The organism is Allobosea sp. P4_E12 (assembly GCF_056401655.1).
In genome coordinates this window covers 282,362-339,576 of record NZ_JBFUIY010000005.1, presented here as the reverse complement: position 1 = coordinate 339,576, position 57,215 = coordinate 282,362, and the positions used below count along the sequence as shown (strand labels likewise).

The window sequence follows — 57,215 nt, the reverse complement described above, 5'->3', positions numbered from 1 at the left end:
ATATCGAGCAGGACAATGTCGAAGGCGCGATTACGCAGCGTTGCCAGGGCAGCTTCGCCCGAGGCCACGGCCTGCACTTTGTGGCCGGCCTTCCCGACCATGACCCGGGCGACCTCTCGCGTCACAGGATCATCGTCGACCACGAGCACGCGTTGCAGCTGCGCCGTCGCCATAGGCCCGGACCGCGCGGCGGCCTTGGCCGCAACCATCGGCAAACGGACAATGAAGGTGCTGCCTTGCCCGCGACCGCTGACGACGGAAATCGTGCCGCCCATCAGTTCGCTCAGCTTGCTGCAAATCGCCAACCCGAGCCCGACCCCGCCATTGCGCCGGCCCGTGTCCGGGTCGACCTGCACAAAGTCGTGGAAGATGTGGCGTTGCATCGCCGGCTCGATGCCTATGCCGGTATCGCGGACCGTGAGCGTCAATTCTGAATTTTCCGCAGATGGACAAGGCTGGAGCTCAGCGCCGAATTCGATTCCGCCACGCTCCGTGAAACTGATCGCATTGCGCAAGAGATTGATCAGAATCCGGTGGATCTTGCCGGGATCGCCGTGCAACTGCAGGCCGCCGGCTGGGGGCAGACGCAGTGTCAGGACAAGTCCCTTCTGCTCGGCGAGGGGGCGCATCAGCGCCGCGGCGGCGTTCAGGAGCGCGCCCAACTCGAAATTGCGCAGATCCAGGCTTTCGGTTCCTGCCTCCAGCCGGGACAGGTCAAGCGTCGCATTGGCCAGATCGACCAGGGCCTCGCCCGAGGTCGCCGCCATGGCGACGAGGCGGCGATCGCGTTGGCTCAGGCGACCACGGTCGAGAAGCTCCAGAACCCCGAGTACGCCCGAGAGCGGCGTGCGGATATCGTGGCCGACAACCGCCAGAAACCGGGACTTTGCCCGCGTCGCCTCTTCTGCCGCCCGTTGTCCGGCCGAAGCAAGCTCGAGAGCGGCCTCCAGGGCCGCTGTACGCTCCGTGACCTTGTCCTCCAGAACCGCGCGGCTTTCCTCGAGGCGCTGAGCCATCAGGTTGAACTGCTCGCCGAGCTGCTGCAATTCATCGCCGGTGTTGATGCTGATCCGCTCGTCCAATTCGCCTCGGCCAATCCGCGCGGCGCCGTCGCCGAGGGCCTTGATCGGGGCGACAAGTTTCCGGCTCAAGATGATGCCGGCCAGCACGGCAGCGGACAGTGCGAGGACCAGAAGCACCAGCGAGCGCAGGAGCGACGCCTTGATCGATGCGAAAGCTTCACTCTCTGGCAGGTCGATCACCACCTTCCAGTCGAGGTCCGGGACCGAAGCCATCACGGACAGCACTTTCCGGCCTTCGATATCCGTCATCGAAAGTCCTGCACCGGTCACTCCGGCCGCCTCATGCGCACTCACCAGGCTGGCAAGATTGGTGTTCCTTAGTACGAAGCGCAGATCGGGATGCGCGATCAACCGCCCGGAACCCGTGACGATATACGCGCGACCGGTCTCACCGACCTTCAGCCGGGACACCAGATCACGGATGAAGACGAGGTTGACGGTCGCCTGTGCAACCCAGTGCGGAGATGCCGCTCGCTTGAGCAGCATCATATAGGGTTCCGAGCCGCGCCGGAATTGGACATCGCTGTAATAGCCGCCCTGCGCCAGGGCGGCCTGGAAACCCTGATCAGTCGACCAGTTGACGTCGCCACCGGTTTGGTCGCGGCTGACGCGCGAAAGCGAGAGTTGCTCGCGTCCCGCCGGATCGATCTGGCGTAATTCGAGAATGGCCGGAACCTGCCGCAGCAGCCGCAGGCCGTCGAGGCGGCGTTCCTCGAGTGGAGTGTTGCTCGCGCCGCTTTGGGAGATCCAGTCCAGGTGTTGCATGATCTCCGCCACGAAGGCGCCGATCCGCTGCGCTGCGGCCTGGGCCTGCTCCTGCTGAACGCGCACCACCAGCGCCCTCTGATCCGAGAAGGCGAAGAACGTTGCAATTGCCGTATTGAGCCCAAGCGCGAGGCAGATCGCGACTCCGACGAAAACCGCATATTTGCGGGTAAGAGCACCTCGCGGCCGAGAAGTCTCGCCCTGCGTCACGAAACGATCCGTGTCGCGCGAATCCGGAGCGAAAGCGGCACGCTCAATCCCAGGGATGCGGCGGCCATTTCGTTGATGACCAGTTCGAAGCTGCGCGAGAACTGCACCGGCAACTCGGCGACATTCGCACCACGCAAGATAAGGTCGCTATAGGATGCGATGAGGTCGCTCGCCTCGTCCCGCCCCCCCGTATACGACATCAGCCCGCCCTGGCGCGTGAAGGTGTCGAACGGATAGATGGCAGGAAGGCGATGCCGGGCGCTGGCCTTGGCACATTGCGCCGCGTGGCGGAACGTGAAGCTGTCGGGCAGGAACACCAGCCCGCCATCGCTGCCCTGTCCTGCGAAGTCCGCGATCGCGCCCTCGATGCCGTTCAGGTCCATCACTGCCACCGGGCCAAGAGACAACCGAGCATAGGCAGCCGCCGCCCTCAGGCGCGCGAGATAGGTTTCACCTGCTGCAGGKGTCGTGCGCGGATTGAATACCACGCCGACCCTGCGTGTCTCGGGCGCAATCTCGGTCAACAATTCCAGCCATTTATCCGCCATGACCGGGTCGTTGTTGCTGAACCCCGTGGCATTACCCTCCGGCCGCTCCAGAGAACGCACGAAGCCGCTCCCGACCGGATCAGAGGCCGTGCCGAACAGCACCGGCATCGTCCGGGTCAACGCGAGGACAGCAGCGGTTTCGGCACTGGAGCTGACGATGATGATATCGGGATTGTCCCGGACCAACTCCGCCGCCGCTCGCGCAAGATCGGCCTCGCTCGAGCCCGAGAATCGCGTGCCCAAGCGCAGGTTCTGGCCCTCGATCCAGCCTCGCTCGGCGAGGCGTTGTCGGATTTCCTGCAACCTCGCCTGGACGATCGGGGTGTCCAGCGGGAGGCTGATCATGACCGCGATATGCTTGAGGCGTTCGGTCGCGCGCACCGGCTGCGCAAACGCAGTGACTCCGCACGACGCCAAACCGGCCAGAAAGGAACGACGACGCATACGGGCAAGTCGGGGCAATGTGGAGGGCAAGGGCAGCTTCGCACGCAGCGACGAAAGCGTCGAGAGCGAGTTCCACCACTTTCAACGCGGAGTGCACGCGTCAGGAGTGCGCGCGTCTTGGCGCCAGAGCCGGAAGGCGAAGCACTCTCGCGTGGAAGCGCGAAGGAGCGTGACAGCTATTGTGTCCGACAGCCCGCGCATCGAAGACCACGGCATGGGCGCCCAGCCGCGCCCCGCGAAGCGCGCGGGGTTCGATACGTCATTGCGCACATCGCCGCCGGCCCAAGAACCAAGCCTCTGACGCCCGACCTTCGGCATCCCTCACCGCATCAATAGAATTGGCGCCCGCGATATCCAAGATCAGTCGAGCGAGAAACACAGACACTCGGCTTCGTGCAATAGAGGTAATCTTAACGGAACTCGCCGAATGATCCGGAAATGGTCGACCATGGCCGCAATTTTTGCCGACTAAACTTCGTTCTGGATGCGCATCATGATGTTTCCGAGCTCCATTCGACGATACCTGCTGGCGACGATGGCGGCAGTCTGCCTGCCAGGACTCGGTACGCTCGGCTACCTCGCCTACGATGCGGTCCGCGACGTGCGCACAAACCACCGGCTTTCCGGATTGGTCGAGGCTGACCGAGCCCTGTTGCTCACCGGGAATGCGATCCGTTCCGATCGTGGCAAGGCCCAAACAAGTCTGCAGGCAAACGACGATGCTGACACGACGATCCGCGCGATCGTGGAGACATCGCGAAACCAGATCGCAACGGCCGTAGCAAAACTCGGCGCCGCTGACCTGCCCGAGCATCGGGTTCTTGCCGAGGCCATCCTGCAGGCTGAAAAGGCCATGCAGGGGCGGATCCCCGATCTCAACGGGGAGGCGGCCAAGCCCCGGGCTCAGCGTAGCCTGGCCGCGACCATGCCTTGGTATAATGCGGTCGGAAACATTGAGGCAGCACTGACGAACGCCTCCGATGCGGCGTCGCTCGCGGTTCGGCTGGCCGATCCGGCACTCGCCGAACTCCAGGGTTTCAAGGCCACCGCCTGGCGGCTGCGCTCAAGTTACGGTACGCAATGCTCCTTGCTGCGTGCACCGCTTGGCTCCGGCCAGGTGCTGACACCGGTACAGTGGAAGCAGCTTGGCGAATTGCGCGGCGCAAGCAATGCCGCCCAGGCCCAACTGAGGCAGCTTGCGACACGTGTCGGTGTTTCGCCCGACCTCGCTCGCAAAGTTGAGGTCGCGACCGGAGAAGTCGCCACCGCAAACCAGACGATGGACCAGCTCCTTGGCAAGCTCGGCCAGGGTAGCGGCGCCGTCATTGGCGCCCAGGACTGGACAACCATGTGCAATGGTCCGTTCGCCGCCATTGTTGACGCGGTAACCCAATCGCTCGACGACATGCAGGCGACCACGGCGGCACAGACCAATCATGCCCTGACCCGGCTCGCCCTGATTGGTGGTCTGCTGGTCGCGCTGCTGGGCCTCTGCGCAGCGAGCTGGCGCGGCATCCAGAAGCGCATTGCGAACCCGTTGACGGGCATGAATGAAGCGCTTGTCCGGATGCAGGATGGTGAGGTTGATAGGGCTGTTCCCGCCGCCCCCTGCCCCGACGAGGTCGGCGCTCTGAGCAATGCGCTCGAGGCGTACCGCGGGAATCTCGTCAAGGTCCGTGCTCTCGAAGAGCAGGAACGCGAAGCAGCGACAATGCGCCTGGCGCGGGCGCAATCGATGGAGGCTGTGGTTTCGGATGTCGGCGAAGTGGTGTCGGCCGCTGCGGCGGGCGACTTCTCGGCCCGGCTGGAGATCCATGACGCCGACCCGCAGATGCAGAAGCTCGTGGCCGGAATCAACGAGATCAATGCGGTGGTCGACAGCGCGACCAGCGAATTCGCCAAGGCACTGTCTGCTGTGGCCGCGGGCGATCTGACTGTGCATGTCGACACCGATTACCGTGGCAAGTTCGCGGAACTGAAGGGCGCGATCAACGAGACAGTCGACCGCCTCTCCACGACCGTGCGCACGATCCAGACAACCTCGGCCGAGGTCGAGCTGGCCGCACGCGAGATCAACCTGGGCGCCGATGATCTCTCCAAACGGACCGAGGAACAGGCGAGTTCGCTAGAGGAAACCGCCGCGACGACGGAGGAGTTGGCGGCCTCGGTGAAGGCTTCGGCTCAGGCCTCGCGCCAGGCTGCCTCGATCGCCAACGAGGCGATGGAGACGGCACAGTCTGGCGGCGCGATCGCGACCCGGGCGGTCGACGCCATGGCCCGCATCGAGAGTGCGTCCCAAAAGATCTCCGACATCATCAGGGTCATCGACGACATCGCCTTTCAGACCAACCTCCTCGCCTTGAACGCAGCGGTGGAAGCCGCCCGCGCCGGCGATGCCGGCAAGGGCTTCGCCGTCGTCGCCAGCGAGGTCCGCACGCTCGCGCAGCGCTCCGGCGAGGCGGCAAAGGACATCTCGGCCTTGATATCCTCTTCGAACACAGAGGTCGGAGATGGCGTCAAGCTGGTGCGCCAGGCGGGCGATGCGCTGACCCGGATCCTGGGAGCGTCGCAGAAAGTAGCAGCCACGATCGCCGACATCTCCTCGGCGGCAGGAGAGCAGGCCAACGGCATCGACGAAATGAGCCAGGCTGTGGCGCATCTCGACGAAATGACCCAGCAGAATGCGGCGCTAGCCGAACAGAGTGCTGCCTCGGCAGCTTCGCTGACCGGGCGCATCGCGCAGCTCAATGATCTCGTCGCGGCATTCAAGACCGGGCCTGAGGCGGCGGCTCTCGCCGATCTGCAGCCTCAGACGCCGGCAATCAAACTCTTCACCGCGCCGCCGCCGACGCGTGCGGGCGACAGGGTCGCGATGGCCGCGAATTCCGGGTCGGAACCGGCTCGCCTGCGCAGGCTGGCCCAGGCCGCCTTCGTTCAGGCCAAAGCTCCCCCTTCAGAGCCCGCCAGACCGGCGCCCGCCCGCAAGGTCGCTAACAGCCGAGCCGGCGATTCCGGTTGGGAAGAGTTCTGAGCGCGCCAAGCCGGGGCGGCGGGGAGAGCATCACCTCCGCGTCGCAACGCGTGGAATGCGGCCTCACTCAGAGTTGAGACGCACGCGATCAGAATGGATTCACCCCGACGCGAGAGCCGGGGTGAATCCAACTGTGAAACAGTATTCAGTGAGCTGACGAGGTCGATGTGCAAATTATCGAGGCTCGCCCAGGCAATGATCAGGCGCTCTCGCCGACGGCCTGAAGATAGAGCTCGAGGATGGCTTCCTCTTCCTGGCGCTCGTTCAGGTCGCGCTTGCGTAGCGCGACGACCTTGCGCAGCACCTTGACGTCGTAGCCATTGCCCTTGGCCTCGGCATAGACCTCCTTGATGTCGTCGGCGATCGTCTTCTTCTCTTCCTCGAGGCGCTCGATGCGCTGCACGATGCTCTTGAGCTGATCGCCCTGAACCGGATCGTCCATTCCAAAACCCTTCTCTATAGATTTGGCCGCAGGGGTTCGCCCGGATCGGGGGCCGGCGTCAAGCGCGAACCGCCCTTTGGCACAAAGTGCTCAACAGTCCTGCTGTCGCATCAGGCGATCGCGACAGCATTCAGCGCCGCAACGCAGGGCGGCACGATGCGGGCAAGGCGCAGCCCCCATTCCCGCGCGGCCTCCGGCGTCGCGATCAGGTCTTGCCGGATCTCGATCAGCGCATCAGGCAGGCCACGACGGGTGGCATGTCGGTCGATCGTGTCGCCCGGCAGGCCGCCACGATAGGGCTCATTGTCCCCGACGACGAGATCACTCTCGGCCTGGAAGGCGGCGATCAGCGGCTGGGCCAGCACCCCTGCCCGATCCCACAGCACCCCGACATGCCAGGGACGCGCCACCGCTTTCCAATAGGGTGTGAAGGAGTGCACCGAAACGATCGCCGGCGGATGGCCGGCGGCGACTGCCATCTCGACGGCGTGGTCGATCGCCGCGTCATAGGGGGCGTAATAGCGGGCGATCCGCGCTGCGATGCCGGCCTCGTCGATGCGGGCATTGCCGGGCACGATCGCACCATCAGACAGGCGCATGACCAGGGTGGGATCGTCGAGCCCGCGATTTGGATCGATCAGCAGCCGCGAGAAACTGGTCAGAATGGCCGGCGCGCCGGTCGCACGCGCCATGGCGCGCACCGCCTCGGCCGCACCGATATCATAGGCGATGTGGCGCGCGAGTTGTTCGGTCGGCAGCCCGAGCGATGCAAGCTCGGGCGGGATCGCGTTGGAGGCGTGATCGCACAACAACAGCATACCCGTCGCGGGATCGCCGGGAATGATCTCGACCTCGCCTGGGGCGAGCATTATGGCGGAATCCGCCATCGGGAAATCGGACCGCATCGGCGCTCCAAAAAGTATGATTAGATCGGCAAATGCCTGATGACGTCCGCCGGCCAGCGACATAGAAGAGCATACAACGAAAGTCGACCAAATCGACGTGACAGCGGGTGGAAGGCGGGGTGGACTTGCAGCAGGTGAGGAACGATTCGGCTGAGGCCCTGCGCATTGCGAGGATGATTTTCGATGCCGCCGTCGACCGCGCCCGCCCGTCCGGCTGCCTTCCCGCTCACCTGCCCGAACCACCCAGGAACGGCCGCCTGATCCTGCTCGCCGCCGGCAAGGCCGCCGGCAGCATGACCGCACTCGCGGAAGCGCATTATCTCGACTCCGGCCTGTCGCCCGAGCGCCTTGTTGGCCATGCCGTCGCCCGCCATGGCTACGAGACCGCGACGCGCCATGTTCCGATGGTCGCCGCCGGCCACCCGGTGCCGGACGAAGGCAGCATTCGCAGCGCCGAACGCGCGCTCGAACTCGCCCGCTCGGCAAGCGCGGATGATCTGGTGCTGGTGCTCCTCTCCGGCGGCGGCTCGGCCAACTGGGTCGCACCCGCAGGTGACCTGACGCTGGCGGAGAAGCAGGCAGTCAACAAGGCACTGCTGCGTTCCGGCGCGCCGATCGGCGAGATGAACATCGTCCGCAAGCGGCTCTCGCGCATCAAGGGCGGCCGTCTCGCGCTGGCCGCCGCGCCGGCCCGGCTCGTGACGCTCGCAATCTCGGACGTCCCCGGCGACGAGCCGACCGTGATCGCCTCGGGCCCGACCGTCCCCGATCCGAGCAGCATGGCCGATGCGCGCACCATCGTCGCGCGCTATGGGCTCGACCTGCCGCCAGCGGCGCGCGCGCTGCTTGCCCACGACGCCAGCGAAACCCCGAAGCCTGGCGACCCCGCCTTCGCCAGGAGCGTATTCCAGATCATCGCCCGGCCTCAGGACGCGATTGCGGCGGCGGTCGCAAATGCACGGGACGCGGGCTACGAGCCCATCGATCTCGGCGCCGATCTCGAAGGCGAGGCGCGCGAGGTTGCGGCCGACCATGCCGCGCTTGCCCTGCGCCTCAAGGCAGAGGCGCGGCGCGCCGCGATCATCTCCGGTGGCGAACTGACCGTGACCCTGCGCGGCAAGGGCCGCGGCGGCCCGAACCAGGAATATGCGTTGGCTCTGGCCATTGCGCTTGGCGGGGAGCCGGGCATCGTCGCGTTGTCCGGCGACACCGACGGCACCGATGGCGGCGGCGGCGAAGCGACCGACCCCGCTGGCGCGCTGATCGATGCGACGACATTGGCGCGAGCGGCGGAGCGCGGCCTCGTTCCTGCCCAATCGCTGGCCGACAACGATTCCACCGGCTTCTTCGAGGCCATTGGCGACCTGCTGCGGACGGGACCGACCTTGACCAATGTGAATGATTGCCGCGTCATCCTGATCGACCCTTAGACGATCATGACGAGCCGATTCGACCGATCTCTCTTGCGCCTCGGCCTGCTGCTGGCCTGCCTTCTCGGAAGCGCGGCTCCCGCGCTCGCCGATCTGCGGATGTGCAACACCACGGGCAGTCGCGTCGGTGTCGCCATCGGCTATCGCGATGCGCAGGGCTGGGTCACCGAAGGCTGGTGGAACATCGCGCCGCGCGGCTGCGAGACCCTGCTGCGCGGCACGCTCGCGGCAAGGTTCTACTACGTGCACGCCATCGACTACGACAAGGGTGGCGAATGGACCGGCAAATCCATCATGTGCACGCGCAACAAGGAATTTACGATCCGAGGCATCGAGGACTGCCTCGCCCGCGGATATGACCGGTCCGGCTTCTTCGAGGTCGATACCGGCGAGCAGAAGAGCTGGACCATCCAGCTGACCGATTCCACCCCCGGCGCAACGCCGCCGCGACCATGAGGACATAAGAATGAGGCGCGAACGCCGGATCAAGATCATCGCTACGCTGGGTCCGGCTTCCGCCAGCGAGGAGATGTGCGCCAAACTGTTCGAAGCCGGCGTCGACGTCTTCCGGATCAATATGAGCCACACCCAGCGCGAGACGCTGCCGGAGCGGGTCGCCATGTTGCGTGGCCTGGAGGAGAAATTCCATCGCCCCGTCGGCATTCTCGCCGATCTGCAGGGACCGAAGCTGCGCGTCGGCCAGTTCGGTGGCGATGGTGGCGTAATGCTGGAAAAGGACGCGCGCTTCGTCCTCGATTCCGACCCTGCCCCCGGCGACGTGAAGCGCGTCTACCTGCCCCATCCCGAGATCCTGAGTGCGCTTGAGCCCGGCCACGCCCTCATCCTCGACGACGGCAAGATCCGTCTCGTCGTCGAGAAGGCGAGCCCCAAGCAGGCGGTGACCCGCGTCACGGTCGCTGGCAGGCTTTCATCGCGCAAGGGCGTCAGCCTGCCCGACACCACGATCCCGGTTTCGGCGATGACGGACAAGGACCGTTCCGACGCCGAAGCCGCAGCAGATGCCGGCGTCGACTGGATCGCGCTCTCCTTCGTCCAGCGCCCCGAGGACATGGCCGACCTGCGCAAGATCGTTCGCGGGCGGGCGCTCGCACTCGCCAAGATCGAAAAGCCGCAAGCGCTGCTCCGGCTTGAAGAGATCATCGAGGCGTCCGATGCGATCATGGTCGCGCGTGGTGATCTCGGCGTCGAGATGCCGCTGGAAAAGGTGCCGGGCACGCAGAAGCGCATCACCCGCATGGCACGGCGCATGGGCAAGCCCGTCGTCGTCGCAACGCAGATGCTGGAAAGCATGATCACCGCTCCGGTGCCGACCCGCGCCGAGGTCTCCGACGTCGCGACTGCCGTCTTCGAGGGGGCCGACGCCGTGATGCTCTCGGCCGAGAGCGCTGCCGGACAATATCCGATCGAGGCGGTGACGATGATGAACCGCATCGCCGAGGAGGTGGAGAGTGAATCGATCTACCGCTCGATCCTCGAATCGCAACGCGCTGAGCCCGAGGCCACGGGCGCGGATGCCATCGCCAAGGCGGCCCACGAGATCGCCGATACGCTGAATCTCAAGGCCATCACCGCCTGGACCTCCTCGGGCTCGACCGCCTTCCGTATCGCCCGCGAGCGGCCGAACTCGACCGTCATCGCGCTGACGCCCAATCGCGGGACGGCGCGGCGCCTCACCCTGGTCTGGGGTGTGCACGCGGTCGTGACCAAGGACGCCAGCGACATCGACGATATGGCCTTCCGCGCTTGCAAATTCGCGGTCCGCGAAGGCTATGCCGCGGTCGGAGACCGCATCATCGTGGTTGCCGGTGTCCCGTTCGGCACGCCGGGCGCGACCAACATGGTGCGTATCGCCTTCATCGCGAAGGAGCACGTCGCCAAGGCCTGACGCCCTTAGATCATCGGACCGGATATCGTATCCGATGATCTGACCCTTTGTGTTGCATCGGCTTTCCCGAAAACCGCAATCCACTTTTCGGGCCGATGCCTTAGCGCGCGAATGCGAGGCTCGAGCGCGGTCCGGCCAACTGGTCGATTGCCTCGACGACGATTTCGGGCGCCGCGTGATGCGGCATATGCCCGACGCCCGGCAGCAGCACGAAGCGCCCCTGCGGCGCCTCGCGTGCGATCGCGGCGGAATGGATCACCGGAGACACGATCGCGTCGCTGTCCCCGGTGATCGCCACCACCGGAATCCTGAGATCGCGGTAGCGCGGAGCCTGTGCGCTGACGAAGGCGTGGGTCGCTGCGACATCCCGGGCATTCGCCTCGAAGGTCGAAGGGCGCAGCAGCAGCCGGATTTCGCCTGCTGCGACATAGCCGGGCGTGACCGGCCGCGGCGCAAAGACACTCTCGACACCGGAGCGCAAAAGGGCATCGGACGCCGGCACGCCGATCAATCGCGTGAAGACCGGGCCGATCACAGGCCATGAGGCCGCGTGATAATACCAGGCAATGCCGCCAGGCCAGGGGTGGGTCACGCCGCCAAGCAGGACAAGTCCGCGCAATCGCTCGGGGTGATCCAGTGCGATCCGCGTTGCGAGCGCTCCGGCCAGCGAATGAGCGACCAGCACGAAGGGCTCCGACAGGATCTGATCGAGAGCCTTCATGATGACTGTCGCCTGCTGAGCGGGATCAGCCATGGCGTTCTCGTCGATCCGATCGCTCCAGCCATGGCCCGGCCGGTCGAGCGCGATCACCCGGTAATGGCCAAGCTCGGGTCCGAGCGTCGCCAGCAGGTCGGCATGATCTGACGAGGCTCCGTGGACGAGCACGACGGTGCCGCGCATCTCGCCCACCGGCTTGCGCTCGACATAGTGCAGCCTGCCTCCTGGAAGCGTCAGGAAGCTGCCCTTGGGGGGATGCTGTCGTTCTGCTTCGACGCCAAGCCACTCCGTCCTGGCGAGCAGGCCGGCAACAAGAAGGGCAGGAAGAATGAGCAAGGCGCGCGGGAGCATGATTTGCTTACGTCGCCGCATTCGCTTTGGTTTCACTGGGGAACCGCAAGGGCCTACGCGTCGCGGCCGTCGACTTCAGTCTTCAGCGAATCGACTGCGTCCTTGATGGCCTCGAATTGCGGATAGATCTCCTGCGCCCGCCGATAGGCGATCAGGGCACGCTTGTCGTCCCCCTGCTGCCGTAGGATGGTGCCGAGCCCCATCATCGCGCCGTAATGACGCGGCTCGCGCTTCAGCGCCTCTCCGATGTCGATCATCGAGCGGATCGAATCGCCCGCGAGGAAGAGCGCGTTGGCGCGCTGATTCCAGCCTTCAGCCCAGTCCGGCTCGAGACTGATGATGCGGTCGAGCAATTCGATCGCGAGATCGAGCTCCTTGGATCGCATCGCCTCCTGCGCCCGCACCATCAGGAGATCCGCCGTATCCGACCCTGATCGCGCCCAGCGCCGCTGGATCAGATTGGCGATGCCCTTGGCCTCCTCCGGGCTCTTGGCGGCAGCAAGCCGCTCGAACAGTCGATCCAGCGTCGCAGCCGGGCTGCGCGAGGCACCGGGAGCCGGTGCCGCCGGATTATCCGTCGTGTCCGAATGCGGCACGGTGCCAGGCTGCGCTGGTGCGCTGTCCTGCCCCAGGGCAGCGCCTAGCCCGAACGGCAAGGCTGTCGCCAGGACAAGCGCAAGAGCAGCGGAAGGCAGACGAGGAATGCTCATGCCCACAAGATTAGGGGCTCGTGCGGTCGCGTCAAATCACGACGTGGCGAGAGGCTCATGCCAAAAAAGGTGGGCGCGCCGAGCGCGCCCACCTTCAAATCTGGAGTCAGCATCAAAACGTCGCGGCAGCGAAAGCCGCGCGTCAACTCAGCCCTGGCGCGCCTTGAAGCGCTTCTGGACCTTGTTGATGATGTAGACGCGGCCCTTGCGGCGAACCAGCTGGTTGTCGCGATGACGGGCGCGCAGCGACTTGAGCGAATTGCGGATCTTCATCGTCTCTACTCCGTCGATCCGCCTTTCGGACGAATCGGTCAAAAATTCACAGCTGCGACGCGGATCGGCGGGCGATCCTCATCGACCACTCGAACGGCGCGGCTGATGCGATGCCGGCTGTATACGGATTTTTCCGGCGATCGCAAGGGTCCAGCGTGCGAAAACCATCGAATACCCTCAGGCGATCGCGGCCAGATAACGCCGGAAGGAGCGTGCCAGCGCCGCTTTGCCGTCGCCGGCGATGACCCTTCCCTCGAAGGCGCCATAGATCCTTGCGAAGGAAAAGGGCTCGAGAACCGCGGCGATCCGCCGGATCGTCGCCGCATTGACCGGAATCATGTTGGGATAGGAATAGAGCACGCTGACATAGCGGCGATCCTGCGCCACCTGCAGCACGTCGCCGCAATAGAGCGCGCCCTCCCCCTTGGCATGGTGCAGTACGGTCGCCCCGGCGAAATGGCCGCCGCAGCGCAAGAGCGTCAAGGTCGGACCAAGCCTCAGCGCCTCGCCGTCCCAGAAGCGGATGGCAGGGTCCGGCTCGGTCACCCACTGCCGATCATCAGCGTGGAGATAGACCGGCACGCCGAGCGCGGCCGCCCATTCCGCCATCGCGGTGTAGTAATGCGGGTGCGAGATCGCGATGCCGATCATCGGCCCGCGCGCGCGGATCGCCTCGACCGCCTCGGGCGTCACGAGCCCGATGCAGTCCCATAGCAGATTGCCCTCCTCCGCCTCGACCAGCAACGCCCGCTGATCGATCGCGAAGGCCGGTGCGATGCGCAGGCCAAGCACGCCATGGTCCTCGCTGCAGACGACGGAATGACCGGACGCGAGTTCGCCCGGCGTCAGCCATTCCTGGCCGTCCCAGCGCACGTATTGGCGCTCATCACGGCAGATCGGGCAAGCGTCGGGCGGGGTGGCCGTATCGGGAAATCGGGCGCCGCATTGGCGGCAGATGAAGCGCGGCATGAGCCTGTCTCCGGCTTGAACGAAGGCCGGCATCGAACGCCCCTGCATTCGGTGCCGCCAAACTATCTTCATATGAAGATACTAGCTCATCAATCTATCTTCATGTCAAGATACTCTGGCTGATGGAGAGTGCCTTGGCCGACGCTGACGAGACCCAGGATCATGTCGACCGGCTGCGCGCACAGTGGCAGCGCGAATTGCCTGATCTCGATACCGGCGCCATGGCCGTGCTGGGTCGGGCCTACCGGCTCTCCAACCTTGTTCGCCCAAGCATCGAGGCGACCTTCGCCGGATTTGGATTGGATCGCGGCGAATTCGATATCGTCTCCTCGCTCCGCCGCGCGGGCGCGCCGTTCCGCCTGACGCCGACCGAACTCTACACCAGCCTGATGATCGCCTCGGGCAGCCTCAGCCACCGCCTCGCTCGGCTTGAAAGGGCGGGCCTCGTCAGGCGTGTGCCATCCGACACCGATGGAAGGAGTCTGGCCGTCGAGCTGACCGAGAGCGGACGCGCGAAGGTGGAGGCGGCCTTCCGCGTCGACATGGCAAGCGAAGCGACCTTCCTGACCCATCTCTCGCCGGAAGAACGCGAGGCCCTTGCTGCGTTGCTGCGTAAACTCAACCGAGCCATCGAGGACAATCTCGGGACGACGCAGGGGCACGGCTAGTTTCCGCCGACCCCAAAGCCTTGTTGTTACCTGATTAACTTGTCACTCTGAGCCCCGGCGGACCGAGAAATAGGGGAACCGAAGCACAGACCGATCCAGAACGAAGGGAGGACCACATGAAGCGCGTGACGTGTTTCACGCTTGTCGCTGCGGCTGGACTATTGGCATTTGCCACCGGCTCGGCCCAGGCCCAGACGCCCGAAATGACCTTCTTTGTCACCAGTGCCGGATCCGGGAAGGGTGCCGATCTCGGCGGCCTCGCAGGCGCCGACGCCATCTGCCAGAGTCTTGCCCAGGCGGCGGGTGCAGGCAGCAAGACCTGGCGGGCCTATCTCTCCACGCAGGCGACTGGCAGCACCACAGACGTCAACGCGCGAGACCGCATCGGCCCAGGGCCCTGGCGCAACGCCAAGGGAGCTGTGATCGCCACCAGCGTCGCTGACCTGCATGGCGGCGCGGCCGGCTTGACCAAACAGACCGCGCTCAACGAGAAGGGCGAGCCGGTCAATGGTCGCGGCGATACACCGAACCAGCACGACATGCTCACAGGCTCCCAGGCCGACGGCACCGCCTTCGGCCCCGGCGAGGACCGGACCTGCGGCAACTACACCAAGAGTGGTGCGGAGGGCGCCGTCATGCTCGGCCACCATGACCGCAGCGGCCTGGACGAATCCCCACCGGCGAAGTCGTGGAACACCTCGCATGCGTCGCGGGGAGGCTGCAGCCAGGAAGCGCTGCGCGGCACGGGGGGAGCCGGCCTGTTCTACTGCTTCGCGACGAACTGAGCCGAACGATCCGCATCGGCACATGCCCTGAAACAAGACGGCCACCCAACCGGGTGGCCGTTCGTCTGCGATGATCGCAGGCGAGCGTCATCAGGCCGTCGAAAGCTTGAGCCCGATCAGCCCGGCGACAATGAGACTGACGCTGGCGATCCGGAAGAAGGTGACGGCCTCTCCCATGACGAAAATGCCGACGAGGAAAGCTCCGACCGCACCGATTCCCGTCCAGATCGCGTAGGCCGTGCCCAGCGGCAGCGACTTCATCGCCACGGCCAGCAGGCCAAAGCTGATGATCATCGTCGCGATCGTGATCACGCTGGGCCCGAGCTTCGTGAAGCCCTCGGACTGTTTCATGGTCGACGCCCACACGACTTCGAAGACGCCTGCAAAGAGCAGATAGATCCAAGCCATTGCTGATACTCCGTCTCGTGCGGCCTCAATGGCTCGGGTGAAGGGCATCGTTGAGATACATGCAGGTGAGCATGGTGAAGATGTAGGCCTGCAGGATTGCCATCAGCACCTCCAGACCGGTGAGGGCGACCGTCATGATCAGCGGCAGCACCGCTCCAAGGATGCCAACCGCACCGAGACCGGTCATGCCGACGACAAAGCCGGCAAAGACCTTGAGCGCGATATGGCCGGCCAGCATGACCGCGAACAGGCGGATCGAATGGCTGATCGGTCGCGAGATATAGGAGACGACCTCGATCAGGACGATGATCGGCGCAAGGACGATGGGAACGCCCGACGGCAGGAACAGCCGCAGGAAGCCGAAGCCATGCTTCACGAGGCCATAGATCGTCACCGTGCAGAACACGAGCATGGCAAGCGCGAAGGTCACGGAGATATGGCTCGTCACGGTGAACGCGAACGGCAACATTCCGATCAGATTGGCCAACAGGATGAAGACGAAGAGCGAAAAGACCAGCGGGAAGAAACGCATGCCATGCTCGCCTGCGATGCTTCTGAGCGTGTTCCGTACGAACTCGTAGAGAATTTCGCTGAGGGCCTGGGCACGGCCAGGGACAATCGCGCGGGTGCGGGTCGAGAGCAGCAGAAAGCCGCTGGCGCTGGCGACGATCGCGATCATGAAGGCGGATGAGTTGGTGAAGGCGATCTCCTGCCCAGCGACCTCCCCAAGGCTGAACAGCGTCTTGATTTCGAATTGCTCAATCGGGCCGGCCACGGCGAACCTCTTGCGTCATGTGGGTTGAAACGGGAACGGCCCCGCGATGCGTCGGCAGGCGCCAGGCCGTGCAGGCCAACGCTTCGACTGCGGGCGGGATACGGGACGAATCCGGACGGCGCGCATGGACGTGCCAGCGGGCGAAGCGGTTCGTCAGGTTTTGGGAAGAGGGCAGTTTCTGAGAAGAAGGCCCGGTTCGCTGATCAATCAGCAGCCTGCGGCCATGCCTGGGGCATGTCGGTTCCATTATCTCTCCCGAGACAATGGGGCCGTCCCCAGCGTTACAGATGGCACAGGTCGTCCAGTGCGGGCCGGTCTCTAGAGCGAAGTGAATTTCACGTCAACCGGACGGGCTGGCCTTCACATTGATGACGGTCAGAAAGCCGCCGCGAGCGCTAACCGGTCCGAGCGCTTCCATCGCCGAAAACACCCTGAAGCTGTTCGAATTCGGGGGTAGAGCCGGAATTTGCAGCCTGGCCCGCCAAAGCCTATCGGTTCCGGCGGCCTGATGCCGCATTTCGCGCATCCGGCTGGCACCGCCTGTGGAGACAACGCCTGAGATGGACATTTTCGATCGACTGAAGTCCGCCGCAAAGGCCGACTGGACGAGCTATGTCGACCACGCCTTCGTCCGGCAAATGGCGACTGGCACGCTGCCGCAGGCCGCCTTCCGTACCTATCTGGTGCAGGATTATCTCTTCCTGATCCAGTTCGCCCGCGCCTATGCGCTCGCAATCTACAAGGGCCGCACGCTTTCCGACATGCGGGCGGCCAAGGCCGGCCTGGCAGCCATCCTCGACGTCGAGATGGACCTCCATATCCGGCTCTGCGGCCGTTGGGGGCTGCACCCCACCGAGATCGAAGCAGCACCGGAGCATGCCGCGACGATTGCCTATACCCGGTTCGTGCTGGACTGCGGCGTCTCGGGCGACCTGCTCGACCTGCATGTCGCGCTCGCCCCTTGCGTGATCGGCTATGCCGAAATCGGGCGAAACCTTACTCCCGCGGGCCCAGAAGCACTCGGGGACCATCCCTATCGCGACTGGATCGGGGAATATGCCGGCGATGCCTATCAGGAAATCGCGATGGCAGCCCGGCGCCATCTCGACGATCTCGCCGCGCGGGCGATGACGGAACAGCGCTTTGCCGAACTCACGACCCTCTTCGCCAAGGCCTCCCGTCTCGAGGCGGATTTCTGGCAAATGGCGCTGAACGACGGCACCGCATAGCCGGGATCAGCCACCGATCCGCCCCGACCACCTGCAGCCGGCCGGCGAGCTCTGCGCGCCCGGTATGCGGCGCAGGCCGGGATCACTCTCGACATGACGGCTGAGACCGGTCGGGTATGGTAGCGTTTCGCAATGATCGGCCCGCGAAATGCCTCCGAGGACAGCCACGTGTCTCAGACCAATGATGCCTATGTACCGCCGGCCAATGGCGATTGGGAAACCATTCCACCGGCCGAAGCCGGCTTCGACGCCGCAAGGCTGCAGGCTGCCGTCGACTTCGCCAAGGCGCAGGAGAGCACCTGGCCGCGCAGCTTCTATTATCCCGACGGGCGCTATGTCGGCCTCGTCGAATGGAACGAGTCAGGCCCCTGGAGCGAGATCGTCGGCCCGGTCAGGGAGCGCGGCGGTCCGGCCGGCCTGATCCTCCGGGGCGGCCGCCTGGTTGCCGAGTGGGGCGACACGGCCCGCGCCGACATGACCTTCTCCATCGCGAAGAGCTATATCGCCGTGCTGGCGGGGCTTGCCGTCGCCGACGGACTGATTCGCGATGTCGACGAGCCGGTGGCGAAAACCGTCGACGGTCCCTGGTTCGAGGGCGCGCAGAATGCGGCCATCACCTGGCGCCATCTCCTGCAGCAATCGAGCGAATGGCAGGGGGAAATCTTCGGCAAGTCGGACCAGGTCGATCATAACCGGCAGATCGGGCCGGGCGCCGACAACAGCCGCAAGGGCGAGCGGCGCGCCCTCAAGCCACCTGGCAGCCACTACGAGTACAATGACGTGCGGGTGAACCTGCTGGCCTATTGCCTGCTGCAGCGCTTCCGCAAGCCGCTGCCCGAGGTCCTGCGCGAGCGCATCATGGACCCGATCGGGGCCTCGCAAGGCTGGGAGTGGCAGGGCTATCGCAATTCCTCGGTCGAGATCGACGGCCGGAGCATGCAGTCCGTGCCCGGCGGCGGCCATTGGGGCGGCGGCCTCTTCATCAGCGCGCGCGACCACGCCCGGCTGGGCCTGCTCGTAGGGCGCGGTGGCGCCTGGGCTGGCCGTGAGCTGCTATCGCCGGCCTGGATCGACGACATGCTGTCGCCTTCACCCACGCTCGAGAATTACGGCTATCTCTGGTGGCTCAACCGGGGCGCGGCGGCTCGGCCGAATGTTCCCGCCACGGCCGTCTTCGCGCTTGGTGCCGGCGTCAACGCAATTTGGCTCGATCCCACGCAGGATCTCGTCGCGGTGCTGCGCTGGATCGACAAATCCGCCCTCGACGGCTTCGTCGATCGCATGCTCGCAGCGGCCCGCTAGGCGGGTTTGCCGATGGCTGGTCGCCTGACCGGCCCTGTGGACAGCGGGGGGCAGCAGGTCCCGCCTGAGCCCGGCGGAGACCGCTTCAAAGCACGGGCGGCAGTGATTCGCGCCGTCCGCCCTCAAGGGATGGGCGGAGCGCCCCTGCCGCGCATCAGGCGGCATTCGGACATCGCGGCTGCCCTTGCCATTGAGGCACCAAACGCAAAAACCCGGATACCGCTCTTCAAAGCGATATCCGGGTTTTGTGAAATGGTGGGCGCGACAGGGATCGAACCTGTGACCCCTACGATGTCAACGTAGTGCTCTCCCGCTGAGCTACGCGCCCGTCATGCCGTGACGATAATCTGTCCTGGCAGTCGGAACAGGTTCGGCCTTGCGGCGTGTCCCTGTTGCGAGGTTGAGCGGGCTATAGCCGCTCATTTCGCGCCTTGCAAGACGCTTGATTGCAAAAAGCGCTCAGGCTGCGAGCAACTTCTCGACCTCGTTCACCAGCTCGCGCAGATGGAACGGCTTGGACAGCACTTTTGCGTCCTTCGGCGTCTGGGAATCGGGGTTGAGCGCAACTGCAGCGAAACCTGTGATGAACATCACCTTGATGTCGGGATCGAGCTCGGTGGCGCGCCGCGCCAACTCGATGCCGTCCATCTCCGGCATGACGATGTCGGTCAGCAGCAGTTCGAAGGGCTCTTCACGCAGGCGATTATATGCTGAAAGCCCATTATCGAACGACGCCACGTCGTAGCCCGCATTCTGCAGGGCCTTGACCAGAAAGCGGCGCATGTCGTTGTCGTCTTCAGCGAGAAGTATCTTGGTCATGGGCCTGCTTCGTCCGTCCCGTTCGGCCTATCGATAGAGGCCGCCCACCCCGGACAACCCCTTCTCTGTTTCGTCTCGCCCGATTCGGCATTCCGAGCCAACGCGCCGAAGCGTTATCGCCTGCCCGGAGCGCTTGGAACACTATCGCAGTATAACGCGCCAACATGGTAAACAAGGCGTGAACGCGATGTTCGATTCAGCGCCGAATTCAAGATCGCTTCATCCGCTCGGCAATGTGTGCTTCAGTCCTCGTGCATGACCATCTCGTCCGGTAATTTTTCTGCTGAAGCCGCCGACATCGTCGTCGAGATCGAGCGCCCCTTCAGCCTCTATCAGCCGCCGCTCCAGGTCGTGCCGGTGGTGGTCGACGTGCCGCATGCCGGCCGTCGCTACCCTCCCGGCTTCGTGGAGCGAGCACGATTGCCGCTGCGCTCGCTGCGCCGCTCCGAGGATGCCTATGTCGACCGGCTCTTCGCGCAGACGGTCGCCCTTGGTGCGCCGCTGCTTGTGGCCGAATTTCCGCGTGCCTTTCTCGATGTGAACCGCGAGCCCTATGAGCTCGACCCGCGCATGTTCGACGGCCGCCTGCCCGCCTTCGCCAATACCCGCTCGATGCGGGTCGCGGGGGGGCTCGGCACAATTCCACGCATCGTCGGAGACGCGCACGAGATTTATTTTGGCAAGATTCCGGTGGAGGAAGCACTCGCCAGGATCGACGAGCTTTATCGCCCCTACCATGCCGGGCTGCGCAGCCTGGTCCAGCGCACGCAAGGCGCCTTCGGCACCTGCATTCTGGTCGACGCCCACTCGATGCCCTCGACCGGGCTCGACCGCGACGGGCTCGCCAAGTCGGATGTGATTCTCGGTGACCGCTTCGGCACCAGCGCCGCCGGCTACATCATCGACATCGCCGAGGAAGCCTTTCGTCGGCGTGGGCTCAGCGTCACGCGCAACCGCCCCTATGCCGGTGGCTTCATCACCGAACATTACGGCGCTCCGGCCTCAGGCGTGCATGCCCTGCAGATCGAGATCAACCGGTCCCTCTACATGAACGAAGCGAACCTGGAGCCGCATACCGGTTTTGCAGAGTTGGAGCAGGCGATCGGCACCGCCATGGCGGAGTGCTTCGCGCATTGGAGCGGCTGGCTCGACGATTGGCGCGAAGCTGCGGAATAGCCTGTTTTCTCAGAGGCTTGCGATGACGGCATCGGCGCAGCGCAGAAAAAAGGGCCGCGCACTTTCGTGGCGGCCCAAGTCTAGGGAGGAAACGCCCAAGGAGGGCAAACGAAGGCTTGAGGTGATCGCCCCTTCGCAGTGCACAATATGACTGTGCAGCGCAAAAAAGCAAGCGCCTTTGTCGAAAATCTTATGAGCCATGCGCCGCACGCAATCCAAAACTGCTGATTTTCCGTCAGATTCCTTGTTTTCCGACGACGAGCGCCGCTAGAAGAACCGAGCGAGCAGGCTGGATCCTGCATTATTGCTGCGCAGCATAGCGCAGCTCCGGAGAGCAAAGATGAGTGCGGTTGATTTCGGCGCCTTCGTCGCGGAACTCGCGACCCAATCCGGCCAGGCGATCCTGCCCTTCTTCCGCGCCAAGCATGCGACCGAGGACAAGTCCTGCGGCGGCGTGTTCGATCCCGTCACCGAGGCCGACCGCGCCGGCGAGAACGTGATGCGCCACCTGATCAAGCGCAATTTCCCCGAGCATGGCGTGCTCGGAGAGGAGTTCGGCACGGAGAACGGTGAGGCCGAATATGTCTGGGTGCTCGACCCGATCGATGGCACCCGTGCCTTCATCTCCGGCATCCCGGTCTGGGGCACGCTGATCGGCCTCACCCGCGAGGGCGTTCCGGTTTACGGCATGATGCACCAACCCTTCACCGGCGAGCGCTATTCCGGCGACGGCCGACAGGCCCGCTATGAGGGTCCGGGCGGGCCACGGGTGCTGCGCACGCGCCAGAACGGCGAGCTGGCCACCGCGACGGTAATGACCACCAGCCCAAAACTGTTTCAAGGTGCCGAGCAGGAAGCCTATCTGCGCGTCGAAAGCGCGGTGCGCCTCGCCCGTTACGGCTGCGATTGCTATGCCTATTGCATGCTGGCCTCGGGCCATGTCGATCTCGTTATCGAGAGCGGGCTGAAACCCTATGACATCGTCGCTCTGATCCCGATCGTCGAAGGCGCCGGCGGAATCGTCACCTCATGGGATGGCGGCAGTGCCGCCAAGGGCGGACGCATCATCGCCGCCGCCAACAGGACCCTGCATCAGGCCGCCCTCGCCCTGCTCGCCGGCTGAGCCGGCCCCGGCGATCGCTTCGCCGGGAATGAATGCATCGAAGGCCGCCCAGAACTGCGCGCGAACGGCATCCGTTTCCATCAGGATCTCGTGGCGCGCTGTCGGCAATATCAAGGCCGAACCGGTCTTCAGCCTCGCCGCGAAGCGCTCGATCGCAGGCGTCGAGACCACCGGGTCGCGCCCGGCTGCGATCACCAGCGTCGGCACCCTGACCTCTAGGGACGCCGAGGGGGCCGCCAGCCGGTTCATCAACCGGAACGCGGTCCTGACCCAGCCGACAGTCGGATCGCCGATGCTCAGATGGCGCGCCGCAGCTGAAAGCGCGGCATTCCGGGCATAGCGGACGGGGTCGTTCGTCAGCCGATTGCCCTGGAATGGCTTGGTCGCGATCGCCGTGTCACCGCCGCCAGGCACGAAGGCGCTGCCGAGGCCGAGCCAGTACAGCACGCTTGCGAGATAGCTCGCCGCCCGTGGCCGCTCGACCATGGAGAGGCCGAGCATGGGCGCGAGCGCAACCAGTCGCGAGACCGGCAATGCGTTGCGCCGGGCGGCGTCGAGGCACAGCGCCGCCCCCATCGAATGCGCCAGAACGAAATAGGGAGGCGGCAGCCGGGCCTGCATTTCCGCCATGGCAAGTGCGAGGTCGGTCTCGTAATGCCGCAGACGGCCGACATGCCCCTTGCGTTCACGCGAGACGAAGCGTTGCGAACCGCCCTGGCCGCGCCAGTCGAAGGCGAGAACGTGGAAACCGCGGCGGCGCAGCTCGGCGATCGTCTCGCTGTAGCGTTCGATGAACTCCGCGCGCCCCTGGATGATCACGACAGTACCGCGCACTCGCTTTACTGTCGGGTGCCAGCTCGCGAAGCGGAGCCTGGCCCCGTCGCGCGCCAGAGCAAGCCAGACCTTGCCATGCCCGGGAACCGGGTAGTCGGGGAGGGAAAAAAGCTCGGCCTCGGCCATCAGGCGCTCCGAATCGCGGCGACAGTCCCGGGCGGATGCCCTCGGTTATGCCCGCTCGAGGCGGCTCTTGAAAAGCTGAAATCGCTCCCCAATTCCTGGTCACGCAGGCCGATACCGGCTGCGTGAACCTGAATGGGGCCTGTGCTCAAGACGAGGCAGGCTCGACCAAACGTCGCTTCTTCTGGAGGACATCATGCGTCACTTCGATCTTTCCCCGCTTTATCGCTCGACCGTCGGCTTCGATCGTCTGTTCAACCTGCTCGACCAGGCGACCAGCGCTGAAACCGCGCCGACCTATCCGCCCTACAATATCGAGCGCACTGCCGAGAACGCCTACCGCATCTCCATCGCGGTCGCCGGCTTCTCCGACAGCGACCTTGCCATCGAAAGCAAGGAAAACACCCTGACCGTACGCGGTGAGAAGCAGGTTTCCGAAAGCGCCGAGAAGCGCGAAGTCCTGCATCAGGGCATCGCCGCACGCGCCTTCGAACGCCGCTTCCAGCTCGCCGACTATGTCCAGGTGACCGGCGCGAGCCTCGAGAACGGCCTGCTCCATATCGATCTCGTCCGCGAGATTCCCGAGGCCAAGAAGCCGCGCCAGATCGCCATCGGCGGCAAACCCGCCAAGGTGCTCGAGGCCAAGGTTTCTAAGGCCGCGTAACACGCCCAGCCCAGGGCTGGCAGACAGAGGGCGCCCCCGGTTTCCGGGGGCGCCCTTTTCACGCCTGGAATTGGCGATCGTCTCTCAGTCGAGAGGCGCGACCGGAACGGCAGGCGTCGCCGGGCGCGGTGCGGAGGGCGCCGGATCCTCGATCTGGACCGGTGGCAGCTCGACCGGCGAAGCCTTGATCTCCGGCGATTCAGCCTTCGCAAGCGGCGGCTTGTGCTCGGGAGTCTCCGTTCCGCGAACATCGTCGGGGTTCACCAGCTTCGGCTTCTCCTCGCCGGATGGCGCGGTCGGGCCCGGCGTCGGAGCGACGGGTGTTGCCGGCGCGGATGGAGCCTCGGTTGCTGGCGCACGAGCCTGGGCAGGAGCCTGCTCGACAGGTTTTGCCTGTTCGGCTGGCGGTGTCGGCGCCGCCGGAGACGGGGGCATGACCGTTGCAGGCGCGCTTGCCTCGGCGGGAGGAGCTGGCGCCTTCTCCCGTTCGGGAGCCGGCATCGGTGCGGCCGGGGACGCCGGAACGACTTGGGCAGGCGCGTTCGCCTCCGCCGGAGCCTTGAGCGAATCGGGGCGCTCCGGCGGGAGCGGCAGCAACCGCGGTTGAGCCGGGGCATGCTCACGCGGATCGACGCGCGCGACATCCGGGGGGGGTCCCCTCATTCGTTCAGGAGTCTGCAGGTTCACCCGCCGGACGAGATCGCCGCTGAAACGATCGAAGATCAGCCGTACGCGCCGGCCATTCGCCATGCGCCCATCGACCACAAAATCGGACTCGGTGCGCGTGGTGCGGTCGACCTGGGCGAGCCTGTGCTCGCGGATGGCGATCTCGGCGATGCTCCGTGAAGACAACGGCGCAGGCGGCGGCGGTGCATAACGATAGCCGTAGCCATAGCCATAAGCGCGACGCGGCACATATTCGTAGCCATAGTCGTAATAATACTGCGCGGCGGCTCCACCGGCCGAGCCCGCCAGCGCGCCGGCAACAGCCAGGCCGATCAGCGCGGCGCGCGAGCGCGCGGTCGAAACAGAAGCCATATCTCCATCCTTGTTAACGAACCGAACGGGGACTTCAGTCTTCCTTAGGGATTACGGCACCCATGCGGCGTCAATCAGGGGATATTTCAGCGAGACGGCGCGTTCAGCAGCGATATCAGCTGTTCGACATCCTCGGAGCGCGTCGCAAAGGACATCACGAACCGACCGACAATATCGCCCGATGCAAGCGCTGCATCGTCGGGAAGCGCGGTGTCGGACCAGGCGTGATAGCCGACCCCGGCCGCCTTCAGCCGCTCCTGCGTTGCAGCATCGAGGACGAGAAACGCCGTATTGGCCTCGCAGGGCCAGGCCAACCGCACCGAGCCGCCTCTCGCAACCGCCTCGGACAGCCGGGACGCCATCGCGTTGGCGTGGCGCGCCAGCGCCAGCCAATGGCCGCCGGCCAGGAGGCCCTCGAATTGTGCGCCGATCAGCCGGCCCTTGGAAAGCGTATGACCGGCCCGCTTGCGCCGCCATTTCATTTCAGCGGCCAAGGCCTGATCGAAGAAGACCACGGCCTCGGCCGCCCAGGCGCCATTCTTGGTGCCGCCAAAGGACAGGACGTCGACGCCTGCCTTCCAGGTGATCTCGGCTGGAGAGCAGCCCAGCGTGACCAGCGCATTGGCAAAGCGGGCGCCATCCATATGCAGCTTCAGGCCGCGGGGCTCGGCCGCCTGCTTCAGGGCCCGCACCTCGTCGGGACGATAGACCAACCCGCATTCGGTTGCCTGCGTGATCGAGACCGCCTGCGGCTGCACCTGATGCAGCGCCCCCTCGCGCATCCGCGCCAAGACCTTGGTCACGGACTCAGGCGTGATCTTGTTGCCGGTACCGGGCAGGCCGATGAGCTTGGCGCCGTCGCCGAAGAATTCCGGCGCGCCGCACTCGTCATCGGCGACGTGGCTTTCCTGATGGGTCAGGACCGCGCCCCAGGGGCGCGTCAGGCAGGCCAGCGCCAGCGCGTTCGCAGCCGTGCCGCTGGTCACCAGGAAAACCGAGACCTCGTGCTCGAACAGCTCGGCAAAGAGCCGTTCGACGCGCTGGGTCCAGATATCGGTGCCATAGGCGGCCGCTGCGCCGTCATTGGCGGCCGCGATCGCGGCCATCACCGGGGCGCTCGCACCCGCCGTATTGTCGCTGATGAAGTTCATGAACGAGCGTTAGCGAGGCGGGCGCGCCCTGCCAAGCGCAAGGCCGGAATGACGCCTTGCACGGCGCGACTGAGCCCGGACCGGCCGCCGCCGGTATAAGCCCTTCGGACAAGAAGCGTGCGACCCAACTGTGCCTTTCATCCCGGAAATGTCGCCATCGAAACGCATATCGCAACAATATTTCCAATCCGCCCAAAATTCACGCTTGTGCCGACATTAGAATTCTGGCAAATTCGTCTCAATAGGACAGTGTTACTGTCCCATTTTTCACCGCGCTGACATGAGGCCGCGAGCCTGATGTCGGACGATCGCAACGGAGCGGAGCAATGACGAGGGGCCCGGCCACGACCGCCACAGCCAACCGTAAACGCGCCGCCCGTAAAACGGCGGCGTAAACAGGCGCGACAGGGCTCTGGGAAGCCCGAGGCGCCTGCGGAGGACGCGGGCGCGGGATTAAAACAGCGCAAGCCCCCCTCTGACAGACGAACCTGGCCGGACTGGCTCCATCCTTGCTGCCTTGAAGGCTAGCAGGGGCCGGTGCGGACGGCGATGTAGACTGATGCGGGTCTCTCGGCGGAAGCGCGAGGGGTATGGCAAGCGGGGTTTGACGATGAGCGGAACCAGCAAGTCGGGTGTCTTCAGCAGCAAAGCTGTGACGACCATGACGGCCACCGAGCCGGTCCTGACGGTGCGCGATCCGGCCATGCCCGAGCGCCAGGGCCTCTACGATCCGTCCTTCGAGAAGGATTCCTGCGGCGTCGGCTTCATCGCCGACATGAAGAACCGCAAGACCCATGCGATCGTCGAGCAGGGCCTGCAGATCCTGCACAATATCGACCATCGCGGCGCTGTCGGCGCCGACCCCAAGCTAGGCGATGGTTGCGGTATCCTCACCCAGATTCCGCATCGCTTCTTCCAAGAGGAATGCGCGAAGCTCGGCATCGCCCTGCCCGAGCCCGGCCACTACGCCATCGGCCAGTTCTTCATGCCGCAGGATGCCGGCGACCGCGCCGTCTGCGAGGAGATCGTCGCACAGACGGTCGAGGAGGAAGGCCTGGTCTTCCTCGGCTGGCGCGACGTACCGGTCGATAACAGCGACCTCGGCGAAGCGGTGAAGGAAACCGAGCCGACCCATCGCCAGCTTTTCGTTGGCCGTCCGGTCGAGATCACCGACGAGGATGATTTCGAGCGCAAGGTCTATGTCCTGCGCAAGTCTGTTTCGAATAAGGTCTACAAGCGCCAGGACCGCGCCACCGCGACCTATTACCCGGTCTCGATGTCGGCCCGCACCATCGTCTACAAGGGCATGGTGCTCGTCACGCAGCTCGGCTCCTATTTCAAGGACCTGACCGATCCGCGCTTCGAGAGCGCGATTGCGCTCGTCCACCAGCGCTTCGCCACCAACACGTTCCCGTCCTGGCGCCTTGCCCACCCCTACCGGATGGTGGCGCATAATGGCGAGATCAACACGCTGCGCGGCAACGTCAACTGGATGGCTGCTCGTCAGGCCTCGGTCGATTCCGAGCTGTTTGGCGCGGATATCTCGAAGCTCTGGCCGATTTCCTACGAGGGCCAGTCCGACACCGCCTGCTTCGACAACGCCCTCGAATTCCTGGTCCAGGGCGGCTATTCGCTCGCCCATGCCATGATGATGCTCGTGCCCGAGGCCTGGGCCGGCAACCCGCTCATGGATGAAGAGCGCCGCGCCTTCTACGAATATCACGCCGCCTTGATGGAGCCCTGGGACGGCCCTGCCGCCATCGCCTTCACCGACGGCAAGCAGATCGGCGCGACGCTTGACCGCAACGGCCTGCGGCCCGCGCGCTATCTCGTCACCGATGACGGTCTCGTCGTGCTCGCTTCGGAATATGGCGTGCTGCCGATCCCGGAAGAGAAGATCGTCCAGAAGTGGCGTCTCCAGCCCGGCAAGATGCTGCTCATCGATCTCGATCAAGGCCGCATCATCGGCGATGACGAGATCAAGACCTCGCTCTGCCTCGCCAATCCCTACAAGGACTGGCTGAAGCGGACCCAGATCGTGCTGGAGGAGCTGCCGCCGGTCGAGGCGCGCGCCTCGCGCACCGATGTCGCCCTGCTCGATCGCCAGCAGGCCTTCGGGTACACCCAGGAAGACACCAAGATCCTGATGGCGCCCATGGCCGTGACCGGCCAGGAGGCCGTCGGCTCGATGGGCACCGACACGCCGATCTCGGCGCTCTCCTCGAAGTCGAAGCTGCTCTACACCTATTTCAAGCAGAACTTCGCACAGGTCACGAACCCGCCGATCGACCCGATCCGCGAAGAGCTGGTGATGAGCCTGCTCTCCTTCATCGGGCCGCGGCCGAACATCCTCGACCTGGAGGGCACCTCGCGCCGCAAGCGCCTTGAAGTGCGCCAGCCGATCCTGACCAATGACGATCTCGAGAAGATCCGTTGCATCGGTCACTACGAGGACCGCTTCGACACCAAGACGATCGACATCACCTATCCCGCGCGCGAAGGCGCAGCCGGCATGGAAGGCGCTATCGCACGGCTCTGCGAACGGGCCGAGGCGGCCGTGCATGGCGGCTACAACATCATCATCCTCTCCGACCGGCAGGTGGGGCCGGACCGCATTCCGATCCCGGCTCTGCTGGCGACGGCCGCTGTCCATCACCACCTGATCCGCAAGGGCCTGCGCACCTCGGTCGGTCTCGTTGTGGAATCCGGCGAGCCGCGCGAAATTCATCACTTCGCCTGTCTTGCCGGCTTCGGCGCCGAGGCGATCAACCCCTATCTCGCCTTCGAAACGCTCGAGGCGCTCTACGAGGCCGGCGAGTTCCCGCCGGAGGTCGACCGCTACGAGGTCGTCAAGCGCTTCATCAAGTCTGTCGGCAAGGGCCTGCTCAAGGTCATGTCCAAGATGGGCATCTCGACCTATCAGTCCTATTGCGGCGCGCAGATCTTCGACGCGATCGGCCTGAAGACCGAGACGATCAACAAGTACTTTGCCGGCACCGTGTCCTCGATCGAGGGCGTCGGCCTGCCGGAGCTCGCGGAAGAAACCGTGCGCCGGCATCGCGATGCTTTCGGCGACTCGCCGGTCTATCGCGATGCGCTCGATATCGGCGGCGAATACGCCTTCCGTATCCGCGGCGAGGACCATGCCTGGACGCCGGAGAACATCTCGCTGCTCCAGCATGCCGTCCGCGGCAATGCGCAGGACAAGTACAAGGCCTATGCCGAGCTGGTGAACGACCAGAGCCAGCGTTTCTCGACGATCCGTGGGCTGTTTCAGATCAAGGATGCCGACGCGCTCGGCACCAAGCCGATCCCGCTCGATCAGGTCGAGTCGGCGGCCTCGATCGTGCGCCGTTTCTCGACCGGCGCCATGTCCTTCGGTTCGATCAGCCATGAGGCGCATTCGACGCTCGCCATCGCCATGAACACGATCGGCGGCAAGTCGAACACCGGCGAAGGCGGCGAGGAGCCAGAGCGCTTCGTCAAGCTGCCCGACGGCCGCTCGATGCGCTCGGCGATCAAGCAGGTCGCCTCCGGCCGCTTCGGCGTCACGGTCGAATACCTCGCCAATTCCGACATGATGCAGATCAAGATCTCGCAGGGCGCCAAGCCCGGCGAGGGCGGCCAGCTGCCCGGCCACAAGGTCGACGCGCGCRTCGCCAAGGTCCGGCATTCGACCCCGGGYGTCGGCCTGATCWCSCCGCCGCCGCAYCACGACATCTACTCGATCGAGGAYCTGGCSCAGCTGATCYWCGACCTSAAGAACGYCAACCCGGCGGCCGATGTCTCGGTCAAGCTCGTCTCGGAGCTCGGCGTCGGCACGGTTGCGGCCGGCGTCGCCAAGGCACGCGCCGACCACATCACCATATCGGGCTATGAGGGCGGCACCGGCGCATCGCCGCTGACCTCGATCAAGCATGCCGGATCACCCTGGGAGATCGGCCTCGCCGAGACCCATCAGGTCCTGGTGCTGAACAAGCTGCGCGGGCGTATCGCGCTGCAAGTCGATGGCGGCCTTCGCACCGGCCGCGACATCGTCATCGGTGCCCTGCTCGGCGCCGACGAGTTCGGCTTTGCCACCGCTCCGCTGATTGCGGCCGGCTGCATCATGATGCGCAAGTGCCACCTCAACACCTGCCCGGTCGGCGTCGCGACCCAGGATCCGGTGCTGCGCAAGCGCTTCAAGGGCGCGCCCGAGCACGTCATCAACTTCTTCTTCTTCCTCGCCGAGGACGTGCGCGAGATCATGGCGAGCCTCGGCGTCGCCAGGTTTGACGATCTCGTCGGCCGCTCCGACTGGCTCGACAAGAAGCAGGCGATCGACCACTGGAAGGCAAAGGGACTCGACTTCACCCGGATTTTCCACAAGCCGGAGGTGAAGGGCGAAGTCGCCATCCGCCATGTCGAGCGCCAGAAGCACCCGATCGACACCGTGCTCGACCGGACGCTGCTCGCCGAGGCTGCATCCGCCCTCGACAAGGGCGAGGCTGTGGTCATCACGAGCCCGATCCGCAACGTCGACCGCTCGACCGGTGCGATGCTCTCGGGCGAAGTCGCCAAGCGCTACGGCTATGCCGGCCTGCCGGCGGACACGATCACGGTGAAGCTCACCGGCACGGCCGGCCAGAGCTTTGGCGCCTGGGTCGCCAATGGCGTCACACTCGATCTCACGGGCCAGGCCAATGACTATGTCGGCAAGGGTCTCTCAGGCGGGAAGCTGATCATCCGGCCGTCGCCGGATGCGCAAACCATCGCCGAGAATTCGATCATCGTCGGCAACACCGTGCTCTACGGCGCAATCTCGGGCGAATGCTACTTCCGCGGCGTCGCCGGCGAGCGCTTCGCCGTGCGCAATTCCGGCGCGATCGCCGTGGTCGAGGGCACCGGCGATCATGGCTGCGAATACATGACCGGCGGCGTCGTCGTCGTGCTCGGCCAGACCGGCCGCAACTTCGCGGCCGGCATGTCCGGCGGTGTCGCCTATGTGCTCGACGAGGACAAGAGCTTCGCCAAGCGCTGCAACCTCTCCATGGTCGATCTCGAGCCGGTCACCGAGGAGGAGGAGCTGATGCAGCGCATCCACCACCATGGCGGCGACCTCGAGTTCAAGGGCCGGATCGACGTGATGGCCAACATGTCCGGATACGACGCCGAGCGCCTGCACCAGCTCGTCGCCGATCATCACCGCTACACGGGCTCGCAGCGGGCCAAGGACATTCTCGAGAACTGGACGGAATACCTGCCCAAATTCGTCAAGGTCATGCCGGTCGAATACCGGCGTGCCCTCCTCGAAATCGAGCGGGCGCAAGCCGGCATGTCGGTCGCGGCCGAGTAACCCAATCAGGCGGATGTGAGACGATGGGCAAGGTAACCGGCTTCCTCGAGATCGACCGTCGCGACCGGAAGTACCTTCCGGCTTCGGACCGGATCAGGAACTACAAGGAATTCGTCATTCCGCTCGGCGCGGAGGCAACCCGCGACCAGGCGGCGCGCTGCATGAATTGCGGCATCCCGTATTGTCACAACGGCTGTCCGGTCAACAACCAGATCCCGGACTGGAACGACCTCGTCTACAACGACAAGTGGCGCGAGGCGCTGGACAACCTGCACTCGACCAACAACTTCCCGGAGTTCACCGGCCGCGTCTGCCCTGCCCCCTGCGAGGCGTCCTGCACGCTGAATCTCGAGGACACGCCGGTCACCATCAAATCGATCGAATGTGCGATCGTCGACAAGGGCTGGCAGGAGGGCTGGATCATCCCCCAACTGCCGCGTGCCAAGACCGGCAGGAAGATCGCCATCATCGGCTCCGGTCCGGCGGGCCTCGCTGCGGCCCAGCAGCTCGCCCGTGTCGGCCACGAGGTGCATCTCTATGAGCGCCAGGCGCGCGCCGGCGGCCTGCTGCGCTACGGCATTCCGGACTTCAAGATGGAGAAGTCCCATGTCGAGCGCCGTGTCCGCCAGATGGAGGCCGAAGGCGTCGTCTTCCACTACAATGCCAATGTCGGCGTCGATATCGACCCGGCCGAGTTGCTGGCGCGCTATGACGCCGTCGGCCTGACCGGTGGCGCCGAGAAGCCGCGTGATCTGCCGATCGAGGGTCGCGAGCTCGCTGGCATCCAGTTCGCCATGGATTTTCTGCCGCAGCAGAACCGTCGCGTCGGCGGCGAGGCAGCCAACGGCAATGGTGCCGAGATCCTGGCGACGGGCAAGCATGTCGTGGTCATCGGCGGCGGCGATACCGGGTCTGACTGCATCGGCACCTCGGTGCGCCAGGGTGCGCTCTCGGTGACTCAGATCGAGATCATGCCGCAGCCGCCGGAGAAGGAAAACAAGGCGCTGACCTGGCCGAACTGGCCGCTCAAGCTCCGAACCTCCTCCAGTCACGAGGAGGGGGCCGAGCGCGACTTCGCCATCACCACGCTGAAGTTCACCGGCGAGAATGGCCAGGTCCGCCGGCTGAACTGCGCCCGCGTCGACAATGCGCTGAAGCCGATCCCGGGCACCGAGTTCGACCTCAGGGCCGATCTCGTCCTGCTCGCCATGGGCTTCGTCTCGCCGGTCCGTGAAGGCTTGATCGAGAAGCTCGGCGTCACGCTCGACAAGCGCGGCAATGTCGAGGCGAACACGCTCGCCTACAAGACTTCGGTCGAGAAGGTGTTTGTCGCCGGCGACATGCGCCGCGGCCAGTCGCTGGTCGTCTGGGCGATCCGCGAAGGTCGCCAGATGGCCCATTCCATCGACAAGCACCTGATGGGCGAGACCATCCTGCCGCGATAGGGAGATCCCTTCTCCCGCTCGGGGAGGACATGTCGCAGCCGGCGTCGCATGAGGGGAGCAGGTGGCCCGAGTTGCCCCTTGCCCGTCTCGGCGCTGCGGGGCTCCCCTTCTCCCGAAGGGAAGCGGGATATTCGTGTCGGTTCCGGTCAGTTCCGGCGCGGCCAGCGGTAATCGTCGATGCGACCCGGCTTCGGTTCGCTCGCGACCCCCTCGCCGAACACGCGGTCGAGTTGGGTGGCGAGGTCGCCCCGTCCTCTCGCCTCCTGGATCGAGGCGAGCAGCGCCCGGTCCCCATTGGACGACACCCCTGTTAGCGGCATGATCGGACCTGCGAGCGGCTTTGCCTGCAGCAAGGGGCCAAGGCCGCCGAGGTCGGGCAATCCCTGGACCATACGGTCGATCAGGCGTTCGATGCCGCCGGCCTGCAGTTCCGGATTGCTTGGAGCCCCGGTCTCGGGCGCGACCGGAAGCGCGATCACGCCTTGTTCCGGACGCCCCTCGATCAGACGGCGGATCACCACATCGATGAAGTGAGCGGCCTTGCGTGCCCCCGCCTTGGTGAAATGAATGCCATCGGCGGTGCGCAATCGCGTCGTCTGCCCGGATACATCGGGCCCCATCGCCCTATAGCGGTTCTCGGCATCGACATAACCGCCCCAGAGATCGATGTACTGGCCGCCGGCCCGCTCGACACGCTGCCGATAGACGTCGTTGAGAATGACATAGTCGGCGGTAAGGCGTGAATTCTGGACGGGCGGGAGACCGACCCAGAGCAAGGGAATGCGTTTCGCCGCAAAAGCCCCGGCGATGCCGTCGACCCGATCCCGATAGAGTTCCAGCCAACGCTCGCTCAGCGGCTCATGAAGGGTCTCGCCTTCACGGATCGCTTGCCGATCATTGAGCCCGAGCAGCATCACGGCGACGGTGATCTTCTGGTCGCTCGCCAGCAGATCGGTGACCGCCTTGGGCCAATCGTAGAAATCGGCGCGGACAAGACCGGATTCGAGTTTCGTCTTGCGCATCACCGCGACGTCGGGACGATCATTCAAGGCCTCGACGAGCCCGCCGACCACGAGATCGCCAAGCGAATCCCCCAGCACGACGATATGGTGGCTGACATCGACCTTGGGGATGACCGGATCGTCGCGTACGACCACCGGCGACGTCCTGCGTGCCTGGGCTGGCGCCACGCGCTGGCGCTGTGGCGCGGGCTGGGGCTGCGGCTGAAGTCGGCTGAAGGGAAAAACGAACCCGCGGCCACGCTGCAGCGTGGGATCACGCGTCAGCATCGTGTCGTTCTCGGCAAAGGAGGACGGGCCGCCGGTCAGCAGCAGGAGCAGGGCAGCCCCCAGAACCATCAGAAGTGAACGCAAACGCATGGCGCTCTCGGTCCTACGCCGGCCGACGGAGTTCGCCGGCATCATACCGCGGTCGGAGGCTGGAGTCAGCGCGCCCCACGCATGCGCGCGAGAAGCGCCGGCGTCGGGTAGCCATCGGCGATCTGGCCAGCGCTCAGCTGGTATTGGCGCACCGCCTCGCGTGTGCCGGTGCCGATGCGCCCGTCGGCATCATGATCATAGAAGCCAAGCACCTTCAGCCGCCGCTGCAGATCCTTGGTTCCTGCCATGTCCAGCCGCGGCGCCGAGACCGGCCATTCAGCCTGGATTGCCGGACGCCCTGCGATCCGGTCGCCGAGATGGCCGACCGCAAGCGCATAGGCGTCAGAGGAGTTGTATTTCTTGATGACGTCGAAATTCGCGGTCAGCAGCATGACGGGGCCGCGATAGCCGGCAGGAAAGAACAGCCGCGCCTCACCCGAGGATGGCAGCGCCCGCCCATCGGCCCGCCGCACCCCTGCCGCGTTGAAGGCAGAGAAACTTGCCTTGTTGATGCGGTGATCGAAATTCTCCGGGAGCCTCACTTCCATGCCCCAAGGCAGGCCCGGCACCCAGCCGTAGCCCTTGAGGTAGTTGGCGGTCGAGGCCAGTGCGTCGCTGGTCGAAGCCCAGATATCGGCATGCCCGTCTCCGGTGAAGTCGACGGCGTATTTCATGTAGCTCGACGGCATGAACTGGGTGTGCCCCATCGCTCCCGCCCAGGAGCCGCGCAGCTCGCTGCGCTCGACATAGCCCTTTTCGATCAGCTCGAGCGCCGTCAGCAGTTCATCGCGGAAGAAGTCGCCGCGATAGCGGATATGGGCGAGCGTCGCGAGCGAGCGGATCGTGTCCTTGTCGCCCTTGAACGAACCGTAATTGGTTTCCATGCCCCAGACGCCGAGCACGACCTCCTTGGGCACGCCATAGCGGGCTTCGACCTGGGCGAGCGTATTTGCATTGTCGGCCGCAGCGTCACGCCCGCGTGCGACGCGCGTGCCACCGACAGCGTTGTTGAGATAGGTCCAGATCGGCGCCGAAAACTCCGATTGCTTCTTCGTCAGCGCGACGATCGAGGCATCCGGCGTCACCCCGCGAAAGGCCAGATCGAAGGTCTTGCGCGAGATGCCGCGCGCCTGCGCCTGCGGCCAGAGCCGCTGCAGGAAGGCATCGAAGGACGCCTGGCCCTGCCCGGCGGTCGCAGCATTCGTGCTGTGCGAGCGCGCCGAGGCGTTGATCGAGCCTGTCGTCTGAGCCAGCGCCGGGACGAGGCTGGCTGTGGCCACGGCGAGGACGAGGGACAGGCGGCGCATGGGCAAAAACCTTGCTAGGACAGGCTGGGCGTAAACGACTTCAGCAACAGCGCCCGAACAAGATTAACCATGGGTTAACGTAGCGCAATCACCGCGCGTTTCGGGTCCGCAGAACCTCTTCCCAGGCCAGGGCTTGCGTCACGATCTGCGTCAGATCGTCATGTTCCGGCTGCCACCCGAGTTCGGCGCGGATGCGGTCGGCCTTGGCAACCAGGGACGCCGGATCGCCGGCCCGGCGCGGCGAGAGCTTGACCGGGAAATCCGTCCCCGACACCTGCTTCACCACCTCGACCACCTCCTTCACCGAATAGCCACGACCATAGCCGCAGTTCAGTGTCAGGCTGGCGCCATCATCGCGCAAATGATCGAGCGCCGCCAGATGCGCCCGCGCCAGATCGGTGACGTGGATATAGTCGCGCACGCAGGTGCCATCCGGCGTCGGATAGTCCGTGCCGAAGATCTCGAGCCCGGCGCGCTGGCCGAGCGCCGCCTGGCTCGCGACCTTGATCAGATGGGTGGCGTTCGCCGCGGACTGCCCGGAACGGCCGCGCGGATCGGCCCCGGCCACGTTGAAATAGCGCAGTGCCACATAGGTCAGGCCGTGGGCACGCGCGACATCGCCGAGCATCCACTCGCTCATCAGCTTCGAGCGGCCATAGGGGTTGATCGGCGCAAGTCCGATCTCCTCGGGCACGGGGCTGACGGCCGGCTCACCATAGACTGCTGCCGTCGAGGAGAAGATCACGTGCTTGACGCCACCGCGCACCGCGCTCTCGAGCAGGGCGCGCGTCTTCACGGTGTTATTGAGATAGTAACCAAGCGGATCGGAAACCGAATCGGGCACCACGATCTTGGCTGCGAAATGCGCAATCTCGGTGATGCCATGCTCGGCGATGACGCGCTCGACCAGAGCCTGATCGCCCATATCGCCTTGTACGAATGTCGCTTCCGGGGGCACGGCCCACCAGAAGCCGGTCGAGAGATCGTCGAGCACGACGACCTTTTCGCCGCGATCGAGCAGCTCCAGCACCATATGGCTGCCGATATAGCCGGCGCCGCCCGAGACCAGAATCGTCATGTATCGTCTCCGATTGTCATCGCTCTGGCATAGGCCTTAAGCAAAAAGGATTGACGACGCATCAAGCGACGATTGGTATCAGGAACAGGCTGGCCCGCCTTTCGCCAGAATTGCGCGACAGCCTTGGCAACAGCTGGCATTGATCGGGGCACGCCGGCTTCCTACGCTTTGCCCTTCCGACGCAGGCGCACCACGCTAGGTGCGCGAAATGGGTTTTTCATGACGAAACGCATCCGCAAGGCCGTCCTTCCCGTCGCGGGCCTTGGTACCCGCTTCCTTCCCGCCACCAAGGCGGTCCCCAAGGAAATGCTGACCATCGTCGACCGTCCGGTCGTCCAGCATGTCGTCGACGAGGCCAGGGCAGCCGGCATCGAGCATTTCGTCTTCGTCACCGGCCGCAACAAGGGCGTGATCGAAGACCATTTTGATATCGCCTATGAGCTCGATGACACATTGGCCAAGCGCGGCAAGATGAAGGAACTGGAGGCGCTCAGGGCGGATCTGCCGCCGGCGGGCGCCGCGAGCTTCCTCCGTCAGCAGGCTCCGCTTGGCCTTGGCCACGCCGTCTGGTGCGCACGCGATGTCATCGGTGACGAGCCCTTCGCCTTGCTGCTGCCGGATATGCTCCATCACAGCCTCGGCAAGGGCTGCCTCGCCGAGATGATCGACGCCTTCGAGAAGCACGGCGGCAACCACATCGGCGTGGCGCCGGTGCCGGACGACCAGACCCATCAATACGGGATCGTCGGCGTCGAGGACGTGAAGGCCAAGGTCTCGAAGATCACGAAGATGGTCGAGAAGCCGGCAAAGGGAACGGCCCCCTCGAATCTGCACATCACCGGCCGCTACATCCTGCAGCCGACGATCTTCAATCTGCTGGCGAACCAGGAAACAGGCGCCGGCGGCGAAATCCAGCTCACCGATTCGATGATCGCACTATCCCGGCAGGAGCCCTTCTACGCCGTGCGCTTCGATGGGGATATATACGACACCGGTTCGAAACTCGGCTTCCTGACCGCCAACATCGCCTATGCGCTCCAGCGCGGCGACCTTGGCCCGCAACTGCGCGCGGAAATCGAGCGGCTGCTCGAGGCGTAACCGTCGCACCGTCGTTCCCGGGCCAGGCCCGATGCGGGCCCGGGAACCCGAGGTGATGAGGGGGCCGGCGCGGCGCCGGCCATCATGCCAAGCCTGGCTTAGAACTGCAGCCGCAGGCCGACCTGCGCGACATTGGCCGTGTAATCCGAGTTCGGCGCAGTCGAGTTCAGGCGTTCGTGGGTGAAGCTCGCCCGCACGGCGAAGGTCCGCGTCAGCTTGTATTCGAGCCGGGCGCCGATCGCCGTATAATCTTCACGCAGCCCCTGCCCCTCATAGGCGGTGCGGCCGAAGGTGGTGAAGCCGGTCACAGTCAGATTGCGGCGCAAGGCATGAGCCACCTCGAGGGTGGCTCGTCGCGCCCAGGTGCCGCTGCTGCCCGAGATCGTCGTATCGCCAAGCTCGGAGGTGCCGCGCAGCGTCACCGTCGTCAAAGGGGTCGGCGTCCACAGGATCGCGGCATCGCCAACCATGCCGCGCAGGTTCCTCAGCCGGGGATCCTCATAGGCCCGGTCCTGATAGCCCACGGACACTTCGCCCGTGACCAGCCGGCTGATTTCGAAAGTGGAGCCGACACTGACGGTGTACCCGTTCGAAGAGCGCTCAAACCCATTGGAATCCACCCGCTGGTCATACTGGCGCGTGTCAATATCGCCCTGGATGAAAGGCCTGAGGCCCGGCGTCAGCTCATAGCCGGCTCGTAGCCGCAAGCCATAGTCCGTCTGGTTGCGGTCGGCCTGGCTCAGGGTTGCGCCGCTGATCAGCTTCGCGTTCTCGAAGTCCTGGCGGTCGACTGAACCCCGTAGCGTCAGCTGCAGACGGTTGATGTCATGCGTGACACCGGCCGAGCCGCCATAGAAATAGGTCAGCGGCCGGCCGACGACCGGCGCATTGAGGTCCGGCGAACCGGGACGCTGCGTATCGAGCCTGAGGCGGCTTTCCAGCAGGATGCGGGTATCGCGGGTGGCATCGAGCCGAAGATCAAGCGCCCCCTCGCCATCCGGGCGCGAGGCTTCGCCATCGCGAAAATACTCGGAATAGGCGCCGCGCAGCCTGCCCCTCAACTGATGCACGTTCCAGTCCGACTGGATGCCAAGCTCGCCCTCGTAACGAGCGAAGCCTGAGCCCTTGTTCGGGCCGGAGACGCGCTGCGGATTGCTGTCATAGCCAACGGAATTCGTCGTCGCCGGGGTCAGAATGACATTGCCAAGCCTGAGCCCCAGCGGCGCGTAGGGGTCTTCCTCGACGATCGAACGCCGCCGCAGCGGCGGCGGCGCCGCCGGGCCTGGTTGCGGCAATGTCGAAACGGCCGGTTGGGGCGCGCGGAACTGGCGCTGCGTGACGCCGCGAAGGCCGGGCGCCAGGACCTGGCGGCTGGCGCGCGGCGGCGCGCGGTTGGAAATCGTCGAAGGCTGGTTCTGGATCAAGGCAGCCGGATCGCGCACCGCCTCGGGAATCGGCGAGGTCGCGTTCTGCTGTGCCTGATCCGGCGTCGCCTGGGCCTGGGCGACATAGGCGGGTACGGTGCTGCGCAGGCTCGGGGCCCGCGCCTGCTGCGCCCATGCCGTATCGATCGCCGGCCATGCCGCCGCAAGGCCTGCTGCTGCAGCGCCTGTCAAAAGCACGGTCGTGACGCGACGGGACACGAGGAGAGCGAACTCCGGAACAAGCCAAGGCGCGCCCGGATGGCGCGCATGGTTAACGGAGTTAGAACGAAGAGGGTTAACGTGCCGTCAATGCACCCTGCTGCGAGGCTTGGCAGCCCTGCTGCGAGGCTTGGCAGTCCTGCTGCAAGGCTTGACGGTGGAAGTCCCCGCCCGGACTGTGCTAGACGCCCCAGCCATGACAGCCGATATCCGCGCCTCGGCGCTCCGCACCATCGCGACCGAGCGCACCGGGCTCGATACGCTTCACACCGCGCTCGCCAACGGCCTGGGCGAACCCTTTGCAGCCGCTGTGGAGTTGATCCGCGCTGCCGCCGGCCGTGTCGTCGTCACCGGCATGGGCAAATCGGGCCATGTCGGGCGTAAGCTCGCAGCGACCTTGGCTTCGACCGGGACCCCTGCCCTCTTCGTGCATCCGGCCGAAGCGAGCCATGGCGATCTCGGCATGGTCCAGCCGGAGGATGTCGTCATCGCCCTCTCCTGGTCCGGAGAGGCGGCGGAGCTGTCCGCCATCGTCGCCTATACCCGCCGTTTCCGCGTCGGCCTGATCGCGCTGACCGCCAATGCCGAGAGCGCGCTTGGCCGCGAGGCCGACATTGCCCTCGTGATCCCGAAGGCGGAAGAGGCCTGCCCGAACGGGCTCGCCCCCACGACCTCGACGACCATGCAGATCGCGCTCGGCGACGCGCTCGCGATTGCGCTGCTCGAGGCCCGTGGCTTTTCGCGCCAGGATTTCTTCGTCTACCACCCCGGCGGCAAGCTCGGCGCGCAGCTCAAGACGGTCGAGAGCATCATGCATCGTGGCGAGGGCCTGCCCCGCGTCGGCCTCGACACTGCGCTGCCGGATGTGATCGCGATGATCTCGGCCAAGGGTTTTGGCTGCGCAATTGTCACCGATCTCGACGGGCGCCTCGCCGGCATCGTCACCGATGGCGACCTGCGCCGCAAGCTCGGCTCCGGCGGGCCGAGCGCTTTGCGCGCCCGCGATGTGATGACCCCATCCCCGCGCCGCATCGCCCCCGATGCGCTGGCCGTCGAGGCACTCGAGATGGTCAACCGGTTGCGCATCACGGCATTGGTCGTCGCGGACGCTGAGGAACGTCCGGTCGGCCTCGTGCATGTGCATGACCTGCTGACGCTCGGCGTCGCCTGAACCGTCAGGCCAATCGCTCGCGCAATGCCTTCGCCGCGTGCCGGGTGAAGGCCCGGACCCGGGCGGCATGACGCAGATCGGGATGGGTCAAAACCCAGATCTCGGATGCAAGCTCAGGAACCGGCTCGCTCAGGCGAGCCAGTCCGAGCGATGGCTCGTCGCCGAGATAGCTCGGCAAAAGCGCATGAGCCCCTGATCGCGCCGCAACGGCCGCCGCGAAGAATGAATCCACGCTTGCACCGACACGCTCCGTCGGAACGTGATCACGCAGCCAGCGCGCCGCCGGGGCATGCATCAGGGCCGGCGCAAGGCCGATCCATCGCCGAGTCGCCAGAAGCTGGGTCATGTCTCGCACACCTCCGTCGTCATTCGCCGAATAGGCTGCAAAGCCGAAGCGCGCGGCCCGCTGCCCGACCAGGGCTTCCGGCGGAGCATGCGTCGGCCTGATGGCAACATCGGCCTCGTTGCGCGCCATATCGGCCATCGCATTGGAGAATTGCAGCTCAACCGACATCTGCGGATGCGCGTCCGCGAAGCTGAGCACGATCGGCGCGACGATATAGGCCAGCGTATCGACCGTCGTGACCTTCAGCGTGCCGCGGAGGCGGTTGTCCCGGCCCGCGACCGCCCGGTTCAGTTCATCCAGCCGCTGCTCGATATCGCCCGCGCGTTGGATGATCTCCTCCGCGAACACCGTCGGGACATAGCCGTCCACCCCGCGTTCGAAGAGCGGATTGCCAAGCCGACGCTCCAGCGCCTCGAGCCTGCGATAGGCCGTCGCCGGATGGGTCTGGAGCATCTCGGCCACCTGCTTCATCCGGCCGGCGCGCGCGATCGCGAGGATCAGGGCGAGATCATCATGGGTCAACATCGTCGTCGCATTCTTGCGAAATCATTTCGCATATCAAGCATTTGAAGTCGCATCAGCGCAATCCACCTTTCATGCAGTCGCGCTCCCGCTTGGAGCGTCTACGTTACGAGGTTTGCGTCACATGACACGGCTGCTCTTCATCCAGGCTTCCCCGCGCAAGGCGGATTCGGCCTCGTCTTCCAGCGCGCAGCACTTCCTTGCCGCCCTCCAGGCAAGGCTGCCCACACTCTCGGTCGAGACGCTCGACCTCTGGGCCGCGGAGCTGCCGCAATTCGACGGCGCCATGCTGGCGGCGAAATATGCCCGCCTCGCCAGGCGCGATCTCAACGCCCCGGAACAGGCGGCCTGGCGGGTCATCGAGGGAATGATCGCCCGTCTCGCCGGAGCCGATCTCGTGCTGATCGCGACGCCGATGTGGAATTTCGGTATCCCCTACAAGCTCAAGCACTGGATCGACCTCGTCACCCAGCCGGGGCTGAGCTTCTCCTTCGATCCTGCGACGGGATACACGCCGCTGCTGAGGTCGCGCCCGACGCTCGCCATCCTCGCAAGCGCTGGCGACTATAGCGAAGGGCCGAGCCGGGGTCGGCCCGATCTTGCGACGCCCTATCTCAAGGCAGCACTCGGCTTCATTGGCCTCAGCGACGCCATCGTGGTCTGCCAGGGGCCCACGATCGGTCCGGATCAGGAGGTCGCTGAAGGCCGCACGCATGTGCATGCCCGTCTTGAAGAGATCGCCGCCAGCTTTGCAGTCACGGTGGGAATTGGCACGGAACGGCTCAGGAGCGCGTCATGACAACGGGCTGGGCCTGGATCGCCCTCGTCGTCTCCGGCATCGTCGATGTCGCCTGGGCGCTCAGCATGAAGAAGGCCAACGGCTTTCGCGACCTGCACTGGGCGCTTGTCTCGGTGCTGCTTCTGGTCGTCTTCGTCGTGCTTCTGATCAAGGCGCTGGACGTGCTGCCGCTCGGCACGGCCTATGCGGTCTGGACAGGCATCGGCGCGCTCGGCTCGGTGCTCGTCGGCATCCTCGTCTTCGGCGAGCCGGCCACGATCGCCCGTCTCTTCTGGATCGCGCTGGTGCTCGTCGGCATCGTCGGGCTGAAGACGACGGCGTGAGCGGGTTACCCGCTCACTGCCTCTCGTAGAGCAACCGCGCCCGGATCGTGCCGTCGAGCGCCCTGATCTCGGCCAGGATGGCGTCCGCATCGGCACCGATGCGGTCGGCCTCCATCACGACATAGCCGATCTCGCCATCGGTCTGGTAGTTCTGGGCGGAGATATTGACCTCGCGCCGGGCGAAGATGTCGTTCAGCCGCCGCAGCATGCCGGGCTCGTTGCGCTGGACATGGATGAAGCGCGTCCCGATCGGACGCGGCGCCAGTTGCACCTGCGGGAAGTTCACCGCGCCGACAGTCGAACCGATATCCGAATAATCGACCAGCTTGCGCGCCACCTCGGCACCGATGCGCTCCTGTGCCTCCTCCGTCGAGCCTCCGACATGCGGCGTCAGGATGACATTGGGCAGGCCCTGCAGCGGCGAGACGAAGCGCTCGCTGTTCGAGGCAGGCTCCTTTGGGAACACATCGACGGCGGCCCCCGCAAGATGGCCGCTGCCCAGCGCCTCGGCCAGCGCATCGAGATCGACGACGGTGCCGCGCGAATTGTTGATGAGATAGCTGCCCTTGCGCATCGCGGCGATCTCGGCCTTGCCGATCATGCCATGGGTCGCGGGCGTCTCCGGCACATGCAGCGAGATCACGTCGCAGGAGCCGAGCAAGTGCTTCAGGCTGTCGACGGGTTCGGTATTGCCATGACGCAGCCGGTCGGTGTGGTCGAAATAGAGCACCCGCATGCCCATCGCCTCGGCCAGTGTCGAGAGCTGGCTGCCGATATTGCCGTAGCCGATGATCCCGAGCGTCTTGCCGCGCACCTCGAAGCTGCCATTGGCCGACTTGTCCCAGCCGCCGTCATGCGCAGAACGCGACCGGTCGGGGATGCGCCGCAGCAGCATGACGATCTCGCCAATGGTGAGCTCGGCGACGCTGCGGGTATTCGAGAACGGCGCATTGAAAACGGGGACGCCACGCGCGCGGGCGGCCTGCAGGTCGACCTGATTGGTTCCAACCGAGAAGCAGCCGACGGCAAAGAGGCGGCTTGCGCGCTCGAAAACGTCGGCCGTGAGCTGCGAACGCGAACGGATGCCGAGCACATGCACCTTCTCGACAGCCTTGAGCAGCTCATCGTGATCGAGTGCCTTGGGCAGGCGGATCATGTTGGTATAGCCGGCCTGGACCATCAGATCGGCAGCGGAATCATTGATGCCTTCGAGCAGCAGGACACGGATCCGGTCCTTTGGCAGCGACAGGCGTTCGGTCTGGTCTGGCATGGTGCGCTTCGCTTGCGGCGGGAGTTCCCTATAGACCCCGCGCATCGATATGGGCAGCCCGATTTCGCATCAGCGAGATGAACTGGCGGCGCAACGTTCAGGCTTTCTCGACCACCAGCGTCGCACCGTCGACGCGCACGACCCGCACTTCGGAGCCAGCCAGCAGCTCGGGCCCGGTGATTCGCCAGGAGGAATCGCCGACGCGGATGCGGCCCTCGCCACCGGTCATGGTGGCATCGAGCCTGAAGACCTTGCCGATCAGCTGCCGCCCGCGGTCGTTCAGACCCTGCGCCGCATCCGGTTCATCCGACTTGCGCCGGGTCAGGGCCCGGCCCGCAAGGACACTGGCGACCGACAAAGCCGCGAAGATCAGCGCCGCGCCTTGCCAGCCCACCCCGGTCAGGCCAACCACGAGCCCAGTCAGCAGCGCAGCAAGGCCGAGCCAGATCAGGAAGACACCGGGTGCCAGCAACTCGCCGCCAATCAGGACGAGGCCGATCACGACCCAGCCCCAGCCCCCGATCGATCCAAACCAGTCCAGCATCGTCGTACCCTCAGGCGCTCGTCCGGCCGGAGGCGGGAACCGAGCCGGTGCGGCGCGCCTCGATCGCGTCCTCGCCAAAAACCGCGCGCGTGAGCTGTGCGATGCCGCCGACCGTGCCGGCCAGCGCCGCTGCTTCGATCGGCACGATCACCACCTTGCTGTTTGGCGCGCTGGCGATGGCCTTGAGCGCATCGGTATAGCGCTCGGCGATCAGGAAATTCGCGGCCTGGATATCACCACGGCTGATCGCCTCGCTGACCATGGCTGTCGCTGCCGCTTCGGCCTGGGCCAGCCGTTCGCGTGCCTCGGCATCGCGCAACGCCGCTTCCTTGCGGCCCTCGGCTGCAAGGATCTGCGATTGCTTCTGCCCTTCCGCCTTGAGGATCTCGGCCTGCCGCAGGCCTTCCGCCTCCAGCACCGCCGCGCGCTTCTCACGCTCGGCCTTCATCTGCCGGTTCATCGCGCCGGCGATATCCGCGGGCGGCAGGATGTCCCGGATCTCGATGCGGGTGACCTTGACGCCCCAGGGCGAAGCCGCGGCATCCATGACCCGCAGCAACCGCTCGTTGATCTCGTCGCGATGCGACAGCAACTGGTCGAGATCCATCGAGCCGACGACGGTGCGGATATTGGTCATGGTCAGCACCATCAGGGCCTGATCGAGCGACGAAACCTCATAGCAGGCCTTGGCTGCGTCGAGCACCTGATAGAAGGCGGCAGCGTCGATCCGGACGCCGGCATTGTCCTTGGTGATCGCCTCCTGGCTCGGAATGTCGAGCACCTGCTCCATGACATTCACCTTGTGGCCGACCCGGTCGATATAGGGCACGATCAGGCCGAGGCCCGCCCCGAGCGTTCGCGAATAGCGGCCGAAGCGTTCGATCGTATAATTATAGCCCTGCGGAACAGTGCGAACCCCCAGCGCGATCGTCAGGATGACGAGCAGCACCAGAATCACGACAACGATGTCGAAACTGAAGATCTGATTCATTTGGCTCCGCCAGTCCGCCAGTCACGCTCTGGAGTTTCATGCTCCAGCATTCAAAGGGGCCCGAGGCCCCGATGCACGCAACCTGACGATTGCGACGACCATGTGCAAGCGGGGGCTGCATCGCTCAGCCTTCCAAGGCCTTTGAGACCCGCCGCATCAACTCGCCGACCATCGCGCATTCATCGTCGCTGAGCACGAGCATCATCGCCTCGATGCGCTGGACATGGATCGCCATCGCCTTGCGCGTCAGCACCTCGCCTTCCGGCGTCAGCCAGAGCCGGCGCACGCGGCGGTCAGCCTCGTCGCCACGACGCTCGATCAGCTCGCGCCGCTCCAGCTCCGGCAGCAGCATGCTCATCGCGCTGCGGCCGACGAGCAGCTTCTCCGCCAGCGCCTGCTGGGTCAGGCCCGGCACATGGAAGACATTCGCAAGAACGTCATAATGCGCGAGCTGAATGCCGAGCGGCGCAAGCGCCTCGCTGAACACCTTCTTCCAGAGCGCGTGCACGCGCGCGACCGCGATCCAGTTATGGAAGCGCGGCAGTTCCCAGGGCAGCACCTGCCTGTCCTCAGGCTGAGCCATGTCGGAGTTCGCCGAAATCGGCTCTTGCTTTTTGTTCATGGTTGAACATATTTGTTCAGCATTGAACGAACTAGAGGTCGCACCATGGCCGGTTCAGCACTCCGTATCATTTGACCGCTCATCCGCCTCTCCAGCTTCGTTGCACCGAAGACGGCCGGGCATCTTGCCTTCAAGGCCTTTTGTACGCCGCCACGGCGGCAACAGGGAACCGCGAAACGAAAGGCGGCCACAAAAGCCGCATCCGAACGGCTGGCCGGCGCGACACGCCACGCCATTCCCTACCCCTGTGGCTCGGTCACCGCCTATCTCTTCGAGCCGAACGGGCAGAAGCCGTCCGGTTCCCCTTCGCCGTCCGTGATCCTCCTGCATGGCTGGATCAGCGAGGCGGCCTTCATGACCGCCTTCGTCGCGCCGCTGACCGCGGCCGGCTTCCGTGTCGTCGCCTATGATCTGCCCGCCCATGGCGACTCGACGGGCAGCGAGCTCAATATTCCGCTCGGTGTCGCCAGCCTCGCTGCCGTCGCGCGCGCCTTCGCACCGGTCCACGCCATCGTGACTCATTCCTTCGGTGGAGCGATCGCCATGGCTGCGCTCGCCCGCACCGTACCGGGGCAGCCGGCCGTCACGGCGAACCGGCTGGCGCTGATCGCCGCCCCCTCCTCGATCACCGAGATCACCCGCCAGTTCGGCACGACGATCGGTCTCGGCCGGCGCGGCCAGGCGGCGCTGGAACGACGCATCCATGTCGTAGCTGGCAACCCGGTCGAGGCCTTCGAGGGTCGTAACCAGCTCGCAGCGATCGCCAAGCCGACGCTGGTGATCCATTGCCGCGACGATCGGGAACTGGGTTTTCACCATGCCGAGGCCTTGGCCGCAGCCGGGCCCGGCGTCACGCTCGAGCCCGTGAAGGGGCTCGGCCACCGCCGCATCCTGCAGGCGAAGGCAGTGGTCGAAAGCGTCAGCCGGTTCGTGGCCGGTTAGGCTTCTGCGCTGCGGCCGCAACGGCTGCCGCAGCCGGTGCGCGAAAGCGCTACACCCAGCCCATCAGCTCGCGGCGCACGACGGCCTCGAGCACCCTGATCCCCTCGTCGGAATCGTTCAGGCACGGTAAATAGGCGAACTGCTTGCCGCCATTGTGCAGGAAGATCTCGCGGTTCTCGACATCGAGCTCTTCCAGGGTTTCCAGGCAGTCCGCCGAGAAGCCCGGCGCAACGATGGCGAGCGATTTCGTTCCTGCTTCGGCCAGCGCCTTCACGGTCTCGTCGGTATAGGGCTGCAGCCACTCATCCGGCCCGAAGCGTGACTGGAAGGTCAGGCGGAAGCGCTCTTCCGGCAGGCCGAGTTCGTCGCGCAGCAGCCGCCAGGTCTTGACGCACTGGCAGTAATAAGGATCGCCCTTGAGCAGATATTCCTTCGGCATGCCGTGGAACGAACAGAGGATCACGTCCGGGTCGAAATCGAGCTTGGCGAGCGAGGCGCGCATCGAGGTTGCGAGCGCCGCGATATAGACGGGATCGTCATGGTAGGGCGGCGCGACCCTGACCGCGGGCTGCCAGCGCATCTGCATCAGCGCCCTAAAAGCCTGATCGCAGGCGGTTGCCGAGGTCGGCGCCGCATATTGCGGATAGAGCGGCACCATCAGGATGCGGTCGCAACCCTGGTCCTGCAGCGCCTTCAACCGGCTTTTCACATCGGGAAAGCCGTAACGCATCGCCCAGTCGAAGACGATGCGCTCGCCGGCATAGGATTTCAGCCGCTCCGCGAGCTGCTCGGTCTGCGAGCGCGTGATCGTCTTCAGCGGCCCCTCATCGCGCTCCTTGTTCCAGATCGAGGCATAGTCCTTGCCCTTCCGGCCCGGCCGCGTCGTCAGGATGATGAGGTTGAGTAGCGGCCACCAGACCCAGCGCGAGGTCTCGATCACCCTGCGGTCGGACAGGAATTCCTTGAGATAGGCCCGCATCGGCCAGTAACCCGTGCCTTCCGGGGTACCGAGATTCATCAGCAGCACGCCGATGCGCGAGCCACGCAACGGCCGATGGTCGGAGGGCAGCTTCACGGGGAGTGGGCCGGCGGCGGGCTTGGTCTTGACTGTCATCGATCCCGGACTTTCGTTTCTTCGTGATTTAGACGAGTTAGAGCATTCGTCCAGCCGCGAAGGCCCGGGGTGCGACATCGGCACCCCTGCATAATCGGCTAACCGTTTCCGCTGGTCAGCGGCACGCGGTTTGCTAATCTGGATTTCTTCTCAACAGGGCCTTGCTCCATGACCAAGCTGACCCGTCGCCGCGCTCTCGGCGTCCTTGCCGCCCCGGCCGCGCTTGCCGCCACCGCGCCGGTTGCCAGGGCGCAAGCTCCGGCCCCTGCCTTCACGCTGCTGCTGCTCAACGACATCTACAAGATGAGCGACGACAAGGGCCGCGGCGGCTTCGCCCGCGCCTCGGGCATCGCCAAGGCCGAACGGGCTCGCGGCATACCCGTGCTCTTCTGCCACGCGGGCGACTGCTACTCCCCCTCCCTGATGTCGGGCTTCGACCAGGGCGCCCATATCGTCACGATGCAGAACAAGATGGGCATCGACGTCTTCGTGCCCGGCAACCACGAGTTCGACTTCGGCAAGGACAATTACCTCAAGCTCACCGCCGCCCAGACCTACCCGACCTTTGCCGCGAACCTGCGTGACGCCGCCGGCAACGCGCTGCCCGGCCACAAGGACTCGCAGATCTTCGAGCTTGGCGGCATCAAGGTCGGCGTCATAGGCACCACCTATGATCCGACGCCGCAGCTCTCCAATCCCGGCGACCTGAAATTCTCCTCGACCATGGAGGCCTTGCGGCGCGAGGCGCGGGCGTTGAAGTCGCAGGGCGCCGATATCCTCGTCGGTGTCGTCCATGCTGACCGCGCCACGGATTTGACGATCGTGCGCTCGCGCGTCGTCGACATCCTGCTCACCGGGCACGACCATGATCTCGCCATCGCCTATGACGGCAAGGTCGTGATGGTGGAATCGAACGAGGAGGGCAATTACGTCACCGCCATCGATATCGCCGCGAAGGTGACCGGCGAGGGCGCCAATCGCCGTGTCGAGTGGACGCCGACATTTCGCGTCAACGATTCCCGCGCTGCGACGCCCGATCCGGAGGTTGCCGCGATCGTCAAGGGCTACGAGAGCGAGCTGTCGAAGGAACTCGACATCGAAATCGCGACGCTCGCCGCCCCGCTCGATTCCCGCACCAGCATGATCCGCACGCAGGAAACCGCGATCGGCAACCTGATCGCCGATGCGATCCGCGCTGCAACCGGCGCCCAACTCGCCATCACCAATGCCGGCGGCATCCGAGCCAACAAGCAATACGCCGCTGGCCACAAGGTCACCCGGCGCGACGTGCTGAGCGAGCTGCCCTTCGGCAACGCCACCGTGATGGTCGAGATTACCGGCAAGGACGTGAAGGACGCGATCGAGAACGGGCTGAGGGACGCACCGCAAGGCGCGGGGCGTTTCCCTGTGGTCTCGGGTCTCAGCTTCGAGGCCGATCTCAAGCAGCCGCAGGGCTCGCGCGTCACAGCTGTCACCGTCGACGGCAAACCGATCGAGCCCACCGGCAAGTACACGGTCGCCTCCAACAATTTCATGCTGGAAGGCGGCGATGGCTACACTGCGCTCGGCCGCGGCCGGACGTTGCTCGGCCTGACCGACGGCAAGCTCATGGCGAACGAGGTCATGGTCTATCTGCGCCGACTCGGCACCGTCGACGCAAAGGTCGAGGGACGGGCCGTCCTGAAGTGAGCGGTTATGCGGCGGCGCTGACGCGCTTTCTGGCAAGTCGGGCAAGCAAGGACTGGCGCGAACTCGCTGTCTTCCGTCCTGGAGGCGCTGCAGAGCGGGCGGCCGCGGCTGCCGATGCCGAGCGCGCGGCCGGGCATGTCGTGGCGCCCGCACCTGAACGGCTGCTCGCAGCCCTGGCGGAAACGCCATTCGAGACAGTGCGGGCATTCGTGCTCGGCCAGGACCCCTATCCGACACCCGGCCATGCCAATGGCCTTGCCTTCTCCTATGTCGGCCCGCCGCCTCTGCCGCGTTCGCTGGTCAATATCTACAAGGAGCGGACGGAGGATCTCGGACAGGCCGCACCGGTGAGCGGCGACCTGTCATCCTGGGCCTCGCAGGGTGTGCTGTTGCTCAACACGGCCCTGACGGTGCGCGAAGGCGCGAGCAAGGCGGGCTCGCATCTCTCGCTCGGCTGGGGGGCGGTGACGGACGCGATCATCACCGCCGTCTCTACCTCGCGCCCGCATGTCGTTTTCCTGCTCTGGGGTGCTCCGGCCCAGGCCAAGCGCGGCCTGATCGACGAGCGCCGGCACCACGTGATCGCCAGCGCGCATCCATCGCCGCTTTCGGCACGGCGAGGCTTCTTCGGGTCGAAGCCGTTCAGCCGGGCGAATGAATGGCTGGTCGCGAAGGGCGAGGCGCCGATCGCCTGGTGACGGGCGCGACGCCGTTGGATCGCTTCAACCTCCCGAGCCGACCGGCATGGCTGCGGGAAGCGGAGCACAGCCTATCCTGCACGCAGACACTGGAAGCACGGACCGTAGCGTCGGCGGACGGGGATCGTGGACCCGGCGCCATTCCTATCCCACCGGCCGCTCGTCAGCGATGACCTTCCCGTCATTGGGCAATGCCCCGAGCGGCAGGATCTCCACCGCTCCCTTGAGCTTTGTCACCTGCTGCAGGGTCGAGGACATCGCATCGACAAGTCCGGCGGGCTCGGCATAGATCTCGGCCTTGAGCGTCATCGTGTCGAGCTCGTCGGCGCGGCCGATGACCAGCCTGAGCTTGGCGATCTCCGCGTGCCGCCTGGCGATCTCGGCGACCTGCTCTGGCCGCACGAACATGCCCTTGATTTTGGCGGTCTGGTCGGCGCGCCCCATCCAGCCCTTGATGCGCGTATTGCTCCGGCCGCACGCGCTCGCGCCCGGCAGCACAGCCGTGAGATCCCCGACGGCCAGCCTGATCTGCGGGTGATGCGGATCGAGATTGGTGACGACGATCTCGCCAACCTCGCCTTCGGCCACAGGATCGCCCGTACCCGGCCGCACGATCTCGACGATCAGGTTCTCGTTCAGAAGCATGCCTTCGCGCGCCGACGTCTCATAGGCGATGACGCCGATATCGGCGGTGGCATAGAGCTGATAGGCATCGATGCCGCGCTCCTTGACCCAAGCCTGCAGCGAGGGCGGGAAGGCAGCCCCCGACACCACCGCGCGCTTAATGCAGGAGATATCGACGCCACGCGCCTCGGCGGCCTCGATCAGGATCTTCAGGAAATCCGGCGTGCCGGCATAGGCCTGCGGCCGATAGGCCGAGATCACCTCCATCTGCTGCTCGGTATTGCCCGGGCCGGCCGGTATCACGGCGCAACCAAGCGCACGTGCGGCCGAATCCATGATGAATCCGCCCGGCGTCAGGTGATAGCTGAAAGTATTGATGACGATATCGCCGCGACGGAAACCGGCCGCAAAGAGCCCGCGCGCCGCACCCCAAGGATCAACTCCCGTGCCCTCGGGCTCGAAAATCGGGCCGGGCGAGGTGAACAACCGGCCAAAGGACCCAGGCGATGCCGGCACGAAACCGCCGAAGGGCGGGGTGCCCCTGTGCAGTGCCGGCAGGTCGGCCTTGCGGAGCACCGGCAGCCGCGACAGCGCATTGCGATCGGTGATCGCTGCCGTGTTGAGCCCCTTCAGCCGCTCGGCATAGGCAGGCGCGGATAAGGCAGCCTCGAGCACGGGCCTCAGCCTCGCGAAGAGATCGGCCTCGCGCGCGTCGGAAGTGCGGATTTCGAGATCGTCGAGATGATCGCTCATCGCTTTTGTCCTTGCGGAGCTTTGGCTCAGCGGATGATGCGCAGGATGCGCAGGAAATTGAGGAGGCCGACGAGAGCGCCGGCCACATAGGTAAAGGCGGCCGCCCTCAGCACGCCGCGCGCTGCCGGTAGGTCGCGCCCGTCGAGATAGCCGTCTCTGGACAGGATCGGCAGCGCCTTGCCGAAGCTCGCGTCGAACTCCAGCGGCAGCGTCACGAGATGCACGACAAGACCGACGCCGAGCATTGCGATGGCGATGCCGGCCTGCATCAGTCCGATCGCAGGAACATGGGTGACGGCCATCACCAGAGGCGCAGTGAGCAGGATCGCCATCGCGACCTTGTCGAAGATGCCGAGGAAGCGCGCGAGCGCCGTACGCCAGGCAAAGAGCGAGCTGCCTTGCGCGTGCTGGATGGCATGCCCGACCTCATGCGCCGCCACTGCGACGGCGGTGATCGAGCGCCCATCGTGATTGTCAGGCGAGAGCCTGACCGCACGCGCATCGGGGTCATAGTGATCGCCCGCCGCGGAGGCCTCGACCGTGACGGCATCAAGCGAGAATCGATCAAGCAGGTGCCGGGCGAGTTCGCCTCCGGTTCCCGGCAGATCCGGCCGGGCGGCCGCATGCTTGCGCATCTGGCCGCGCACCCAGGCCTGCGGCCCGAAGATCAGCGCGATCAGCAGCACTGCGAGCACGAGATAGAGCATCCGACCGCTTCCGCCTTGTCCGGATCACGAAAGCCAGCGCTTGCGGCGCTTGTAGCTCTTGACGTCGCGGAACGATTTCTTGTCGCCCTCGGCCACGCCCAGATAGAACTCCTTCACGTCCTCGTTTTCGCGCAACATCTGCGCCTCGCCGTCCATGACGACACGGCCCGTCTCCATGATGTAGCCATAGGTTGCGTAGCGCAGCGCCATGTTGGTGTTCTGCTCGGCGACGAGGAAGGAAACGCCGTCCTCCGCATTGAGGCGACGGACGATCTCGAAGATCTCCTCGACGATCTGGGGCGCGAGCCCCATCGACGGCTCATCGAGCAGGATCATCTTGGGCTTCGACATCATGGCGCGGCCGACCGCGCACATCTGCTGCTCGCCACCCGAGGTATAGCCGGCCTGCGAGTTGCGCCGCTGCTTCAGGCGCGGGAACAGCTCATAGATCTTCTCGAGGTCGCGCTTGATCGCGGCATTGCCGTCGCGCCGGGTGAAGGCGCCGGTCAGCAGGTTCTCCTCGATCGAGAGATGGCCGAAGCAATGGCGGCCTTCCATGACCTGGATGCAGCCGCGCCGGACGAGTTCGTTCGGCGACATCCGATCGACCCGCTCGCCATCGAACACGATCGAGCCCTTGGTGACCTCGCCGCGCTCGGCCTTGAGCAGGTTCGAGATCGCCTTCAGCGTCGTCGTCTTGCCCGCGCCATTGGCGCCGAGGATTGCGACGATGCCCTTGCGCGGCACCTGCAGGGAGACGCCCTTGAGCACCAGGATGACGTGATCATAGATCACCTCGATATTGTTCAGCGACAGGATGGTGTCCGTCGCAGCGGCGGGGGCGGGCTTCTCGAGGGTGGCGGTCGACATTGCGTGCTCCTTCCCTCTCCTTGTGGGGAGAAGGTGATCCGGCACAGCCGGATCGGATGAGTGAAGGACGGACGAGGTCAGGCGCTGCCGCCCTCGTCCGTCTGCTTCGCAGGTGCCTCCTCCCCGGGAGGGGAGAAGGCTGCGCTCACATCAGGACGACTTCTCGCAGGACTCGGTCCGCTTCGGCCAGCCGGCGTTCTTCTCGGCATAGTCCTTGGCGGCGGCCTCGATCAGCGGACGCACCTCGTCCTTCAGCGGCTCGATCCAGTCCGAACCCTTGGTCCACTTGGTGCCGTCCCATTCGGCGACATACATCTTGCTATGGCCGGAATGGTCGCTGCAGGAGATCGTCGATGGGGTGCCGAAGCCCTCCATGCCGATTTCCTTCAGGCGGGCCTCGGTGATGTTGAGGCCCTCGAGACCACGGCGCATGTCCTCGGCATTGACCACCTTCTTGCCGGTGAGCTTCTGCGCGTTGCGGATCGCCTCGACCACGAGCATCGAATTGTAGACGCCGCGGTTATAGAGGTTCTCGCCGACCTTCTCCTTCGGCGCCAGGCTCTTACCCTTCTCCACGACATGCTTGATGATGTCCTGGATGACCGGGAAATTGGTGCCCGCCGCATTGAAGTTGAGCGACTTGTAGCCCTTTGCCTCGGCCCCGCCGGCCCGCGCATCATCGTCGCCGCCGGCCCACCAGACGCCGACCAGCTTGTTGATCGGGAAGCCGTTCTTGATGGCCTCCTTCACAGCCGTCGGGTTCATCGCGCCCCAGCCCTGGTTGTAGAGATAGTCCGGGCGGTCACGCCGGATCGAGAGCCAGAGCGAGCCCTGGTTTTGCATGTCGGCTGCAGCGACGGGGTACAGCTTGAGCTCGAAGCCGTATTTCTTGGCGAGGTTCTCAAGAACCGGGATCGGCTCCTTGCCGAAGGGCGCATCGAGATGGATCAGGCCGAGCTTCTTGCCCTTGAGCTTGTCCATGCCGCCGAACTCATTGGCCATGTGCTTGACCATGACCGAGGCGCCATCCCAGTAGGTGAAGGGCGGGATGAAAACCCAGGGGAAGGTCGAGCCTTCGGCCGAAGCAGACAGGCCATAGGCCATCGACAGGATCGGGATCTTATCGATATGGGCACGCGGGATCGCAGCCAGCGTCGCGCCGGTCGACCACGGGCTGTAGACGATCGTGTTCTTCGACTTCGCCTGCTCGTAGCACTCGATCGACTTCTTGGTGTCGTAGCCGGTCTCGCACTCCTCATAGATGACCTTGACGCCGTTCACGCCGCCGTCGCGCTCGTTGATCATCGCGATATAGTCGCGCATGCCGTCGCCGATCGGGATGCCGGAGCCCGAGAACGGTCCGGTGCGATAGGCATTGTTGGCGAAATAGACGCTGTCCTGCGCCGCCACCGGAGCGATCACCGCTCCCGCCGCGAGCAGCGCGCCGAGCGCCGCGCCCTTCATCAAACCAGTCTTCTTCATCTGTTCCCTCCGTGGTTGCATCGGGCGACCTTTTCGCGGCCTGCCCGTTGTCTCCTGCCCTCCGCTTGACGATGGCGGCGGGTCGTATTCTTGGGCCCTCCCGGCCGAGGCACGCGCCTCAATAGGGGAAGGGCCACGTCCGCAACTTCTGCTTCGTGATCTGCCAGAGCCGCGCCAGGCCATGCGGCTCGACGATCAGGAAGATGATGATCAGGGCGCCGACCAGCATGAAGGTGACATGCTCGGCCGCCGCGCCCGAGAGCGGCACGCCGAGCGCCGGCAGGCCGAATTTGAGGATGGTCGGCAGGCTCGCGATGAAAGCCGCGCCGAAGAAGGAGCCGATCAGCGAGCCCAGGCCCCCGATGATCACCATGAACAGAATGTTGAACGACAGGCGGATGTTGAAGACGTCCGCGGCTTCGCCGCCGCCATACCAGAGGAAGATCATCATCGCGCCGGCGACGCCGGCATAGAAGGACGACACTGCGAAGGCGAGCAGCTTGGCGTTCAGCAGCTTGATGCCCATCAGTTCGGCCGCGATATCCATGTCGCGCACCGCCATCCAGGAGCGGCCGAGTCTGCCGTGCACGAGGTTAGAGGCAAACCAGGTCAGGACGACGACAAGACCGAGGCAGACGAAGTAGCGCGTTTCCGCCGAGGCCGACGCACCCGTGACCGGGACGCCGAACAGGCTGCGCAGCGGCACCTCGATGGCCCCAGACGCATTGTAGTTGAACAGCCAGGGCACGCGCACGAAGGCCCATTGCAGGAAGAACTGCGCGGCAAGCGTCGCGACCGCGAGATAGAAGCCCTTGATGCGCAGTGAGGGCAGCCCGAACAGCACGCCGATCGCGGCCGAAAACAGGCCGGAGACCAGGATCAGGACGATGATGTTCACGCCTGGAAAGAGGGTCGTCAGCTTGTAGCAGGCATAGGCGCCCACACCCATGAAGGCAGCCGTGCCGAGCGAGATCAGCCCGGTATAGCCCGTGAGGATGTTGAGCCCGATCGCAGCCAGTGAGAAAACCAGGAACGGAATCATCACCGTCGCGATGAAGAAGTCGTTGCCGATCAACGGGATGCCGATGAAGGCGATGGCGAGGATGACCGCAATGCCGATCCGGTCCTGACGGAGCGGGAACACGGCCATGTCGGCGGCATAGGTGCTCTTGTATTGGCCGGCTTCGCGATAGAACACGGTTTCAGCCCTTCAAATTCGTTCGATGATCTTGTCGCCGAACAGGCCCTGCGGCCGGAACAGCAGGAAGCCGAGCGCGATGAAATAGGCGAGCCAGCTCTCGATGCCGCCGCCGATCAGCGGCCCCCAGTAGAACTCGCCGAGCTTCTCGCCGATGCCGATGATCAGCCCGCCGACAATGGCGCCCGGGATCGAGGTGAAGCCGCCGAGGATCAGCACCGGCAGCGCTTTCAGCGCCACGATCTCCAGCGCGAAGGACACGTCCGAACGCGCACCCCACATGATGCCGGTGATCAGTGCGACGATGCCGGCGGTGAACCAGACGATGACCCAGATCTGGTTCAGCGAGATGCCGACCGAGAGCGCCGCCTTGTGGCTGTCGGCGACCGCGCGCAGCGCCCGGCCGATGCGGGTGTATTGGAAGAACACGGCCAGCGCCGCGATCATGATCGAGGCGATGATCGCGGCCGCGATATCGATCTTCTGGAAGGAGACGAAGCCGCCGAGGATCTTCGCGTCGATCGCCCCCTTCGGCAGATAGAGTTCGCTCGTGATCATCTGCTTCGGGTTGCCGCCGAAGACGGCCTCGCCAAAACCGATCAGGAAATAGGTGATGCCGAACGTCGCCATGAACAGGATGATGTCGGGCTGGTTGACCAGCGGACGCAGCACCACCCGCTCGATGGTGAAGGCGAGCAGGAACATCACGCCGAGCGTCAGGATGACGGCCAGGAACGCCGGTACGCCCTTCTCATGCAGGCCGACCAGCGTCAGCGCCGCAAAGACGACCATGATGCCCTGGGCGAAATTGAAGACGCCCGATGCCTTGAAGATCAGCACGAAGCCGAGCGCGATCAGCGCATAGAGCACGCCCGAAACGAGCCCTTCCCAGATTGTCTGAACCAGCAGGTCCGGAGCCGAAACCATTTGCTGAAACGGGTCGATCAACACCTTGTGCAGCGTGCCGGAGGAATCGAGCTGTGCACCGACGATCGCGGCAAGGATGATGCCCACAAGAATAAGGCCGGTCTTGATCCAGCCATTGCTGAGCAGGTTGGGCGCAGGCCGCGCAGCGACTTCGCTCATGGCAGGATGTCCTTGGTTGGCGATCGCATCATGGCCGTCTCCAGATCGGGGTAAGGCCAAGAGGCCCCGCGCACAGGACGGCGACGCTCGGGGTCGCAAGTGGAAGCTTCGATGATCCCGACATCAGCCGGCATACCCTCGAACTCCGCAGATCGGATCCGTGCAGCATTGATGCCTCCCTCAATGCGCCACGCCGAGATAGGCATCGATCACCTTCTGATCCTGCTTGACCTCGTCGGGCGTGCCGTCTGCGATCTTGCGGCCGTATTCGAGCACCACGACACGGTCGGACAGGTCCAT

The 57,215-nt window shown here is 65.1% G+C and carries 51 protein-coding genes and 1 tRNA gene (2 of these 52 running past the window's edge); 20 read left to right on the top strand and 32 right to left on the bottom strand.

Features of this window, described 5'->3' with window-relative positions:
• Both AC1DW9_RS08870 and AC1DW9_RS08865 read right to left on the bottom strand, forming a co-directional pair.
• A protein-coding gene (locus tag AC1DW9_RS08870; protein WP_476775368.1) for an ATP-binding protein crosses the window boundary here: on the bottom strand, positions 1–2,057 show its 5' portion. It extends 634 nt beyond the left edge of the window; the window shows 2,057 of its 2,691 coding nt (coding positions 1–2,057); it begins with the start codon at positions 2,055–2,057; its stop codon lies beyond the left edge, outside the window.
• A complete protein-coding gene (locus AC1DW9_RS08865; protein WP_476775367.1) occupies positions 2,054–2,950 on the bottom strand; it encodes an ABC transporter substrate-binding protein in 897 nt (298 codons plus the stop codon). Before AC1DW9_RS08865 ends, AC1DW9_RS08870 begins: the two co-directional genes overlap by 4 nt.
• 592 nt (positions 2,951–3,542) lie before the next feature.
• Between AC1DW9_RS08865 and AC1DW9_RS08860 the strand changes: the two genes are divergently transcribed.
• Positions 3,543–6,080 carry a methyl-accepting chemotaxis protein gene (locus AC1DW9_RS08860; RefSeq protein WP_476775366.1) on the top strand — a complete coding sequence of 846 codons (2,538 nt, stop codon included), beginning with the start codon at positions 3,543–3,545 and terminating at the stop codon, positions 6,078–6,080.
• Positions 6,081–6,279: 199 nt separating this feature from the next.
• Here AC1DW9_RS08860 and AC1DW9_RS08855 read toward each other — a convergent pair whose 3' ends face one another.
• Together AC1DW9_RS08855 and AC1DW9_RS08850 are read right to left on the bottom strand one after the other, a co-directional pair.
• Entirely contained in the window at positions 6,280–6,522 is a 243-nt protein-coding gene (locus AC1DW9_RS08855) for a DUF2312 domain-containing protein (RefSeq protein ID WP_043233170.1), read from the bottom strand.
• 110 nt (positions 6,523–6,632) lie between these two features.
• The gene (locus AC1DW9_RS08850; protein WP_476768270.1) at positions 6,633–7,427 is read right to left on the bottom strand and encodes an N-formylglutamate amidohydrolase; all 795 of its coding nucleotides are present in this window, start codon (positions 7,425–7,427) and stop codon (positions 6,633–6,635) included.
• A gap of 173 nt (positions 7,428–7,600) precedes the next feature.
• Here AC1DW9_RS08850 and AC1DW9_RS08845 point away from each other — a divergent pair, with 173 nt between their 5' ends.
• From AC1DW9_RS08845 to pyk, 3 genes are read left to right on the top strand one after another with little or no spacing between them, the layout of a single operon-like run.
• Positions 7,601–8,857 (top strand): glycerate kinase type-2 family protein, encoded by a 1,257-nt coding sequence (locus AC1DW9_RS08845; RefSeq protein WP_441504349.1) that lies wholly within the window; start codon positions 7,601–7,603, stop codon positions 8,855–8,857.
• A gap of 6 nt (positions 8,858–8,863) precedes the next feature.
• Positions 8,864–9,313, top strand: coding sequence for a DUF1036 domain-containing protein (locus AC1DW9_RS08840; protein WP_441487925.1), 450 nt, complete (start codon positions 8,864–8,866; stop codon positions 9,311–9,313).
• Positions 9,314–9,323: 10 nt separating this feature from the next.
• Complete coding sequence (gene pyk / locus AC1DW9_RS08835; protein WP_441487924.1) at positions 9,324–10,763, top strand: pyruvate kinase; 1,440 nt, start codon at positions 9,324–9,326, stop codon at positions 10,761–10,763.
• A gap of 100 nt (positions 10,764–10,863) precedes the next feature.
• On the opposite strand, the gene AC1DW9_RS08830 is transcribed toward pyk, so the two are convergent.
• The 4 genes from AC1DW9_RS08830 to AC1DW9_RS08815 form a co-directional block, all read right to left on the bottom strand.
• The gene (locus AC1DW9_RS08830) at positions 10,864–11,832 is read right to left on the bottom strand and encodes an alpha/beta fold hydrolase (RefSeq protein WP_441504348.1); all 969 of its coding nucleotides are present in this window, start codon (positions 11,830–11,832) and stop codon (positions 10,864–10,866) included.
• 53 nt (positions 11,833–11,885) lie between these two features.
• On the bottom strand, positions 11,886–12,542 hold the full coding sequence (locus AC1DW9_RS08825) for a tetratricopeptide repeat protein (protein ID WP_476775365.1): 657 nt from the start codon (positions 12,540–12,542) through the stop codon (positions 11,886–11,888).
• Between the two features lie 147 nt (positions 12,543–12,689).
• The gene (gene ykgO, locus AC1DW9_RS08820; RefSeq protein ID WP_038363015.1) at positions 12,690–12,815 is read right to left on the bottom strand and encodes a type B 50S ribosomal protein L36; all 126 of its coding nucleotides are present in this window, start codon (positions 12,813–12,815) and stop codon (positions 12,690–12,692) included.
• A gap of 177 nt (positions 12,816–12,992) precedes the next feature.
• Positions 12,993–13,784, bottom strand: coding sequence for an MBL fold metallo-hydrolase (locus AC1DW9_RS08815; protein WP_441504346.1), 792 nt, complete (start codon positions 13,782–13,784; stop codon positions 12,993–12,995).
• A gap of 122 nt (positions 13,785–13,906) precedes the next feature.
• Here AC1DW9_RS08815 and AC1DW9_RS08810 point away from each other — a divergent pair, with 122 nt between their 5' ends.
• Positions 13,907–14,452, top strand: coding sequence for a MarR family winged helix-turn-helix transcriptional regulator (locus AC1DW9_RS08810; RefSeq protein ID WP_476775364.1), 546 nt, complete (start codon positions 13,907–13,909; stop codon positions 14,450–14,452).
• Positions 14,453–14,568: 116 nt separating this feature from the next.
• Positions 14,569–15,237, top strand: a complete 669-nt coding sequence (locus AC1DW9_RS08805; RefSeq protein WP_476775363.1) for a hypothetical protein — start codon at positions 14,569–14,571, stop codon at positions 15,235–15,237.
• A 90-nt stretch (positions 15,238–15,327) separates the two neighbouring features.
• On the opposite strand, the gene sugE is transcribed toward AC1DW9_RS08805, so the two are convergent.
• Together sugE and AC1DW9_RS08795 are read right to left on the bottom strand one after the other, a co-directional pair.
• On the bottom strand, positions 15,328–15,645 hold the full coding sequence (gene sugE, locus AC1DW9_RS08800) for a quaternary ammonium compound efflux SMR transporter SugE (RefSeq protein WP_113511072.1): 318 nt from the start codon (positions 15,643–15,645) through the stop codon (positions 15,328–15,330).
• Between the two features lie 25 nt (positions 15,646–15,670).
• Positions 15,671–16,420, bottom strand: coding sequence for a F0F1 ATP synthase subunit A (locus AC1DW9_RS08795; protein WP_476775362.1), 750 nt, complete (start codon positions 16,418–16,420; stop codon positions 15,671–15,673).
• Between the two features lie 560 nt (positions 16,421–16,980).
• On the opposite strand from AC1DW9_RS08795, the gene tenA reads away from it, so the two are divergent.
• Positions 16,981–17,649 (top strand): thiaminase II, encoded by a 669-nt coding sequence (gene tenA, locus AC1DW9_RS08790; protein ID WP_476775361.1) that lies wholly within the window; start codon positions 16,981–16,983, stop codon positions 17,647–17,649.
• A gap of 168 nt (positions 17,650–17,817) precedes the next feature.
• Positions 17,818–18,951, top strand: coding sequence for a serine hydrolase domain-containing protein (locus AC1DW9_RS08785; protein WP_476775360.1), 1,134 nt, complete (start codon positions 17,818–17,820; stop codon positions 18,949–18,951).
• A 253-nt stretch (positions 18,952–19,204) separates the two neighbouring features.
• On the opposite strand, the gene AC1DW9_RS08780 is transcribed toward AC1DW9_RS08785, so the two are convergent.
• Together AC1DW9_RS08780 and cpdR are read right to left on the bottom strand one after the other, a co-directional pair.
• Positions 19,205–19,279 (bottom strand) — tRNA-Val (locus tag AC1DW9_RS08780).
• Between the two features lie 131 nt (positions 19,280–19,410).
• Positions 19,411–19,770 (bottom strand): cell cycle two-component system response regulator CpdR, encoded by a 360-nt coding sequence (gene cpdR / locus AC1DW9_RS08775; protein ID WP_038363805.1) that lies wholly within the window; start codon positions 19,768–19,770, stop codon positions 19,411–19,413.
• Positions 19,771–20,025: 255 nt separating this feature from the next.
• On the opposite strand from cpdR, the gene AC1DW9_RS08770 reads away from it, so the two are divergent.
• Both AC1DW9_RS08770 and hisN read left to right on the top strand, forming a co-directional pair.
• Positions 20,026–20,946, top strand: a complete 921-nt coding sequence (locus AC1DW9_RS08770; protein ID WP_441487915.1) for an N-formylglutamate amidohydrolase — start codon at positions 20,026–20,028, stop codon at positions 20,944–20,946.
• Between the two features lie 340 nt (positions 20,947–21,286).
• A complete protein-coding gene (gene hisN / locus AC1DW9_RS08765) occupies positions 21,287–22,069 on the top strand; it encodes a histidinol-phosphatase (RefSeq protein WP_069879102.1) in 783 nt (260 codons plus the stop codon).
• On the opposite strand, the gene AC1DW9_RS08760 is transcribed toward hisN, so the two are convergent.
• Positions 21,974–23,029, bottom strand: a complete 1,056-nt coding sequence (locus AC1DW9_RS08760; RefSeq protein ID WP_476775359.1) for an alpha/beta hydrolase — start codon at positions 23,027–23,029, stop codon at positions 21,974–21,976. The two genes, hisN and AC1DW9_RS08760, sit on opposite strands and share 96 nt — an antisense overlap.
• A 193-nt stretch (positions 23,030–23,222) precedes the next feature.
• On the opposite strand from AC1DW9_RS08760, the gene AC1DW9_RS08755 reads away from it, so the two are divergent.
• Positions 23,223–23,690 (top strand): Hsp20 family protein, encoded by a 468-nt coding sequence (locus tag AC1DW9_RS08755; protein ID WP_441487913.1) that lies wholly within the window; start codon positions 23,223–23,225, stop codon positions 23,688–23,690.
• A gap of 84 nt (positions 23,691–23,774) precedes the next feature.
• Here AC1DW9_RS08755 and AC1DW9_RS08750 read toward each other — a convergent pair whose 3' ends face one another.
• Positions 23,775–24,728, bottom strand: coding sequence for a hypothetical protein (locus AC1DW9_RS08750; RefSeq protein WP_476775358.1), 954 nt, complete (start codon positions 24,726–24,728; stop codon positions 23,775–23,777).
• An 86-nt stretch (positions 24,729–24,814) separates the two neighbouring features.
• Positions 24,815–25,879: a threonine aldolase family protein gene (locus tag AC1DW9_RS08745; protein WP_476775357.1), complete on the bottom strand. Its 1,065-nt coding sequence runs from the start codon at positions 25,877–25,879 to the stop codon at positions 24,815–24,817.
• 661 nt (positions 25,880–26,540) lie between these two features.
• Between AC1DW9_RS08745 and gltB the strand changes: the two genes are divergently transcribed.
• Positions 26,541–31,214, top strand: a complete 4,674-nt coding sequence (gene gltB, locus AC1DW9_RS08740) for a glutamate synthase large subunit (protein WP_476855073.1) — start codon at positions 26,541–26,543, stop codon at positions 31,212–31,214.
• 23 nt (positions 31,215–31,237) lie between these two features.
• Complete coding sequence (locus AC1DW9_RS08735) at positions 31,238–32,659, top strand: glutamate synthase subunit beta (RefSeq protein WP_069879097.1); 1,422 nt, start codon at positions 31,238–31,240, stop codon at positions 32,657–32,659.
• Positions 32,660–32,805: 146 nt separating this feature from the next.
• On the opposite strand, the gene AC1DW9_RS08730 is transcribed toward AC1DW9_RS08735, so the two are convergent.
• The 3 genes from AC1DW9_RS08730 to galE form a co-directional block, all read right to left on the bottom strand.
• Complete coding sequence (locus tag AC1DW9_RS08730) at positions 32,806–34,038, bottom strand: SGNH/GDSL hydrolase family protein (protein ID WP_441504336.1); 1,233 nt, start codon at positions 34,036–34,038, stop codon at positions 32,806–32,808.
• Positions 34,039–34,103: 65 nt separating this feature from the next.
• Positions 34,104–35,345, bottom strand: a complete 1,242-nt coding sequence (locus AC1DW9_RS08725; RefSeq protein ID WP_441504335.1) for a lytic murein transglycosylase — start codon at positions 35,343–35,345, stop codon at positions 34,104–34,106.
• 88 nt (positions 35,346–35,433) lie between these two features.
• Positions 35,434–36,423 carry a UDP-glucose 4-epimerase GalE gene (gene galE / locus AC1DW9_RS08720; protein ID WP_441487908.1) on the bottom strand — a complete coding sequence of 330 codons (990 nt, stop codon included), beginning with the start codon at positions 36,421–36,423 and terminating at the stop codon, positions 35,434–35,436.
• Positions 36,424–36,642: 219 nt separating this feature from the next.
• Between galE and galU the strand changes: the two genes are divergently transcribed.
• A complete protein-coding gene (gene galU / locus AC1DW9_RS08715; RefSeq protein WP_441504334.1) occupies positions 36,643–37,521 on the top strand; it encodes a UTP--glucose-1-phosphate uridylyltransferase GalU in 879 nt (292 codons plus the stop codon).
• Positions 37,522–37,619: 98 nt separating this feature from the next.
• On the opposite strand, the gene AC1DW9_RS08710 is transcribed toward galU, so the two are convergent.
• Entirely contained in the window at positions 37,620–39,164 is a 1,545-nt protein-coding gene (locus AC1DW9_RS08710) for an outer membrane beta-barrel protein (RefSeq protein WP_441504333.1), read from the bottom strand.
• Between the two features lie 196 nt (positions 39,165–39,360).
• Here AC1DW9_RS08710 and AC1DW9_RS08705 point away from each other — a divergent pair, with 196 nt between their 5' ends.
• Positions 39,361–40,335 (top strand): KpsF/GutQ family sugar-phosphate isomerase, encoded by a 975-nt coding sequence (locus AC1DW9_RS08705; protein WP_113511054.1) that lies wholly within the window; start codon positions 39,361–39,363, stop codon positions 40,333–40,335.
• Positions 40,336–40,339: 4 nt separating this feature from the next.
• On the opposite strand, the gene AC1DW9_RS08700 is transcribed toward AC1DW9_RS08705, so the two are convergent.
• Positions 40,340–41,206 carry a LysR family transcriptional regulator gene (locus tag AC1DW9_RS08700; RefSeq protein WP_476775355.1) on the bottom strand — a complete coding sequence of 289 codons (867 nt, stop codon included), beginning with the start codon at positions 41,204–41,206 and terminating at the stop codon, positions 40,340–40,342.
• A gap of 121 nt (positions 41,207–41,327) precedes the next feature.
• On the opposite strand from AC1DW9_RS08700, the gene AC1DW9_RS08695 reads away from it, so the two are divergent.
• Together AC1DW9_RS08695 and AC1DW9_RS08690 are read left to right on the top strand one after the other, a co-directional pair.
• On the top strand, positions 41,328–42,002 hold the full coding sequence (locus AC1DW9_RS08695; RefSeq protein WP_441504331.1) for an FMN-dependent NADH-azoreductase: 675 nt from the start codon (positions 41,328–41,330) through the stop codon (positions 42,000–42,002).
• Complete coding sequence (locus AC1DW9_RS08690) at positions 41,999–42,325, top strand: DMT family transporter (protein WP_441504330.1); 327 nt, start codon at positions 41,999–42,001, stop codon at positions 42,323–42,325. The genes AC1DW9_RS08695 and AC1DW9_RS08690 overlap by 4 nt, the downstream gene beginning before the upstream one ends.
• 13 nt (positions 42,326–42,338) lie before the next feature.
• Here the strand turns inward: AC1DW9_RS08690 and serA are convergent, their stop codons facing one another.
• The 4 genes from serA to AC1DW9_RS08670 all read right to left on the bottom strand — a co-directional run bounded on the left by serA (position 42,339) and on the right by AC1DW9_RS08670 (position 45,713).
• Entirely contained in the window at positions 42,339–43,595 is a 1,257-nt protein-coding gene (gene serA / locus AC1DW9_RS08685) for a phosphoglycerate dehydrogenase (protein ID WP_441504329.1), read from the bottom strand.
• Between the two features lie 97 nt (positions 43,596–43,692).
• Positions 43,693–44,139 (bottom strand): NfeD family protein, encoded by a 447-nt coding sequence (locus AC1DW9_RS08680; protein ID WP_441487900.1) that lies wholly within the window; start codon positions 44,137–44,139, stop codon positions 43,693–43,695.
• Positions 44,140–44,149: 10 nt separating this feature from the next.
• On the bottom strand, positions 44,150–45,130 hold the full coding sequence (locus tag AC1DW9_RS08675) for an SPFH domain-containing protein (RefSeq protein ID WP_441487899.1): 981 nt from the start codon (positions 45,128–45,130) through the stop codon (positions 44,150–44,152).
• 124 nt (positions 45,131–45,254) lie between these two features.
• Positions 45,255–45,713 carry a MarR family winged helix-turn-helix transcriptional regulator gene (locus AC1DW9_RS08670; protein ID WP_441487898.1) on the bottom strand — a complete coding sequence of 153 codons (459 nt, stop codon included), beginning with the start codon at positions 45,711–45,713 and terminating at the stop codon, positions 45,255–45,257.
• A 120-nt stretch (positions 45,714–45,833) separates the two neighbouring features.
• On the opposite strand from AC1DW9_RS08670, the gene AC1DW9_RS08665 reads away from it, so the two are divergent.
• On the top strand, positions 45,834–46,694 hold the full coding sequence (locus AC1DW9_RS08665; RefSeq protein ID WP_476775380.1) for an alpha/beta fold hydrolase: 861 nt from the start codon (positions 45,834–45,836) through the stop codon (positions 46,692–46,694).
• Between the two features lie 49 nt (positions 46,695–46,743).
• Here the strand turns inward: AC1DW9_RS08665 and hemH are convergent, their stop codons facing one another.
• Positions 46,744–47,808, bottom strand: a complete 1,065-nt coding sequence (hemH, locus tag AC1DW9_RS08660) for a ferrochelatase (RefSeq protein WP_441487896.1) — start codon at positions 47,806–47,808, stop codon at positions 46,744–46,746.
• Between the two features lie 168 nt (positions 47,809–47,976).
• Between hemH and AC1DW9_RS08655 the strand changes: the two genes are divergently transcribed.
• Both AC1DW9_RS08655 and ung read left to right on the top strand, forming a co-directional pair.
• Positions 47,977–49,497 carry a bifunctional metallophosphatase/5'-nucleotidase gene (locus AC1DW9_RS08655; protein WP_441487895.1) on the top strand — a complete coding sequence of 507 codons (1,521 nt, stop codon included), beginning with the start codon at positions 47,977–47,979 and terminating at the stop codon, positions 49,495–49,497.
• A complete protein-coding gene (gene ung, locus AC1DW9_RS08650) occupies positions 49,494–50,195 on the top strand; it encodes a uracil-DNA glycosylase (protein ID WP_441504327.1) in 702 nt (233 codons plus the stop codon). Before AC1DW9_RS08655 ends, ung begins: the two co-directional genes overlap by 4 nt.
• A 144-nt stretch (positions 50,196–50,339) precedes the next feature.
• On the opposite strand, the gene AC1DW9_RS08645 is transcribed toward ung, so the two are convergent.
• The 7 genes from AC1DW9_RS08645 to AC1DW9_RS08615 form a co-directional block, all read right to left on the bottom strand.
• On the bottom strand, positions 50,340–51,572 hold the full coding sequence (locus AC1DW9_RS08645; protein WP_441487893.1) for a phenylacetate--CoA ligase family protein: 1,233 nt from the start codon (positions 51,570–51,572) through the stop codon (positions 50,340–50,342).
• 26 nt (positions 51,573–51,598) lie between these two features.
• Entirely contained in the window at positions 51,599–52,279 is a 681-nt protein-coding gene (locus tag AC1DW9_RS08640; RefSeq protein WP_441487892.1) for a zinc metallopeptidase, read from the bottom strand.
• A 24-nt stretch (positions 52,280–52,303) separates the two neighbouring features.
• Entirely contained in the window at positions 52,304–53,149 is an 846-nt protein-coding gene (locus AC1DW9_RS08635) for an ABC transporter ATP-binding protein (RefSeq protein ID WP_069879081.1), read from the bottom strand.
• A gap of 150 nt (positions 53,150–53,299) precedes the next feature.
• Entirely contained in the window at positions 53,300–54,631 is a 1,332-nt protein-coding gene (locus AC1DW9_RS08630; protein ID WP_441487891.1) for an ABC transporter substrate-binding protein, read from the bottom strand.
• 118 nt (positions 54,632–54,749) lie between these two features.
• Entirely contained in the window at positions 54,750–55,829 is a 1,080-nt protein-coding gene (locus AC1DW9_RS08625; protein WP_441504324.1) for a branched-chain amino acid ABC transporter permease, read from the bottom strand.
• 12 nt (positions 55,830–55,841) lie between these two features.
• Entirely contained in the window at positions 55,842–56,756 is a 915-nt protein-coding gene (locus AC1DW9_RS08620; RefSeq protein ID WP_441488332.1) for a branched-chain amino acid ABC transporter permease, read from the bottom strand.
• 339 nt (positions 56,757–57,095) lie between these two features.
• Positions 57,096–57,215 carry the 3' portion of an ABC transporter ATP-binding protein gene (locus tag AC1DW9_RS08615; RefSeq protein WP_441487889.1) on the bottom strand. It continues 699 nt past the right edge of the window, so the window shows 120 of its 819 coding nt (coding positions 700–819); its start codon lies beyond the right edge, outside the window; its stop codon occupies positions 57,096–57,098.

Coding starts and splice junctions, on each gene's coding strand:
- AC1DW9_RS08825 (WP_476775365.1), bottom strand. CDS start 12,542: ATGAGCATTCCTCGTCTGCCTTCCGCTGCTCTTGCGCTTGTCCTGGCG.
- AC1DW9_RS08620 (WP_441488332.1), bottom strand. CDS start 56,756: ATGGTTTCGGCTCCGGACCTGCTGGTTCAGACAATCTGGGAAGGGCTC.
- pyk (WP_441487924.1), top strand. CDS start 9,324: ATGAGGCGCGAACGCCGGATCAAGATCATCGCTACGCTGGGTCCGGCT.
- AC1DW9_RS08630 (WP_441487891.1), bottom strand. CDS start 54,631: ATGAAGAAGACTGGTTTGATGAAGGGCGCGGCGCTCGGCGCGCTGCTC.
- cpdR (WP_038363805.1), bottom strand. CDS start 19,770: ATGACCAAGATACTTCTCGCTGAAGACGACAACGACATGCGCCGCTTT.
- AC1DW9_RS08850 (WP_476768270.1), bottom strand. CDS start 7,427: ATGCGGTCCGATTTCCCGATGGCGGATTCCGCCATAATGCTCGCCCCA.
- AC1DW9_RS08695 (WP_441504331.1), top strand. CDS start 41,328: ATGACACGGCTGCTCTTCATCCAGGCTTCCCCGCGCAAGGCGGATTCG.
- AC1DW9_RS08760 (WP_476775359.1), bottom strand. CDS start 23,029: ATGGCCGAGGCCGAGCTTTTTTCCCTCCCCGACTACCCGGTTCCCGGG.
- ykgO (WP_038363015.1), bottom strand. CDS start 12,815: ATGAAGATCCGCAATTCGCTCAAGTCGCTGCGCGCCCGTCATCGCGAC.
- AC1DW9_RS08645 (WP_441487893.1), bottom strand. CDS start 51,572: ATGAGCGATCATCTCGACGATCTCGAAATCCGCACTTCCGACGCGCGC.
- AC1DW9_RS08750 (WP_476775358.1), bottom strand. CDS start 24,728: ATGGCTTCTGTTTCGACCGCGCGCTCGCGCGCCGCGCTGATCGGCCTG.
- AC1DW9_RS08755 (WP_441487913.1), top strand. CDS start 23,223: ATGCGTCACTTCGATCTTTCCCCGCTTTATCGCTCGACCGTCGGCTTC.
- AC1DW9_RS08845 (WP_441504349.1), top strand. CDS start 7,601: ATGATTTTCGATGCCGCCGTCGACCGCGCCCGCCCGTCCGGCTGCCTT.
- AC1DW9_RS08815 (WP_441504346.1), bottom strand. CDS start 13,784: ATGCCGCGCTTCATCTGCCGCCAATGCGGCGCCCGATTTCCCGATACG.
- AC1DW9_RS08680 (WP_441487900.1), bottom strand. CDS start 44,139: ATGCTGGACTGGTTTGGATCGATCGGGGGCTGGGGCTGGGTCGTGATC.
- AC1DW9_RS08805 (WP_476775363.1), top strand. CDS start 14,569: ATGAAGCGCGTGACGTGTTTCACGCTTGTCGCTGCGGCTGGACTATTG.
- AC1DW9_RS08705 (WP_113511054.1), top strand. CDS start 39,361: ATGACAGCCGATATCCGCGCCTCGGCGCTCCGCACCATCGCGACCGAG.
- galE (WP_441487908.1), bottom strand. CDS start 36,423: ATGACGATTCTGGTCTCGGGCGGCGCCGGCTATATCGGCAGCCATATG.
- hemH (WP_441487896.1), bottom strand. CDS start 47,808: ATGACAGTCAAGACCAAGCCCGCCGCCGGCCCACTCCCCGTGAAGCTG.
- AC1DW9_RS08840 (WP_441487925.1), top strand. CDS start 8,864: ATGACGAGCCGATTCGACCGATCTCTCTTGCGCCTCGGCCTGCTGCTG.
- AC1DW9_RS08770 (WP_441487915.1), top strand. CDS start 20,026: ATGACCATCTCGTCCGGTAATTTTTCTGCTGAAGCCGCCGACATCGTC.
- AC1DW9_RS08735 (WP_069879097.1), top strand. CDS start 31,238: ATGGGCAAGGTAACCGGCTTCCTCGAGATCGACCGTCGCGACCGGAAG.
- AC1DW9_RS08810 (WP_476775364.1), top strand. CDS start 13,907: ATGGAGAGTGCCTTGGCCGACGCTGACGAGACCCAGGATCATGTCGAC.
- serA (WP_441504329.1), bottom strand. CDS start 43,595: ATGCCAGACCAGACCGAACGCCTGTCGCTGCCAAAGGACCGGATCCGT.
- sugE (WP_113511072.1), bottom strand. CDS start 15,645: ATGGCTTGGATCTATCTGCTCTTTGCAGGCGTCTTCGAAGTCGTGTGG.
- AC1DW9_RS08635 (WP_069879081.1), bottom strand. CDS start 53,149: ATGTCGACCGCCACCCTCGAGAAGCCCGCCCCCGCCGCTGCGACGGAC.
- AC1DW9_RS08860 (WP_476775366.1), top strand. CDS start 3,543: ATGATGTTTCCGAGCTCCATTCGACGATACCTGCTGGCGACGATGGCG.
- galU (WP_441504334.1), top strand. CDS start 36,643: ATGACGAAACGCATCCGCAAGGCCGTCCTTCCCGTCGCGGGCCTTGGT.
- AC1DW9_RS08730 (WP_441504336.1), bottom strand. CDS start 34,038: ATGCGTTTGCGTTCACTTCTGATGGTTCTGGGGGCTGCCCTGCTCCTG.
- AC1DW9_RS08700 (WP_476775355.1), bottom strand. CDS start 41,206: ATGTTGACCCATGATGATCTCGCCCTGATCCTCGCGATCGCGCGCGCC.
- AC1DW9_RS08745 (WP_476775357.1), bottom strand. CDS start 25,879: ATGAACTTCATCAGCGACAATACGGCGGGTGCGAGCGCCCCGGTGATG.
- AC1DW9_RS08655 (WP_441487895.1), top strand. CDS start 47,977: ATGACCAAGCTGACCCGTCGCCGCGCTCTCGGCGTCCTTGCCGCCCCG.
- AC1DW9_RS08675 (WP_441487899.1), bottom strand. CDS start 45,130: ATGAATCAGATCTTCAGTTTCGACATCGTTGTCGTGATTCTGGTGCTG.
- AC1DW9_RS08725 (WP_441504335.1), bottom strand. CDS start 35,345: ATGCGCCGCCTGTCCCTCGTCCTCGCCGTGGCCACAGCCAGCCTCGTC.
- AC1DW9_RS08830 (WP_441504348.1), bottom strand. CDS start 11,832: ATGCTCCCGCGCGCCTTGCTCATTCTTCCTGCCCTTCTTGTTGCCGGC.
- AC1DW9_RS08640 (WP_441487892.1), bottom strand. CDS start 52,279: ATGCTCTATCTCGTGCTCGCAGTGCTGCTGATCGCGCTGATCTTCGGG.
- tenA (WP_476775361.1), top strand. CDS start 16,981: ATGGACATTTTCGATCGACTGAAGTCCGCCGCAAAGGCCGACTGGACG.
- AC1DW9_RS08855 (WP_043233170.1), bottom strand. CDS start 6,522: ATGGACGATCCGGTTCAGGGCGATCAGCTCAAGAGCATCGTGCAGCGC.
- AC1DW9_RS08670 (WP_441487898.1), bottom strand. CDS start 45,713: ATGGCTCAGCCTGAGGACAGGCAGGTGCTGCCCTGGGAACTGCCGCGC.
- AC1DW9_RS08690 (WP_441504330.1), top strand. CDS start 41,999: ATGACAACGGGCTGGGCCTGGATCGCCCTCGTCGTCTCCGGCATCGTC.
- hisN (WP_069879102.1), top strand. CDS start 21,287: ATGAGTGCGGTTGATTTCGGCGCCTTCGTCGCGGAACTCGCGACCCAA.